Origin of the sequence: Anaerocolumna jejuensis DSM 15929 (genome assembly GCF_900142215.1) — a bacterium.
Classification (GTDB): domain Bacteria; phylum Bacillota; class Clostridia; order Lachnospirales; family Lachnospiraceae; genus Anaerocolumna; species Anaerocolumna jejuensis.
Map to the genome: position 1 here is coordinate 1 of NZ_FRAC01000034.1, position 57,671 is coordinate 57,671.

Below are 57,671 nucleotides of genomic sequence, written 5' to 3' on the forward strand. Positions count from 1 at the left end.
CAAGATTGGGCCGAGGATTTCGCAGGCTCAATCTTGTGTGTGAATTATGCTTCTCCATAATTCACATTATCTGCGCAGGTTATTTGCCTGCTGAAGCATCTCATCTGACGCATTGATTGCTTTGGAATTCATCTCATAAGCTCTCTGGGCAACAATTAAATCAACCATTTCATTAGCTGCCTGCACATTTGAATTTTCAAGATAGCCTCTTTTGACAACGCTCTTCTTTAAAGCGGCATCCTGGGTTTCCAGTCTTGCTGTACCGGAAGCTGCTGTTTCCATTAGAATACTGTTTGAAGTCTTCTCAAGTCCTGCCGCATTGTTAAACTGTGCAATTCCTATCTGAATTCCCATAGGCTGTACCTTTCCATCCTTGGGATAAAGAAAATTTCCATCATCATCTATGGTAATCTTTGAAGTATCCTTATCACTTTCAAAAACAATTGGTGAGCCAGAGGTATCAAGCACCGGATACCCTTCCGCTGTAGCAAGGGTAATTCCATTGGTTCCCATAGAAAATCCGAAAGCACCGTTTCTTGTGTAACCAACGCCTCCATCAGCAGTCTGAACCATAAAGAAACCATTTCCCTGAATAGCATAATCGCCGTCATTTTCGGTAGGCTTTAAAACGCCCTGTGTATACTGTGAAACAATGGCCGAATTCCTGACTCCAAGTCCGGTCTGAGCTGAAACAGGTTTTGCATTGCCTGAGCTGTCTGTTTGTTTATTCTGAATTGTCTGATATAATAATGACTTAAACTGGGCAGTTTCCTTCTTGTAACCGGTTGTATTAATATTAGCCAGGTTATTTGATATGGTATCCACATTCGTCTGTTGGGAAATCATTCCGGAAGCTGCTGTCCACAATGAACGCATCATAGGTATTTATTCCTTTCTTTCGTATTATACTTTACCTACAGAATTAACAGCCAGATCAAGAGTTCCGTCAATGGTCTGGATTACTTTCTGGTTTGCCTCATATGCTCTTGTTATGGCTATCATATTTGCCATTTCTGCCACAACATTAACATTGGACTGCTCTGTATATCCCTGCTGTATCGTAGCGGTACTGTCCAGCTGGGTAGCACCGTCCTGCGCCAGATAGAAGCTGTCTCCCTGTTTCTTCAGATAGCTGTAATCCGTAAAATCCGTCAGCTTTATCTTGTCGACAAAAACTCCGTCTGCATAGATGCTTCCACTTTCATCAACCTTAACATTGGCGGTATCATTTGGAATCGTAATCTCTCCGCCTTCACCCATCAATGCATTTCCGTTAACATCTACGACTTTGCCGCCCTGGTCCATTGTAAAGGAGCCGTCTCTCGTATATTTTACCGTTTCATTTCCGTTTTTATCAATGGAAGATACATTAAAAAATCCTTTTCCCTGAATGGCGAAATCAAAGGTATTACCTGTATTGCGAAGAGAACCCTGGTCATAATTTGTGTAAACCTCCCCAATCTTGACACCAAGACTCATCTTTCCTATCTGTTTATCCGTATAATTATCAGATACATCCTTTATCTTATAGGATAATAAATTACGAAATGACTGGTTGGTAACGCCGTCTTTCTTATAACCAACTGTTGCCGCATTGGCAAGGTTATTTGTTACTACGTCAAGACGCTTTTGTTCATTTGCCATGCCAGTCCAGGATGTAAAAAGCCCTTTAACCATTTTGACTCCTTTCGTGAATATCAAATCTACTGTCTGATATTCCAGAATAGTAGTGTGAAACACAACCGTATATCTATTTATCGGATATATTCCTTAATTTCTTAATCCCTGGAGCCGCTTAAATATTCAATATATTTTCCAGTACCGATGGCTACTGCTGTCATAGGATCTTCAGCTGTCATGGTATTAATACCGGTTTTATTCTCTATTAATTCTTCCAGTCCGTAAAGAAGGCAGCCACCGCCTGTCAATACAATACCTCTGTCAGCGATATCTGCTGCCAGTTCCGGAGGAGTTTTTTCCAATACACTGTGTACGGCTTCTACAATCTGGGAGGTCGTCTCCTTTAAAGCCTCTTCTGTTTCATCGGAGGAAACGGTTATGGTCTTGGGAAGTCCTGTAACCAGGTTACGTCCTCTTACATCCATCGTAACAACTTCCGGCCTCTTATAAGCAGAGCCAATATTTATTTTAATCTCTTCAGCGGTTCTTTCACCAATCAAGAGATTGTGTTTCTTGCGCATATATCTGACAATAGCTTCATCAAAATCATCACCGGCTATCTTAATAGAGGTGCTTACTACTGTTCCTCCCAAAGAGATTACCGCGATATCTGTGGTACCGCCGCCGATATCCACAATCATATTGCCGCAGGGCCTGTAGATTTCAATACCTGCTCCAATGGCTGCAGCAATAGGCTCCTCTATGATTTTAACATCTCTGGCGCCTGCCTGGTACGTGGCATCCTCAACCGCTTTTTTTTCTACCTCTGTTACACCGCTAGGTACGCACACACTTATTACAGGCTTACGGAAACGATGCTTTCCAACAGCCTTTTGTATGAAATACTTTAACATTTTTTCCGTAACCGTATAATCGGATATAACGCCCTGTCTCAATGGACGTACAGCTACAATATTGCCGGGTGTTCTTCCGAGCATAAGCCTTGCTTCTTCACCGATAGCTCTTACTTTATTCGTATCTCTGTCAAAAGCGACCACGGAGGGTTCCTTTAAAACCACACCTTTACCCTTTAAATAAACTAATACGCTCGCCGTTCCTAAATCAATTCCTATATCACTGCCTAACATATCTAATCTCCTTTCAGATTCTATCAGTTCTTTTTCGACTTCGCAGTCAGCTTTTTCTCTTCTGGTTGGCATCTATATAATGTCTAATGGTTTGATAATTACTAATTTAATTACCATTTTCCGGAATTTTTTATACAATTCACAGACTCTGGATATATTTTGACAGTTTTACAGCTTTCACTCTAATTTTTTCCATAAACCTGCCAATTAAACATACTCTTTTTTATTATATACATATTTATATTTTTTTTCAAAGGAAATTTTAGAAATTAAAGAATCTTAAAGATTTTTTAATACTTTCAGCCAAAAAGGCGTATCAATAAAACGAAATATTTCGCATTATAAAAAGCCCTGCCATCCCGAAATTGCTTCCGGAACAGTAAGGCCTGGTCGTAAAGGCTGTTTTTTATTTGGTTTCGTCGATATATAATAATGTGCGCAGCAGCACATTGGCACCCATGTGGCAATTTTCAACAGGCGTATATTCAATTTCGCAGTGGCTGTGGCCGCCGACACTTGGTACAAATATCATGGTAGCCGGTACCATATCAATCATGAACTGGGCGTCATGCCCGGGACCGCTGTAGATTCTGCGGCTGGAGTAGCCATATTCCTTTGCGCTTTTTTCCACCAGCTCCACTAATTCAGGAGTGAAGGTAACGGTATTCCGTGACCAGGCTCTGGCATAGGTCAATTCACATTTTTCAACGACAGTGGGAAGATTTTCAATCACGGAAAGAACCTGTTTAATGACCTCCGGGTCCTGATGTCTTGCATCCAGAGTAAACCTGACCTCATCGGGGATGATGGTATGGATATTGGGATGGCAGGAGATTTTACCGGTGGTGTAAACCAGCTTTTTATCCAGTTTGTCTAATTCATCATGGAGATATTGTATTGTTTTTGCAGCCGCATATAGGGCATCCCTTCTATAGGGCATCGGTGTTGTACCTGCGTGGCCGGCCTGGCCGGAAAGGGTAAATTCATAATTAATCATACCGCAGACCCCTTCTACAATTCCGATATCCATATGCTCTGCTTCCAGCACCGGTCCCTGTTCAATGTGCAGCTCCACAAGTGCAGCACATTTTTCCGGGGAAATCCGGTTCTTTTCCTCCCCTTTATAGCCGCTGGCTTCCAGCGCCTCCCCAAAGGTATAGCCGGGGATATCCTTTGCCACGGAGGCAAGCATCTCAGCCTTGTCAAATTTACCGCAGATAACACCGGAGGACATCATGGCAGGCTCAAAGCGGGCGCCTTCCTCATTGGTCCATACAACAACAGTGATTGGATGCCTGTGGGGTAACTTTTCCTTTACGATGGTTTCCAGTGCTTCCATGGCAGTCAATACTCCCAGAATACCGTCATAATTCCCGCCCTGTCTTACGGAGTCCATATGGGAACCGGAATAAATAGCAGGCAGGTCCTCCGACCCCGGAACCGTTGCATAGAGATTTGCCATGTCATCGGTCGCAACAGTGGCTCCGATTCCTTTCATTCTCTTTACAAATTCCCCTCTGGCCGCCAGGGCCTCCTCCGAAAGGGAGAATCTGGTGATTCCTCCCTTCCCGGTATCCCCGAATTTGCTAAAGGTCTTAATTTTATCTTCCATTCTTTCTAAACTGCATGTCATTTTAATTTACCTCCCTTTCCGTGCACAGATTGTTTCCTGCTGTCAGCCCGTTGCTTCCTTTAATTTATATACCCTTGCCCCCTGGCTGATTGCCCCTGCCGGACAAACTGCCAGACAAAGATGGCAGCCTACACATTTATTCCCATTCATGACCGGCTTACCCGTTGCCTCATCCTGCCTTAAGGCCTGATGTCCGCCGTCATAGCAGGACAAATAGCATCTTCCGCAGCCGATGCACTTGCTCCTGTCGAATTTGGGATAACAGATGCTGTCACGGTTTAATTCTTCTGCCGGGATAATCTTAGGCAAGGCCTTCCCGACGATTTCCGATACGCTTTTCATCCCCTGGGAGCTTAAATATAGCTCCATTCCCTCTATCATATCTTCGATAATACGGTAACCATATTGCATGACAGAGGTGGTTACCTGAATGTTTTCACAGCCCAGTGCCAGAAATTCCGCCGCATCCCTCCAGGTCTCAATACCGCCCATGCCGCTGATGGGTACTCCGGAAAGCTTTGAACAGGTCTTCATGGAATGAATGAAACGAAGGGCAATGGGCTTCACTGCTTTTCCGGAGTAGCCTCCCACACTGGTCCTTCCTTCCACATCAGGTCCTGAGGAAAAGGTATCAAGATTTATATTCATAATACTTTTAATGGTATTGATTGCGGCTATTCCATCCGCTCCGGCTTCGATGGCTGCAATAGCGGGAATTTCCATATTGCCGATGTTGGGAGTCATCTTGGCAAGAATCGGAAGCTGGGTGCCCTTTCTAACCGCCCGGGTATAGGCACTGACCAGCTCTGTATTCTGCCCCACATCGGAACCAAGTCCGTCTGCTGCCATATGGGGACAGGAGAAATTACATTCGATAATATCCGCTCCTGCTTCCGTCATCAGCTTTGCAAGATAGGTCCACTCTTCCTCGGTCTGGCCCATAATGGAGGCGATAATTATCTTGGAAGGATAATCCTTTTTTAAATGTTTCAGGAAATTAACATTTTCGATAAGGGTATGGTCCGAAATCTGCTCAATATTCTTAAAGCCAATGAAGGGCACCGATTCCTTCCTCAATGCATCAAATCTTGGAGACACCTCCTTGGGTACAAAGGTGCCGATGGTCTTAAAGGCAACACCTGCCCAGCCCATCTCAAAGGCTTTGGCAACCATTTCATAATTGCTTCCCACTACAGAGGAAGAAAGGAAAAAAGGATTCTCACAGGGTACTCCGCAAAAGTCAATGGATAAATCTACGTCTTTGTGCCCTGCCTTATGATAAGATACCGTTTCCTCCATAATCTCATCAATGGGAACCGGCCGGTTAATTTTATTCTTAAGACAGACCTCCATGCAGGCTTTTGAGGTACAGGTCTTGCAGGGAATTTCCTCTGAAAGTCTGTTAGCCGCTCCTGACATGTTCTCAAAGCGCAGAGCTCTGATGACCCTGTCCACCGGCAGGCTGTGAGGGCAGGCCTTGGTGCAGGGAGGGTTATTACATAGAAGACATCCTCCGGCTTCTTCCATAATTGAAATATCTCTATATTCTAAATTGCTCAAAATTACATCCCCTTTCAGGTCAGGTTTCACTTTTCAGCTCAAAGCCGGTTTACGCTTAATGAATTGGCCGTATCCCGGCTCCCCGGTAAATTCACCGTTATCATATACAAGCCTGCCTCTGACATAGGTCTGAACCGGATATCCGTGAAGCTTCCTGCCTTCCCAGATGGTATGATCATAGTCGGAATGCATATTGCTCACAGAAATGGTAAAGTCCTTATCCCTGTCATAAAGGACAATATCCGCATCCTTCCCAACGGTCAGGGAACCCTTGGTATCACAGCCAAAGATTTTAGCAGGATTGGCAGAACACAGTTCCACCGCACGGTTAAAGCTTATCCTGCCGCTGTTGGCTGCTGCAAGCATATAGGGATACAGATTCTCAACACCTGCACAGCCGTTTGGAATCTTGGTAAAGTCGTCCTTTCCCCAGTCCTTCTCATAGCTTTGAAAAGGGCAGTGGTCCGTTGCCACGGTATCAATGATTCCCTTCTTTATGGCGTCCCATAAAGCCTCCTGGCTTTCCTGGCCTTTTATGGGAGGGGAGCACACAAAGTTCCTTCCATCCTCTCTTTTGTATACCTCACTGGTAAACTCCAGATACTGGGGACAGGTCTCTATAAAAATCGGATGCCCTGCCAGCTTAGCCTCGGCAGCAGCTTCAAGCCCCTCTTTATCCGCCATGTGAACAATGTACAAGGGTGCTTCCACTGATTTTGCCCAGTGCACGGCTCTCTTGTCAGCTTCCGCCTCCACATATTCCGGCCTGCTTAAGTAATGATACCAGGCAGAGGTCTTCCCTTCCTTTAAAAAATTCTCTATATTCAGGTCGATTACATCCGGGTTTTCCGCATGGATATTTGTAATCGCACCAACTTCTTTCGCCTTTAATAAAACCTTTACAAAGGTGCCGTCATCCACCATCATGCCTTCCTTCTTATATACAAAGAAGCATTTGAAGCTGGTGACACCAAAATCCACGGAAGCCGCAAACTCCTCCAGCAATTCACCTCCGTTTAAATCTGTGATAATGCAGTGAAAGGCATAATCCACACAGGCCTCCGGGTCGCACATTGCCTTTCTCTCCCCAATGGTCTCCAGGATACCTTTCCCTTTTCTTTGCATGGGGTAATCAAATACCGTAGTAACACCGCCGCAGGCAGCCGCTCTTGTTCCTGATAAATAGCCGTCTGCAGATACCGTTCCTCCAAATGGCATTGCCAGATGGGTATGCGCATCAATCGCACCGGGTAATACAAGCTTCCCCGTTGCATCTACTACCTTTGCTGCCTCCATGGAAAGATCCGTTCCGATTAAGGCAATTTTTCCATCCTTTACTGCGATGTCAGCTATAAAGCTTTCCTTTGCTGTTACAATCGTGCCGTTTTTAATGATCAAATCCATACTCTACGCCTCCTAATCATAATTCCGCCTGAATTCTTCAAACAGGAATTTGTGCATTTTTATACACGCTTGCTCCCATTGCATACCGCAGACTTGTCTGCGGTACTGCCATAAATAATAGAGTGTGAAAGCGCTTTTCTTTCACACTTGCTCCCATTCCATACCGCAGACAAGTCTGCGGTACTGCCATAAATAATGGTATGTGAAAGCGCTTTTCTTTCACACCTCCTAGTCTTACTTCATACTTTGCCAACAATGAAATGTTTATTTATATAAGATTGACAGAGCCGATGCAAAAGGTTGTTGAAATCTTTGCAGCAGCTCCATCACCGGAAATATAACCTACCGCTTATTTATTGATTTTATATACCAGAACAAGACCTGACCTTTGGTATACCTGCGCTACTTCCACTAAATCCATACCGCCTGCCTTTGCAGCAATTAAGTTGGATACCCAGGTTACGCCAAAATCAACCTGACCGGTGTATACTGCCGTTGTTTCACCGATATCACCGCCGCCCGGTACAATATTTACATTTAAGCCGGCCTCGTTGTAATAACCCTTGTCAAGTGCTACATAATAACCCATGAACTGTGCCTGGGGCAGCCATTTTAACTGAATGGACACATCCTTTTTCTCAGGCTTGAATTTACCATCGGAAGCACTTGCTGCCGTAAAGAAGGAGGTATCCCTGATATCGTCAAGGGTAAGCTTCTGTAATTTATCTGCTGCTGCGGAATCGTCTAACTTAATGTACTTCTTTGCAAGATCAAGGGTCTGCTGCATAGCCGTGTCATCCATGTTCCCGTACTTTTTAACGGCTGCACCGGTCATATCGGTCTCTACCAGCTTTTTGACCTCGGATGCCATGTAAGACTGATGCTCAGCAGATACGGAGGAACCGTATTTGTAAACGATCTGAGCTGCTTCCTCCGGATTGGCACAGGCATATTCCCAGCCCTTCATGGAAGCATAGACAAAGGCTTTTACTGTCTCAGGGTTCTCTTTTGCAAATTTGCTGGTCGTGAAGATATTATCCTCAAGCATTGCCACGCCTTCCTCATTCATGTCAATGTATTTAACCGAATCACCATAATTGTAACCACCATCATAGGAGTTCTTTACCAGGCCAAGCTCGTTATAGGTCATGGCAGAGGCTAAAAGAATCGAGTCATCATCAAAGCCATCCATGTCAAATGCCTGGCTCAGGTAAGTGGTAGGCTGGCCGTATTTGGTCAAAAGTGCCTGAATCTCATATTCATTACCAATTCCCCAGTTCCCGACCTTGCCCTTGCCTGCCGCATCGGTTATAACACTTTCAACAGATGCATCGGCTGCATAGTAAGCTCCTGCTGCCTCCGTAGCAGCGGGTGTTTCTGTCGGTGTGGAAGCCTCCTCTGTTGCCGTAGGTTCTGATGTCGCCCCATTGCCTCCTGCGTTTTCTACCTTTTTGCCGCAGCCGGCAAGAGCAGTAATTAATAATACACACATCATAAATAATGCACTGATTTTTCTTACATAAAGTTTCCTCATAAATTAAGCCTCCTTTTAATGAAATCTGCGGTTATTTATTATAAAAAGCAAAGAGCTTTTATAATCCTCCTGTTCTGCTAAAGCCTTATTTCTATCAAGCGCGGTATCTGATACCGGTACCAAAACCAGCCGGCAGGCAGGGATTTTCAAACTAACGGCGCCCCTTTAATAAAACACCTTCGGCAATTAATAATATTACATACATGGTAATTCCAATGGCACAGGCTACAATAATGTAGGCCCAGGCAGTTGCATACTGTGCAAGGACGATATTTTCACGAATCTGGCGTCCTACACCAATGACGTATTCTGCAAAATATTCACTGACCAGAGCACTGATAACACAGGCTGGTACGCTGATTCTCAGCGCGGTAAAGACATAGGGAATGCTGTTGGGAATACGAAGCTTAAAAAATATGGTGGTTTTTCCTGCTGCATAGGAGTTCATCAGGTCCAGTGAAAAGGGCTTTAATTCCGTAAAGCCACGGTATGCATTGATACTCATGGATACAGTACAGGTAATCATGACCACCAGCATTTTTGCAAGCATGCTTCTGGTATTGGGGTCTTTACTGAAATCCTTTGTCAGGTTATTTAGAATAGGGGCAATGGCTATAATCGGTATGGCATTAAAGGCTGATGCTATGGTAAGGCCCCCAGCTCCCCATTTTGGAAATACCGTTGCTACAATTGCCAGCAAATAGCCGAAAAAGGAGCCTAAAACCAAACCGCCAAGTGCAACCGTAACCGTTGCTTTTACATTCACCAGGATACTGCTCCCGTTATCCGTAATAATTCCAAAAATCCTCTTTGGGAGCGGTAAGGTGAAGGTATCTGCTCCAATGATTTTATGAAGCAGCTGTGTCTGCCACAAAATAGCTATGACTGCTCCAAATAATACCGGATACAGGATGGTGGTAACCGTCTGCCGGTTGAATTTACTACGCAGCCTCTTCATTTGCACTCACCTCCCCTTTCACCCTGGCCCCCTTACGCTTGTAAGGTGACAATATTTTTTCGATTACTGCCATAAAGTAATAGCTGAGAATACCAATAATTGCGCTGAAGAATACAATCTGCCAGAACACATAGATGGACATGGCATGTTTTAAGGACTGGGACAGCATGGTTCCAAGACCTCCGCCTCCCTGGAGGGTATCCACCAGTATGGAGGCCGTAATTGCCATTGGTGCCGATATTTTAAGCCCCGTAAAGAAATACGGCATACTGGAGGGGATTAATAATTTACTGTAGATCTGATATTTGGTGGCAGCAATGGAATACATCAGCTCATGCTTTTCTTTTTCAACCGACTTAAAGCCTGCAAGGGTATTCGTTGCAACGGGATAAAAGGTCAATATCGCCGCAATCACAATCCGGCTTTTGTCTATGTCCTTGGTAATTGCCAATACAATGGGCGCCATACCAAGAATCGGTATCATCTGAATAATCATCAGATAGGGAAATACGGTCTTTTCAACTGTCAGGAACATATTCATTAACAGGGCCAGCACAAAGCCAATGGCAGTACCAATCAAAAAACCAATTCCCGCTCTGAATAAGGTTATTCCGGCATTGCTTAGTACGATCTGCAATGCGGTCTGGGTGCTGTTTACCTTATTGGTGCTGAATACCGATTCCAGAATCTGATACAGATGGGGCAGAACATTCTCCGGCGAGCGCTTTGTATGCTCTATGACAGTGGCTCCAATCTCCCATACTATAATAAGGCCGATGACCCATACTACCGTGACCATCTTTTTTGAATTAAGAGCTTTTTTAATCAGGTTCATGCGATCTTCCTCTCTCATTAAAAAATGGGATTTTCTGTTCCCTACAGGCTTTCAAAGCTGTTTCGTACCTTAACCACAAGCTCATTAAATTTCTGGGTATTCTTGATTTCCAAGCTTCTTGGCCTTTCAAGGTCAATATCAACAACGGCGGATACTCTTCCCGGATGGGGTGATAATACAACCACCCTGTCGGATAAAAACACTGCTTCCTGTATGTTATGGGTAACAAATAAAATCGTCTTATTGGTCTTCTTCCAGATACGGAGCAGATCCTCATGTAATTTTTCCTTAGTAAACTCATCCAGAGCGGAAAAGGGTTCATCCATCAGAAGGATTTCCGGCTTGACTGCCAGTGCCCTGGCGATTCCAACTCTCTGCTGCATACCGCCGCTTAACTGGTGGGGATATTTTTTGCCGAATTCCATTAAGCCTACCAGCTCCAGCATCTTTGTTACCCTGGCTGTCCGTTCCTTCTTCGGTACTCCCATCATCTCCATGGGCATACAGACATTCCGCCTTACGGTTCTCCAGTCATATAGCACCGGATTCTGAAATACAATGCCATATTTCTTCTGCATCCGAATTTCTCTGGGTGACTGTCCTCTTACGGAAATACTTCCCGAAGTAGGCTGCTGGAGATCCGCTATGGTACGGAGCAGTGTGGTCTTTCCGCATCCGGACGGCCCCAGTAAGGAAATAAATTCTCCCTGCCTGATATCCAGGTTAATATTCTTTAATGCTGTAATGGGTGCTCCCCCTTCCTTATCCGGAAAGCTTATGCACAAGTCTTCTATCTTTATTTCAATCTCAGAACTATTCTCCATTGATAATTCATTATTTTCCTCTTCAGCTTCCATTGCATCCTTTGGAATGAAATTTAATACATCCATAAAATACCTCCTGACATTTCCTTTCGTTCAACTGCAGTAATCTCCCTTAAGCTCCTATTGCATACCGCGTCTGCCTGCAGCGGCGGCACTGCCATAAATCAGGGTTGAATAACAACGCAAAATGGCATAAAGTCTTTTAACTCTACGCCATCGTATTTTTTATTCCCTATTCTTTTTACCAAAGCTTTGCATATATTTTCAGCAAATCTTCTTTTGACACTTCTTTTACCGTATTGGAAGGACTGCCGCTTGCTATGGCATCCTGAGCCATCTTATCGGCTGCCGCGTCAAACTCGTTCTTTTTTATACCATACTCTTCCAGAGTAGGAATATTACAATGCTTACACAGCTTTGCCAGCTCTGTTAGAAAAGCCCCTGCCGCTTCCTCATCACCGGTATTCTCATCCGCTGCTCCGATTGCTCTTGCCAGTGTCCCAAATCTTTCATAGCAGCCATCCAGTGCAAAGGCCAGGCATTCCTTTATCAGCATGGCATTGGAAATTCCATGGGGCACATGGAACAGGGCTCCTATGGGTCTGCTCATGCCGTGGACCAGGGTTACGGAAGCATTGTTGATGCTGACCCCTGCTTCAAATGCCGCAATCTGCATCTCCTCCCTTGCCTTTTCATCACTTCCTTTACTGTAGGCTGTGGGAAGATATTTAAAAATTCTCTTTACTGCCGATAAGGCATAAATTTCTGTCAGCGGGGTGCTCTTTCTAGAAGTATAGGCTTCCACCGCATGGGTCAAAGCGTCCATTCCCGTTGCCGCGGTAATATCAGGCGGTGAAGTCAGGGTAAAGGTCGGGTCGATTACCGCAAGGTCAGGTAAAAGGGCATCACCCTTTAGCAGCATCTTAATTCCCTTTACGGAATCTGTAATGACCGTAAATTTGGTTGCTTCGGAGCCGGTACCTGCCGTGGTAGGAATTAATACCAGGGGCGGGAATTTACCGGTAATATCCTTTCCTAAATAATCGGATATTTTGCCGGAAAGTACTGTCATTGCTGCAATCGCCTTGGCACTGTCAAGAGGACTTCCTCCTCCGATGGCAATTAAAAAGTCACAGCCGGTCTGCTTAAAAGCCTTCACACCGGACTCAATCATCTGATCCGTTGGCTCTCCGGTAATATCATTGAATACAACATATTCAATTCCCCAGGCTTCAAGGTAACCGGTAAGGGTAGCTGCAATGCCAGCCTTGGTGACAATCCTGCCCGTAACCACAAATGCCTTTCTTCCAAGGCCTTTAATGGCTGCTTCGCTGGCTTCCAGAGCGTTTTTTCCTATAAAGACATTCCGTGGTAATTTAAATTGATATGCCATAATAACCTCTTTCCCGAATATACACTCTTCAATTGGATATTCTCTAATCAGTAGCTGAAAAAACAGCTTTTTCTCAACTTAACAGCCATGCCTTCCCAGTACGCCGCAAGCTTGGGCTGGGGATTTCGCAGGCACTTGTGTGAATTATGCTTCTCAATAATTCAGCTTGCTTGCGGTACATCCCAGACAGTAAGTTTGTAAACACAACGCATTTCTAAGTTAGTTCCATCTGCGTACCTTGCACACGTTTCAGACTATGTGTACAAAAAGGACCTGCTGATCAATGATAATAAAAAAGCAGCGGCGGAATCTTCCTTTGATAGCTCCATCGCTGCTTAAAATATATTTTATATTTAAGAATTAAGATATCTAAGTTGAATGAAGTTCGCCTGACCTCTTTCAGGATTATAGATGCTCTGTATTCCAGCCTTTTTACACCCGGGAGAGGAAAAACTAAGGTTCAACTTTTATAGACGAATTATATATCATGGACAAGTCAAAAATCAATTGCTATATGACCAGAATTATTTGTTCAACTGCACAATAGCATTTCTACTGACCGGGTATCCGGATCCGACCGTTCCTTTGTGGTTACAGGAAAGGCCAGTCTTTTTATATAAATTCTTTATCTACAATTGAAAGCACTTCATCCAATTTAACAAGTTCTTCCACAATCTGCTCTTTTGTAATAATCAAAGGCGGTGCAACTAAAATCATATTTTCATGACTGTAGGTCATAAACTTCCTTTCCTTCAGTTTTCCAATGATTTTGCCCATAATTCCCTCCGTATCCTTTCCATAGGGTACAAGGGCCTCCCTGGTCGCTTTATCCTTCACCAGTTCAACTGCGGAGAACAGACCGATATAGCGTACGTCACCAACACAGGGATGGGCTGCCTTTAACTCCTCTAATTTTTCGCCAAGAACCTTCCCGACCTCCTTCACGTGGTCAAGGATTTTTACTTCTTCATAGTAATTGACACAGGCAACACCTGCCGCACAGGCTAAGGGATGCCCGCTGTAGGTTAAACCGCAGGACAGCAGGTTATCATCAAAATACTCTGCAATCCTTTTGCTTACAACAACTCCCCCAAGAGGTACATAGCCGCAGGTCACACCCTTTGCAAAGGTTACGATATCCGGCTTTATATCAAAGTTCTCAAAGGCAAACATCTTACCGGTTCTGCCCCAGCCGGCCATTACCTCATCACAGATCAAAAGGATGCCGAATTCATCACAAAGTGCCCTCATTCCCGGCAGATAGCCCTTTGGCGGAATCAATATACCATTGGAGCCGGTTATGGTCTCAACTACAATTGCAGCCACACTGTCCGGTCCTTCATAAAGTATCTGCTCTCTCAGCTTTGCAATATAGTATTTAGAAGCTGCTTCCTCCGATTCAAAGGGGATTGCTTCTCTATAGAGATAAGGATCAAAAAATTTGATAAAGCCCGGAATGCCCGGCTCCAGCGGATACCTTCTTGGCTCCCCGGTCAGATTTCCGGCCCCGAAGGAGGAACCATGATAGCTGCGGTATCTGCTGAAGACTTTAAACCTTCCGGTATACATACGTGCCATCTTAATGGCATTTTCATTGGCTTCCGCACCGGCATTGGTAAAGAAAACCTTTCCCATATTGTCAGGCATCAATTCGATTATCTTTTTAGCCAGCTTTGCCCTTGGCTCTACCCCATAGGAAGGTGCGGCATAACAGAACTTATCCACCTGCTCCTTGATTGCCTCATTAATGGCCTTGTTGCCAAAACCTACATTCATGTTGACCAGCTGGGCGGACATATCCGTGTAACGGTTTCCGTCACAATCCCAGAAATAAATACCCTCCCCCTTTTCTACCGGAACCGGATTAAGTCCCTTTTGCTTACTCCAGGACTGTAGGTTATACTCCTTTTGCATGCTTTTAATTTCTTCACCTGTCATATCGTCATCCTCCTTATTAAAAAGGGAGCCGTTCCTAAGAACCGCTCCGTTGCTGTACCTTTTTATGTAGTACCATTATAAACGTACGCAATGTATTATTCAATAAATGGGTGACCACACTTTCTTGTGCGACTGCACATGGGCTATTCAATATTCGTAATTCTCCCTCACTCCATTAATTTATGATATCTTTTATCATAAACCCTATGCTGCAGCGCACCTTTTCATCCAGATTCAGAATATTATAGCCGGTAATTTTCTCAATTTTCTTTATCAGGTTATTTACGGTATTGCGGTGGATAAACTGCTGCTCCGACACTAACTGGGGGCTTCCGTTATTATCCAGATAGGAGCGCAGAAATCCCATCAAATCCGTACCGTTTTCCGAATCATACTGTTCAACCCTGCCAAAAACCTCCTGATAAAAATCCTTAAGGACCTTCTTATCTTTCACTGCCAGCAATACCTTATACAAATCAAGCTCATCATAGTAAGTAACCCGGACCTTTCTCTTTCCCGCCATCTCATTGGCAGCAATGGCATTTTCAAAATTGATATCCTGGTTTGCAAAGCCCTGCATAATGGAGCTGACCCCTACGTTTATGGTAAAGCTGTCCGTCTTTTTGCGAATCAAACCCAAAAGGTCGTCTACAAATTTGCGGACATTATACATATCGCTTTCCGATAAGACCACTACCAGATTGGACTGGTAGGTAAAGGCTATAAACATCCGCTGGCTGGTCCGGGCAATCTGCTCAACAAAAAGCTTCAACCTCTCCATATTGTCACTGTTATATTGCTCATCGACATTATTGACGGACATATTAACAAAGCAGAGGTGGCAGTCACGCTTATAGCCGTTGCGCTCCATATGCTGAATCTGGGTTTCAATATCGCCCACCTTAAAAATAATGTCCTTGATGGTCGATGCCACACTGGCCTCCACACTCTCATTATGCATGATACGGGTACAAAAGTCACGGGTCACATCCACCAGCCTTATCTTCCAGGGAATAGTAAAAAGAGGCATGTCAACTTCATTGCAAAAGTCGACTACCTCCTTCGGTACACTTTTTATATAGGGCCCCAGATTAATGACAAAAGCACTTGTCTCACTCTGGTAAAGCTCCTTTGTAAAATTTAAAAGCCATTCATCGTCATGGCACATATAGCCCGCTATAAAAATCAGCTCATGGCCATGGAGGAAGGACGACACCTCCTGGTCCTCTACAATATGCACCCACTCCACAAGGTTGCCTAACCCCTTGTGTCCTGCCAGAAGCTGCATCTGATAAAGCGAAGCACAATTCCGGTAAAGCTTACTAACTGCAATTGCCATCTCTACCTCCTACAAATGTCCAATACCTGTCTGCTTATAATATCTCTCATTGAAATCAAATTATTCAGAAATTATAACATAACCCAGGCTATAAAGTAAATGAGGATATTGACACTTACTAATACCTTCCATTCTTAAACATGTTCAGGGTTCCTGGAATCAGCCACCGGCATGATGCATTTGATGCATTAAATCACTTCACACCGAGCTGCTGTCTGGCGGCATGGTTTGGAAACCACATACCACACAGCTTTGAACTGGTAATTACTCTACTTTATCCGTATCGCATTTTAAAGCGAGGAATACAAAGAGAACGGCTTCCTTCCGAAGGTTCGCAGGCTAATAATAAATCAATAATTTACATAATCCAATTATACGATCCAACAATTTACATAATTCAATAATTTACATAAATCAATAATTTACATCCACTCCTTGCGCCCAAAGGAGCGCAGTCCGACAGCAAGATAGATGAGAAATGTAAGCATCACTATTAATACAAAGGGGACAGGTTCCAGCCGAGGGGATAGATTCAGTCCTTGCGGAAACATTGCATAATAGGGCGGAGCTACGGGAAACCATGCCCCTATATTGGAATTGAAACCTGTAAAAACAATATTGGGAACAACCGTGGAGATGCTAAACAGCAGGGCACCGCCAAAGGATTTAAAGCGAGTGGAGAGAACAATCTGCAGCATTGCCAAAGGAAAGCAGGCAAACCAGCCGCCGATTACGCCAGCCAGTACCGTTTTCCAGGGTATACTGCCTTCGACGTGAATGATATTTCCTGTTATGAGGTAGCCCGCCAGGAAGGTAAGCTGCACAAGGGCTAAGAGCACCATCAGCATCATAAATTTGGAAAGAAAGATCTGCCAGCGGGGAAAGGGCAGGGTCAATAACTGCTTCCAGGCTCCGTTCTTATGTTCATAAAAGCATAAAAACGCTGCAAATATCCCGGCAAAGACCGGCAGAAAAAAAATCCCATGCTTGGATACCCCCTGAAAATAAAGTGTATTCCAATCGGGTGCAAAATAAGAAGTCAAGGCTTTAACACTATCAGCCGCAAGTAGAAAGCTCACTGCAACCTCCATTAGAATCAGCAAAAAAATCAAAGGCCATTTCATTTTTCTGCATTCAGAATAAAATAATTTCATCATTTGAATATCCTCCTATTTCATTTCCATTGCGCCAAAGCGAATAGAGCCTAAAAGCAGTATGATCAGACCCAGTGCGGCGCCCAAAATAATCCAATTGGTATAGCCTTTTATAAAAGGACTGGCCATAGAGGGGTAAGCCCAGGGCAGAACATACAAAAGCTTAGTGCCAAATCTTGCAAGGAACAGGCTGGAAATAGCTCCTATTGCACCTGCCGCAAGGGGAAATGTCTGATTGGCAAAACGGGCAGATAAAAACAGCTGAATCCCAAGTACGGGAAGAGAGGCAGCAAAGCAGCCGAAAACCTGTTTTGTCAGAAACAGAAAAGGCAGGCGCTCATTGGTGTAGACAATCCAGATAAGGGATGCCCCTAACAGAATGAGGCTGCAGCATATCAGCATTAAAATGATAACCCATAAGGCTTTGATAAAATAAAAGGCCCTGCGGCTGACCGGCATGGAAAATATCATTTTCATGCCCTGGGCCTGATGCTCGGTTTCAAAAAAGACACTGCACAATAGTGAAATTGTAAGAAGCATGGTAAAGGATAAAAACAGATACACTACATTTAATCCTGTATAAACACCTGCTTCTCCCTGGCGAAAATACAGGTACCATTCCATGCAGGTAAACAAAAGTAGGATAACTGCACTAATGACCGGTATCCATAAACATATTTTTTTCATTTTAAGGAATTCGGCAGAAAGCATCCCATTTATCATAAGCTTTCCCCTTTCCCCGTCAATTGCAAAAAGATATCCTCCAGGGATGAAGTCTGTTCGCTGACATGCTGCAATGAAAATGGCTGAAGAATCCTGAATATTTCCCCCTGATCCATTCTACCGGTAACTGTAACCAGCAGTTCATTCCCATGCTTCTCAGTTGTTGCACCGTTTCGTATAAGCGCATGGTATGCTTCGTCAGGCCTGTCAGTAATAATGGAAAGCCGCACGGTATTCCTTTTTTCAAGCTCCTGCATTCGGTCCTGAAAAATTAATTTTCCCCCCTGTATGATGCCCACATAGTCTGCAATGGATTGGATTTCACTCAGAATGTGGCTGGACAAAAAAATGGTTATCCCCTGTTCGTGGGATAACGCCAGCATTAAATTTCGAATTTCCTGAATTCCGGCCGGGTCCAGGCCGTTAATCGGCTCGTCCAGAATCAAGAGCTTCGGCTTACGGATCAGTGCCTGTGCAATACCCAGACGCTGCTTCATGCCAAGGGAATACCCTTTTACGGTCTGCTTTGCATATGGGGTCAGCCGGACGGTATCAAGGACTTCACGGATATTTTCTTCCGGCAGCTCCAGCAGCTTACATATGATTTTAAGGTTTCCATATGCTGATAAATGACCGTAATAGGATGGTCCCTCCACAAGTGAACCGATATTTCTTAAAATACTTTCCCTTTCCCGCTTCAGGGAGCGTCCCATAATCTGGACCGAGCCCTCATCGGCGCGAATCAGGCTGAGCAGCATACGAATGGTGGTTGTTTTTCCCGCACCATTCGCACCCAAAAAGCCATAGATTTTCCCTTCCGGAACCCGTAAATCAATGTGGTCCACCGAGACATGCCGGCCAAAACGCCGTGTAAGGCCATTAGTTTCAATAATAAATTCAGACATAACTTTACCTCCTGTTATCCTTTGATAACAAGAGTATAAGGTATGAAACGTATTCTCAGGTAAACAAGAGTAAAATGTAAGTAAATTCGTTTAATATAAATAAATTCGTATTAGAAAACCGGCAATGTGATAAATATGGACGTTCCCTGTTCCAGTGCACTCTCTACCCGGATGGAACCATTATGCAGTTCGATAAATTGCTTTGCAATGGCCATGCCAAGACCGGAACCTTCCGCCGGGCAATCCGTTGACGTTCCCCGGTAATAGCTTTCAAACAGGTTTCTTCTGGTTTCTTCCTCCATTCCCTTTCCATTGTCTGCAATCTCTATACAAAATCCATCCTGCTGCTTTGCAGCAGTTACTTCAATTTCAGTCCCGGGCGGATTGTGAACAACGGCATTGATGAGGACATTTTGCAGCGCCCTCTGCAGCAGGATTGTATCTGCCTCCATAAAAAATGCATCCATGGCAGAATCAAAAGAAAAATTATAAGCAGTACAGCGGGGAGAATTCGCAAGATCCAGAACCACATTCCGCAGAAATTCAACCATTTCTGTTTTAAGCTTCTGAGCAGTAATTCTTTTATCCTCCGATTGAAAGGAAAGGTTTAAATCATCAATAAGGTTTTTTATGTGCTTGGATTTTTCCTCTATTTTCACTCCAAAATCCATGATTTCACTTTCTGACCAGTCATATTTCTCAGCGGTAATCAGGGAGGCATAGCCTTGAATATAGGAAAGAGGGGTCTTTAAATCATGGGTGATGCCAGCGAGCCATTGCCTGCGGTCTTTCTCCAGCATTATCCGGTCAGTTTCACTTTGCTGTAGTTTCTCTGTCAAAAGCTGCATCTGGATTAAAAGTTCCTTGTATACAAATTCTGTACATCTGTAATAAAAGGAATCTCTGTTGGCTAACACTCCCTTAAGGGCTGGTTCCTTATATGTCCCCTGTGACAAGGCCTGAATCCAATGAATGGTATGGATAATGGGGCCAAGGATAAGAAATAAAAAAAGATATGCCATAATAATTCCCAGCACCAGCAGGCTGGCGGAGCGAAAAGTTCTCAGCTCCACAATTTCAAGTACGGGAAATACCTGCCGCACCAGTGCAAATAGTATCATAATCATACCAAAGCTAAGTACATAAGCCAGCAAAAGCAGTACAATCAGCGCAAGAATTCTAATTCCCATTTTCAGAGGAGTCTTCATTTCTGCTCTTCTCCTTTTTTATGGGGAATAAACTTGTAACCCAGTCCCCGGATATTATGGATATATTTTGGCTTATCCTTATCTGGTTCCATTTTCTTTCGGATTTTGGAAATATGCATTACAACTGTTTTTTCATCACCCAGGATTAGCTGTCCCCATACATTTTCATACAGCTGCGCAATTGTAAAAATACGATTGGGATGCTCTGCGAAAAAAAGGAGGAGGGAATATTCCATGGCAGTTAGCTCTATGACCTTCTCATTATGTTTCACTTCACAAGAATCCTTGTTGATGCTGAAATCCTCAAATTCCAGTATACTCGCCTGTTCCTTCGCTGAATATATCCGCTGATGCCTGAGCTGGACCTTGATTCTTGCAACAACCTCCAGCGGATTGAAGGGTTTTGTTATATAATCATCTCCGCCCATGGCAAAGCCCACCAGCTTATCATAGTCAGAGGTCTTTGCAGTAAGAAAAAGTATCGAGGCATCAGTCTCCTTGCGCAGCTCCATACAAAGCTCCAGACCACTGATATCCGGCAGCATTATATCCAATACAATAAGCTGCGGCTTAAAGTCCTGAATAATTTGCAGGGCCTCCTTGCCTGACTGTGCTTTTTTAATCTGAGAAAATCCTTCTTTTTTTAAAACAATCTCCAACATATCTAGAATTCCAGCTTCATCGTCTACCAGAAGAATATGCTGCTCCATCTTTACCGCTCCTTTATTCTGTGTTTCCGTCATTCTCCCAACCACCAGGATACAACCTTTGTCTGGTCCTTACCATTTGTTTTTATCAGATAAACATAGGCTTTGTCGAGGTTTCCCTTAAACTGGCTGCTGTATTCTTTTTTATACCCTTTAACCATGATATAATCACCTAGAACAGTAAAATCCAGTATCCTACCGTTTTTAAAGCTTACTAATTTTATTTTTTTACCACCTGTTTTATTGCTTTTATATAAAACACCTTTATTAGCACTAACTATCATATTCTGACTGGATTTCTGCTGATCAGAACCAACAATCCGGTTAAATTTTGCAAAATTCAGATTATTAGTATTACTACCATCTACATTCATGCTTTTCCAGAAATTTTTACTTCCCTTATAGTCATAACCTTCATAATAGATTTTTTCATTTGTTATAGCCATTTTACTGATCTGCTGATTGGAATCAAAATCAAATATACCGGTTATATTTGAGCCGTCCAAATTCATTTTATATATTCCAACCGGAATATCATAAGTAATGCCTGAATTATCCGCTACCTCTTTTACTTTAATATAATAGAGCAAATTTTTATAAACAACCGGATTAAACCCTTTGTCCAGCCTTATTTTTGTTTTTCCGTTTTTACTGATTTTATAAATATAATTTTGCGATGAGTCCGTACCATAGTTCAAATCATAAGTACAGTAGATACTGTCACCGGCTGCTGTTATCTCACTAAATCCATTGGATTCTTTTCCATTAAATTTGTAATCTGTAATCTTTGTTATTTTTTTGTTTTTACATTAATCTTACAGATTCCCATCCTGTTGCCATCCATATTATAAGAATAATAGATGTCATTGCCACTCCTGTGTGCATTTTCAGGGATATAAACTGTTTCCTTGCCAGACGATGCAGCCTGAACTCTCACGTTATTTTCAAATGGGTTCTATCCCACAATTTCTAATACCAGTACAAACGTTAATAATAAACTAATCACTCTGTTTTTCATTGCATACCTGCCTGCCTTTATCACCATATTTCATATCAATTAATTTATATTATCACAAGTGGTTAAAAGGAGCAAGTTATATGAAACCTCTTATTTTCCAGAATTTTTGCGCTTCTCCATTTTGCTCACCATCTGGTGACCGCACTGGGAGAAATCTTCATTAATTTGGCCAGTTCTCCCGTAAGAAGGCGGCCGTTATCATGGAGATAGTTAAGTATAATAATCTGACTGCTCCTACCTAATACACAAATAATAGGATAGACAGCTAACAGCCGGGTATGTATAATAATATAAGAGTTTCCATGCAACGCAAGGAATTCTTAAGAATAGAGGTCTATCTATGGAATTTAATGAAAAACTGCAACAGCTTAGAAAAGAAAAATCAATGACACAAGAACAGCTTGCAGAAGAATTATATGTGTCCAGAACAGCTATATCAAAATGGGAAAGCGGCAAGGGATATCCGAATATTGATTCGCTTAAAAGCATATCAAAACTTTTTTCTATATCTATTGATAATTTGTTGTCGGGTGAGGAATTGATTTCTCTTGCGGTAGATGAGAACCGCACAAATATAAAAAAGAGTTTCAGTCTGATTTATGGTGTGTTGGATTTGATGGCTCTCGCCTTTTTATTTCTTCCGCTCTTCGGGCAGCCTGATGGTGATGGTATTCGAGTAGTAAACTTGTTCGCATTTAAAGACGCTTCTTCTATTACCCGCGCCATATACTTTATCTTACCTATATCAATGGCCATACTTGGTATTGTTGAATTGACCATACAATATTTCAGTAACGAAAAATGGCTGAATGCCAGCAAAGTTATATCTATACTTTTACAAGCCTTTACAATACTTGTTTTCATCAATACGCGCCAGCCTTATGCCACGTCACTGGTTTTTATGTTCTTTATGATTAAGATAGTCCTTTTAATAAAGGGTAACCGCATTAAATAAACGGCTTAAAGCCTTGCAAAAAGCCCTCCGACACTTTTCGTGTCAGAGGGCTTTCGCCGTTGTGACGATTAGTTTCTTGAATATTTCCATGCTTGACCGCACAATTAAGATGTGACTGGCGCACATGAAAACAACAATAATACAGAAAAGGAAGAAAGATATGATGAAAAATAAAAAGTACTTTATTTTTGCCGGAACACTACTCTTGCTATTCATTCTATTCACAATGGGAGTTTTAACATTTGATGTTAGCCCCATAGGGCCGGAGGAATCCGTTGTTGCATTTGCTACCCTAAATAGCTCCATGTACAAACTGCTTGGTGAAAACTTAATTTGGTATCATATCACAGATTGGCTTGGTATTGTAGCTATCCTAGTCGCTTTGGGCTTTGCAATATTGGGATTGGCGCAAGTAATCAAAAGAAAAAGTATCAAGCGAGTGGACAGCAATATACTCGTGCTTGGGGTATTTTATATCGTCGTGATGGCTTCATATATTTTTTTTGAAATCTTCATCGTTAATTACAGACCGATTATTTTAGCTAGTACATTAGAAGCATCCTATCCATCTTCCCATACGATGTTTGTGCTATGTATCATGGCTACCGCAATAATGCAGTTCCATACACGGATTAAGAATAAACCCCTAAGAATTACAGTAGAGGTCATATCCGTTGCTATAATTACCGTCACGGTAATTGGGCGTTTTATTTCAGGTGTGCATTGGTTCACCGATATTATAGGCGGCTTATTGTTAGGCTCTGCCCTTATTATGTTTTATTATGCAACGGTTAAACAATTATCAAAAAACGAACAGCCCTAGATGTACCAATTACCAATTGTTATTCACTTACCGCCCCAACGGCATATAAAAAAACCGTTGTTGAATAAGTATTTCTATAAAAGACAATGATAAGGTCTATTATGTACTAAGCCTTTTTTCAACAATACGGTCTGAACAAAACAAAAAACCCCAAGCCCTTATAAATAAAGGCTTGGGGTCATATTTTAATTATTCAATGATGGTAGCAACTTTACCTGAACCAACTGTACGTCCACCTTCACGGATAGCGAAGCCTAAACCTTGCTCCATAGCGATAGGATGGATTAATTCGATGTTCATTTCGATGTTATCACCAGGCATGCACATTTCAACACCTGCAGGAAGGTTACAAACACCAGTTACGTCTGTTGTTCTGAAATAGAACTGAGGTCTGTAGTTATTGAAGAAAGGAGTATGACGTCCACCTTCATCCTTTGTTAAAACGTAAACCTGAGCTGTGAATTTCTTATGGCATTTGATTGAACCGGGTTTGCAAAGAACCTGTCCTCTTTCGATTTCGTTTCTCTGAACACCACGAAGAAGTGCACCGATGTTATCACCAGCCTGAGCTTCATCAAGAAGCTTTCTGAACATTTCGATACCAGTAACAACAACTTTACGTGTTTCTTCCTTGATACCAACGATTTCAACTTCTTCAGATACATGAAGAGCACCACGCTCAACACGTCCTGTAGCAACAGTACCACGTCCTGTAATGGAGAATACATCTTCTACAGGCATTAAGAAAGGCTTATCTGTCTCTCTCTGAGGATCGGGAATCCAGCTGTCAACAGCATCGAATAATTCGATGATCTTATCTCCCCAAGGTCCGTTAGGATCTTCAAGAGCTTTTAAAGCAGAACCCTGAATAATAGGGGTGTCATCGCCAGGGAATTCATATTCTGTTAACAGGTCTCTGATTTCCATTTCTACTAATTCAAGTAATTCAGGATCATCAACCATATCACACTTGTTCATGAATACTACGATGTAAGGAACACCTACCTGACGGGATAAAAGGATGTGCTCTTTTGTCTGAGCCATAACACCATCAGTAGCAGCAACTACAAGGATAGCACCGTCCATCTGAGCAGCACCAGTGATCATGTTCTTTACATAATCGGCATGTCCAGGGCAGTCAACGTGAGCATAATGTCTCTTCTTGGACTCATACTCAACGTGAGCTGTAGAGATAGTGATACCTCTTTCTCTTTCCTCGGGAGCTTTGTCAATCTGGTCGAAAGCAACAGCCTGGCCTGTACCTAATCTTTCATGAAGAGTCTTTGTGATAGCTGCTGTTAAAGTAGTCTTACCATGGTCAACGTGTCCGATGGTACCAATATTACAATGGGGTTTGTTTCTTTCAAACTTAGCTTTAGCCATTTTTTTAACGTCCTCCTTTAAATAAATGCATCTTTGTGCACATACTTTTTTAATTGCCTGCCAGGTAATGGCCGAGGCCATTCCTGCGGGCATTTGATTTTTGAGCTTATAGCTTTATTATATTTCAGTTTAGAAATATTTTCAAGCACAATTAACGTTTCCACTTATATTTGTGGACTAGTTCTTAACCTTTGCTGCAAGTACCTTTTCCTGTACGTTCTTAGGAACGGGCTCGTAGTTTGAGAAGAACATGGAGTAAGCACCACGTCCCTGTGTTCTGGAACGAAGGGCTGTGGAATATCCAAACATTTCTGAGAGGGGTACAAATCCTCTGATAAGCTTTGTTCCATTGATATCTTCAGTGCCTTCGATACGTCCGCGGCGTGAACTGATATCACCGATAACATCACCCATATAATCATCGGGAACTGTTACTTCTACTCTCATGATGGGCTCTAAAAGAACAGCCCCTGCTTTCTGCATCGCATCTTTGAATGCCATGGAACCGGCAATCTTAAATGCCATTTCGTTGGAGTCTACTTCATGGTAGGATCCATCGAATACAGTCGCCTTAATACCAAGTACAGGATATCCTCCAAGGATTCCGGCTTTGGTGGCTTCTTCAATACCGGCACCTACTGCAGGGATGTATTCCTTCGGGATAGCACCGCCTACAACAGTTGATACGAATTCAAAAGTCTTTTCTGCATTAGCATCCATGGGCTCAAAGCGAACCTTACAGTGACCATACTGTCCGCGTCCACCGGACTGCTTTGCATATTTAGAGTCAACTTCCACAGATTTTGTAAAGGTTTCTTTGTAGGCAACCTGAGGTGCACCTACATTGGCCTCAACCTTATATTCGCGCAGAAGTCTGTCTACGATAATTTCAAGATGGAGCTCACCCATACCGGCGATAATAGTCTGTCCGGTTTCTTCATTGGTGTAAGTTCTGAAGGTAGGATCTTCTTCTGCTAACTTCGCTAAAGATTCGCCCATCTTATCCTGGCCTGCTTTTGTCTTAGGCTCAATGGAAACCTCAATAACAGGTTCAGGAAATTCCATGGATTCAAGGATTACAGGAGCTTTCTCATCACAGATAGTGTCACCTGTTGTGGTGCCCTTTAAACCAACTGCTGCTGCGATATCACCTGAGTATACCTTTTCCAGGTCTTCTCTCTTATTAGCATGCATCTGTAAGATACGTCCAACACGTTCCTTCTTATTCTTTGTTGAATTAAGAACATAGGAACCTGCATTTAAAGTACCGGAATAAACACGGAAGAATGCAAGCTTTCCTACGAAAGGATCGGCCATAATCTTAAATGCAAGAGCTGCAAAAGGCTCTTCATCAGAAGATGCTCTGTGTACTTCGTTACCTTCTTCATCCATACCTTTGATATCAGGGATATCGGTAGGAGCAGGCAGATATTCGATAACGGCATCCAATAACTTCTGTACACCCTTATTCTTGTATGCGGAACCGCAGGTTACAGGAATAATACTGGTTGCGATCGTTGCTCTTCTAAGAGCAGCTTTTAATTCAGCTGTTGAAGGTTCTTCACCTTCTAAGAACTTCTCAAGCAATTCATCATCGGTCTCACAAATAGATTCGATCATGGCTGCTCTGTATTCCTCTGCCTTCTCTAACATGTCGGCAGGTATATCAGTGATGCTGATGTCATCACCCTTATCATCTTTATAGTAATAAGCTCTCATTTCGAATAAATCGATAATGCCCTTAAACTCATCCTCTTTACCGATAGGTAATTGGATAGCTACAGGATTTTTGCCAAGTCTTGACTTAATCATGCTTATTACATTGTAAAAGTCTGCACCGGAAATGTCCATCTTATTAACGAAAGCCATTCTGGGTACGTGGTATTTGTCAGCTTGACGCCATACAGTTTCTGACTGAGGCTCAACACCGCCCTTAGCGCAAAATACACCAACGGCACTGTCAAGAACACGTAAGGAACGCTCAACTTCTACTGTAAAGTCAACGTGTCCCGGTGTATCAATAATATTGATACGGTGACCAAGGGCTCCAGGCATGGGCTTATGCTCAAATTCCTGTGTCCAGTGACATGTTGTGGCGGCTGAAGTAATTGTGATACCTCTTTCCTGCTCCTGCTCCATCCAGTCCATAGTAGCAGTTCCTTCATGGGTATCGCCAATTTTATAGTTAACACCGGTATAGTATAAGATACGCTCTGTAAGAGTGGTCTTACCAGCATCTATATGAGCCATAATACCGATATTTCTAGTTCTTTCTAACGGGTATTCTCTTCCAGCCAAGGAAATTCCTCCTTATCTTAATAGTCGTCTGTAATCTAAAATCACAGAATTATTATTTCATACGCAGTTCCCTGCATGAGTCCAGGCTTAAGCCTGTGACCCATATCAGAAGATTACCAGCGATAATGTGCAAATGCTCTGTTCGCATCTGCCATCTTATGCATATCTTCCTTCTTCTTAACAGCAGAACCTGTATTGTTAGCAGCATCTAAAATTTCATTTGCCAGCTTCTCTTCCATGGTCTTCTCTCCTCTTTTACGGGAGTAGAGTGTTAACCAGCGAAGCGCTAATGCCTGTCTTCTGTCAGGTCTTACTTCGATTGGTACCTGATAGGTAGCACCGCCGATACGTCTTGCTTTTACTTCAAGAACCGGCATGATGTTGTTCATAGCTTCCTCAAAAGTTTCCGTAGCTTCTTTTCCTGACTTCTCTGCTACTCTTTCAAAGGCTCCGTACACAATCTTCTGTGCAGTTCCTCTCTTACCGTCTAACATGATGTTATTGATAAGCTTTGTTACAATCTTACTGTTGTAGATAGGATCTGCCAATACATCTCTTTTTTGTATATGTCCTTTACGTGGCACGTTTCTTCCCTCCTTAATAATCCTTATTGCCCGGAAAACCAAATATTTCCCAGACAGGCAAAACAGGTTTTCCCTATTTGCCCTTATAAGTTTCCTTAAATCATCGGTACTCACCGCAAAATTTTAATTTTTGCTGTGTTCGCGCTCAGTTTAACTCATCTTTCAAATCTATTCCGTTGGTGAAACAAAGTGTTCTTCCTCTGCGGTGATAAAACGCGGCTCCCTTATTTTATCCCAATCTGAAATAAAAATTAATCCGGCACTTAATGATTAGCGAAAAACTTAATTATTTACCTGCTTTAGGTCTCTTAGCTCCGTACTTGGAACGAGCCTGTCTTCTCTTAGCAACACCTGCTGTATCCAATGTACCTCTGACGATGTGGTAACGGGTACCGGGTAAATCCTTAACCCTTCCACCTCTAATCAGAACGACACTATGCTCCTGAAGGTTGTGGCCTTCTCCGGGGATATAGCTTGTTACTTCGATTCCGTTAGAAAGACGAACTCTGGCGATTTTTCTAAGAGCTGAGTTAGGCTTCTTAGGAGTTGCTGTTCTAACTGCTGTACAAACACCTCTCTTCTGGGGTGAGGACACATCAGTAGATTTCTTGTTTAAGGAGTTAAATCCTTTTTGGAGAGCAGGAGAAGTAGATTTCTTCTCAACCGTCTTTCTACCTTTTCTAACTAATTGATTAAATGTAGGCATTAATTTTCACCTCCTGGTTTTTGTTAAAATTCATTGAGCCGCTGCTTATTTACTTAAAATACACATAAATATTGACGCAATATAAAATCGCGCTTTATGATTATACTTTATATATTTTTTTTTGTCAAGTATTTTCATTTTAAAATCTCTTAAAGCCTATGTAAATCCATCTCTCTGGTGAGAAACCCATCCTTAATTTTCTTAAATAGTGCTTTCGTCAGACAGGAAAGTTATTCCTGCTGTTTACCGCACCGGGCAGGCTCCCGATTCACAATCGGCATCCAAAAGCTCGCTTTCTTCTCCTTTTTCCAATTCCTGCAGCAAAGAATAGTCAATGGGTTTAATATTTTCTATCCGTTTTTCGTAATCTTCTTTGGTAGTAGATTCATAGGGAAGAAGAGGATAGGTCTCCTCCATAAGGGGTAAAAAGGTAATTCCCACCGCACAATTGAAATTCTGATAAAGCCACTCTGCAACCTCATCCCATTCATTCTCCCTTACGTGTACCGTTATGCTTGTATTATGGTCTGTCCAGGCTTCCATGGTCAGCTTATATAGCTCCAGCTGTTCGATTGCTCCCACCTCATACTTTGTCTTGCCTTTTGGTGAGCGCATTGGGAATTCAACTACCTTCACGCTGCAATCCTCATCACTTTGCCCAATCTCATTGTATATGGGGTATCCGCCCTGTACTTCAAGCATTTTTAATAAAGGGTCACTTGCAGAGATACGGACTCTTCTGATATAATACGGCGCATGAGCAAAATGAACTCCCGAACTGACACCGGGAAGATTGGATAAGGTCCCTTCCGGCTTTATTGTTGTCATCAGCTGCGGCTTCTTAATTCCAAGCTCTTTGCAATAGCGTTCCCCTTCCTCATGAACAGCCTTCCTAAGCTGGGAAAGGAGCTTTCTTAAGTCATTATATCCCATGCCGGTCCTGTTCACCATGTCCATCATACCGGTTAAAGATACTCCGACAATCCTGTCCTCCTGCATTACTTTATTCCAGTCAGGCAATTCCACATCCACAAGGGTCATCCTCAAAGTAATCCTTGCAGACAGCCTGATTGTATTGGTGAGGACCTCTGCATCAAGGGTATTGTCCTCCCTTACAAAGCTCAGCATATTATTTGTGGAAAGATTGCAGCACTGCCTTGACTGGAGCAGAATTTCACCACAGGGATTGCAGCCTTCAAAGCTATTTTTTCTCCGCAGGGCTTCACTGTTATTAATAAAACCAGGTTCACCGTTAATACGTATGGAATGAAGCATCTCCTGTATTTCCTGCTTTTGCGGTACACGGTTATAAAGGACGGAATTATTGCTCATCTTCCGGTGTGATATTTTGGTATTCTCCACCCATTGTCCGTCAACAATTTTATATATATCCCTTTTTGCCTGTTTGACCTCTTCATCCTCTTCATCACAGATTACCATCATTGCGCTTCTGCGGACGCCCCCGGATACGACATTCTCACTGATAATAGTTGCAATATCAAGGAGCTGAAGGGATTTTAAGCTGCCATTTGTTTCTGTTATCACTCCGTTGATTTTTTCAAACATCCTCATTAATGACTTATGTCCGGAAGCTCTCCCGCCAAAACGTATAAGGCGTTCCCCTTCCGGCCTGACATAGCTGTAATCAATGATGATTTCAGTAATATTTCCGTATTTCTCCCGGGTAATAAACTCAAAGTACAATTCAAGTCCTTTGCACCAGCCTTCTTTGCTGTCACCGATAAGCATTGTAGCAGTGTTTCCATCTATGGTAATAGCCGTATTCTCTCTTTCTTCCTTTGAAAGTTTAAATCGGAGGCTTTCATCATACCTGTCCTTCAAATCAATGCTTCTCACGAAGGGAAATCCTGTTAATGCATCTTTTTTAATGCGTACACCAACTCCACAGCCTAACATCAGAAGATAAAAAACCTCGGTAAAATCCTTCAGATTTTCAAGTGTTATAAAACTGCAGTTATAATTTGATAAGGGATATTCCTTTACAATCTCGGTCCCTCCCATATAGAGGGTTCTGCCGGAAGGAAATGTCCTTAGGTTAAAAAGAGCATCAAAAAAAATCTCCGCCTCTTTTCTTTCTTCCTCCCAGTCTACCTTCATACCATGCTTTTCCTTATAGTCAACTTCCAGCATTATATTGTAATTGACAGTGCGGCAGACAGTTTCAAACCAGTTCTCTCTTCTGCCTTTTTGATTTATGTATCTGGAGTAGGTCCTTAAATATACAAATTCCCCAATTCCCTTTAAAGGGTTTTCTGCCTCCTGGTACTTTGATAAAAAATCCTTTGATAACAGTTCTTTCATACTTTGCTCCCATTGCATACCGTAGACAAGTCTGCGGTACTGCCATAAATAATGTTCATTCACTCTAATACCCAAGTATCCTTTTTGAACCTTCCTTTGCTCTTACCAGACAGGTATTGCTAAGAGCATTTTTAAATAATGAAAGCAGAAAAAGCTACCTGACGGCAACAATATAAAAATCATAAATGTGATAGGATCCATATCAAATACTATATATAGTACCTATATTATATATTCATACAATATATATGTCAACTAGTCATGTAATCATTTTATTGAATGAAACCTTTTTCTGAAGTAGGTCCTTTACTGGAACACTGTATTCACTGGAATAATTCTATTCTAAAACAGCTTTCTACTTAACAGTTTCTTTGATGAAGCAGTTTCTTTGCTAAAACAGTTTCCTTGCTGAAGCAGTTCCTTTGCTGAAGCAGTTTCCTTTGCTGAAGCAGTTTCCTTACTGAAGAAGTTCTTTTGCTGAAGTAGTATCCTTGCTGAAGTAGTATCCTTGCTGAAATAGTATCCTTGCTGAAATAGTATCCTTGCTGAAATAGTATCCTTGCTGAAGCAGTTCCTTTTCGAAGTTCTCCTTCTAAAAAAACTCCAGCGCAAAGCCATGGATAGCAGCTCATACGCTGGAGGTATATACCCTGCCATCTTTTAAAGTATTGCCCAATAATCCTGTATCATTCCTTATAGGGTACTTTTCAGATGTGCTATATGTTCACCAAAAATAAATAGGTGCCCACAAAAGTATTCACCTTTGTGGGCACCTAATGCTTTATTATTTATCAGAATCGTCTCCGGATTCCTCATCATCGAAATCTTCGTCCGATAAATCATCATCCTCGAATTCATCCAGTTCGATGCTGTCTAAATCATCATCCATGGCATCATCGGAATAATTAAAGTTCTGATAGTTGTCATCTTCAAAATCTTCTGAAAGAATTAACTCTTCTTCCATGTCACTGTCCAGCTTCACGGAGCGGTATCTCTTCATACCGGTTCCGGCAGGAATTAATTTACCAAGGATAACATTTTCCTTCAGTCCGATTAACGGGTCAATCTTTCCGTTAATGGCAGCTTCTGTTAATACCTTGGTAGTTTCCTGGAAGGAAGCTGCTGAAAGGAAGGAATTCGTTGCCAAGGAAGCTTTCGTAATACCAAGCATTACTTGCTTTCCATCAGCCAGGGGAAGACCTTTGCTTTCTAATTCTTCATTGATATCATCAAATTCCAGAATATCTACCAGCTTACCAGGTAACAACTCGGAATCTCCGCTGTTTTCAATACGAACCTTCTTCAGCATCTGGCGAACAATAACTTCGATATGCTTATCATTGATTTCAACACCCTGTAAACGATATACGCGCTGAACTTCCTGAATCATGTAATCCTGAACGGCACGAACACCTTTTATCTTTAAGATATCATGAGGATTTACACTACCTTCTGTCAGTTCATCACCGGCTTCCAGAATATCTCCGTCCAATACCTTAATGCGGGAACCGTAAGGAATCAGGTAGGTCTTAGCCTCTCCGGTTTCATTGTTTGTTACAATGACCTCACGCTTCTTCTTGGTATCCTTTATCGTAACTACGCCGCCGAACTCTGCAATAATTGCAAGTCCCTTGGGCTTTCTTGCTTCAAATAATTCTTCTACACGAGGAAGACCCTGTGTAATATCATCGCCGGCAACACCACCAGTATGGAAAGTACGCATGGTAAGCTGAGTACCGGGCTCACCGATGGACTGGGCTGCAATAATACCAACTGCTTCACCCACCTGTACGGCTTCGCCAGTTGCCATATTGGCACCATAGCACTTTGCACATACACCGATATGGGATTTACAAGTCAGGATTGTACGAATCTTTAATTTTGCATTCAAGCCCTGTTCCTGTATTTTCTTCGTAGCAACAATTTTTGCTGCACGCTTCGGTGTAATCATGTGGTTGGCTTTTACAATAGCTTCACCATCATCATCACAAATAGTTTCACAGGAATATCTTCCAGAGATTCTCTCTTCCAGGCTTTCAATTACTTCACTGCCATCCGCAAAAGCTTTAATCCACATTCCCGGGGTTTCTTTACCTTCACAGCAGTCTACTTCACGGATGATAAGATCCTGGGATACGTCTACCAGACGACGGGTTAAGTAACCGGAGTCGGCTGTACGAAGAGCGGTATCGGAGAGACCTTTTCTGGCACCATGGGCGGACATGAAGTATTCCAAAACGTCAAGGCCTTCACGGAAATTGGACTTAATAGGAAGTTCCAAGGTACGTCCTGAGGTATCCGCCATAAGACCACGCATACCAGCAAGCTGTTTAATCTGCTTATCGGAACCACGGGCACCGGAATCCGCCATCATATAGATGTTGTTGTATTTATCAAGTCCTGTAAGAAGCGCCTCAGTAATATCATCATCGGCTACCTTCCAGGTATCAATAACTGCTTTATGTCTTTCATCCTCTGTCATAAGACCACGGCGGAAGTTCTTGGAGATTTCTTCAATCCTTGCTTCTGCTTCCGCAATAATAGTCTTCTTCTGAGGAGGAACGGTCATATCGGAAATGGATACGGTCATAGCTGCTCTTGTGGAGTATTTGTATCCCAGGGATTTAATAGCATCCAGTGTTTCCGCTGTCTTTGTAGCACCATGAGTATTGATGCACTTCTCAAGAATCTTCTTAAGCTGCTTCTTTCCTACATGGAAATCTATTTCAGGCACCAGGAAGCTATCCGGATTGCTTCTGTCTACAAATCCCAAATCCTGGCTGATAATTTCATTGAAGATAAAACGTCCTAAGGTAGACTCAATAGTCTTAGTTTCTGTAACGCCTTCGCTGTTAACGCCTGTACGTCTTACCTTTATCCTTGCATGAAGAGTAATGGCAGCGTTTTCATAAGCTAAAATTGCTTCATTTACACTCTTAAAGATGTGTCCTTCTCCCAAATCTCCGGGTTTTTGTAAGGTCAGGTAATAAATACCAAGGACCATATCCTGGGAAGGAACGGCTACAGGGCCACCATCGGAAGGTTTTAAGAGGTTATTGGGAGAGAGCAGTAAGAATCTGCACTCTGCCTGGGCTTCTACGGACAGAGGTAAATGCACAGCCATCTGGTCACCATCGAAATCGGCATTAAAAGCAGTACAAACAAGAGGGTGAAGCTTAATAGCCTTACCTTCTACCAATACCGGTTCGAAAGCCTGGATACCAAGTCTGTGGAGTGTTGGGGCACGGTTCAGCATTACAGGATGTTCTCTGATTACTTCCTCTAACACATCCCATACCTCGGACTGAAGTCTTTCCACCATTTTCTTGGCAGATTTTATATTATGGGCAGTTCCCTTGGCAACTAATTCCTTCATAACGAAGGGCTTGAATAATTCAATAGCCATTTCCTTGGGAAGTCCGCACTGATATATCTTTAATTCGGGTCCTACTACGATAACGGAACGTCCGGAGTAGTCAACACGTTTACCAAGTAAGTTCTGACGGAAACGTCCCTGCTTACCCTTTAACATATCGGATAAGGACTTTAAGGCACGGTTTCCGGGACCGGTTACCGGTCTTCCTCTTCTGCCGTTATCAATTAAAGCATCTACGGCTTCCTGAAGCATTCTCTTTTCATTTCTAACGATAATGTCCGGTGCTCCAAGCTCTAAAAGTCTCTTTAAACGGTTGTTACGGTTGATGATTCTTCTGTATAAATCGTTCATATCGGAGGTAGCAAAACGTCCGCCGTCCAACTGAACCATAGGTCTTAAATCCGGAGGAATTACCGGCACAACGGTAAGTATCATCCAATCCGGTCTGTTTCCGGATTCACGGAAGGCTTCCACTACTTCCAGTCTCTTAATGACTCTGGCTCTCTTTTGTCCGGTAAAATCCTTTAAGCCCTTTTTCAGCTCCTTGGATTCTGCTTCCAGATCAATTGCCATTAAAAGCTCCTGAATAGCTTCCGCACCCATACCGACGCGGAATCTGTTTCCATACTTTTCGTAAGCTTCACGGTATTCTTTTTCATTGAGCACCTGTTTGTACTGTAAGTCACTGGTTCCCTTATCCAGTACAATATAGGATGCAAAATAGAGTACTTTTTCAAGGGTTCTGGGGGATAAATCCAGAATCAGGCCCATACGACTGGGGATACCCTTAAAGTACCATATATGGGATACAGGGGCTGCAAGCTCGATATGCCCCATTCTCTCCCTGCGGACGGATGCTTTTGTAACTTCAACACCGCACCTGTCACACACAACGCCTTTATAGCGGATCTTTTTGTATTTACCGCAGTGACACTCCCAGTCTTTGCTGGGTCCGAAGATTTTTTCACAGAACAGGCCGTCTTTTTCAGGCTTTAAGGTCCTGTAGTTAATTGTCTCCGGTTTCTTCACTTCACCTCTGGACCACTCTCTGATTTTTTCAGGAGAAGCAAGGCCGATTTTTATAGCATCATAGGTTATATCATGACTACTTTGGTTATTTACTACTTCTGGCATCATCTGGCACTCCCTTTCATAGTAACGGACTTTCAGGTCCGTTCTTATTGCAGCAGACTATTCTTCGAACTCTTCCTCTTCTATATCGCTGATTTCTACCGTTTCATCAAACGGGTCAAAGAAGCTGTCTTCTTCCTCAGCAGTTGTCTCACGGTATCCGGCTTCAGTATAATCTTCGTCATAATGGAAGTTATTGTCACCCTCAATAAGCGGTGTCAGATCACCATCGCCGTAATCGATATTCTCTGTCATCTTGACTTCCTGGCCATTTTCATCCAGCACGATAACATCCAGTGCCAGTGACTGAAGTTCTTTTAAAAGTACCTTAAAGGATTCCGGTATTCCGGGGTCGGAAATATTTTCGCCCTTAATGATAGCTTCATAGGTCTTTACACGGCCGGTAACATCATCGGATTTTACAGTAAGGATTTCCTGAAGGGTATAAGCAGCACCGTAAGCTTCCAGTGCCCAAACCTCCATTTCACCGAATCTCTGTCCGCCGAACTGGGCTTTACCGCCTAGAGGCTGCTGGGTTACCAGGGAGTATGGTCCTGTTGAACGGGCATGGATCTTATCGTCTACCAGGTGGTGAAGCTTTAAGTAATGCATGAATCCAACGGTAACGGATCCATCAAAAAATTCACCGGTTCTGCCGTCACGAAGTTTTACTTTACCATCCCTGTTAATAGGAACACCCTTCCATTCGTCTCTGTATGCTTTATTACCATCCAGATAATCCATCACCTCAGGGTCAAGAATGTCCTTATATTTGCTGTTGAATTCATCCCAATCCGTATTGACATAGTCATTGGCAAGCTCCAGAGTATCCATAATATCAAACTCATTGGCACCATCAAATACAGGTGTCGCAACCTTAAAGCCAAGTACCTTGGCTGCAAGGCTTAAATGGATTTCAAGTACCTGGCCGATATTCATACGGGAAGGCACACCCAGAGGGTTAAGCACGATATCAAGAGGTCTTCCGTTTGGCAGGAAAGGCATATCTTCTACAGGTAACACACGGGATACAACACCCTTGTTACCGTGACGTCCGGCCATCTTATCTCCAACCTGAATCTTTCTTTTCTGGGCAATATATACTCTGACAGTCTGATTAACTCCGGGAGAGAGTTCATCACCGTTTTCTCTTGTAAATACTTTCGCGTCTACGATAATTCCGTACTCGCCGTGAGGTACACGAAGGGAGGTATCTCTGACTTCTCTTGCCTTCTCACCAAAGATAGCACGAAGAAGTCTCTCTTCTGCCGTAAGCTCCGTTTCTCCCTTGGGAGTTACCTTACCTACCAGAATATCTCCGGCACGTACTTCCGCACCAATTCTTATGATACCGCGTTCATCCAGATCCTTCAGAGCATCATCACCAACACCGGGAACGTCCCTTGTGATTTCTTCCGGTCCTAATTTGGTATCTCTGGATTCTGCTTCATATTCCTCAATATGAACGGAGGTATAAACATCCTCCTGAACCAGTCTTTCACTTAAAAGAACCGCATCCTCGTAATTATAACCTTCCCAGGTCATAAATCCGATAAGAGGATTCTTGCCTAAAGCCAATTCGCCCTGAGAGGTGGAAGGACCGTCAGCTATAACCTGACCGGCTTCAATCTTATCACCCTTTACAACGATAGGTCTCTGATTAATACAGGTACCCTGGTTGCTTCTTGCGAATTTCAATAATTTATAAGTACTCTTGGTACCGTCATCATTTTTTATAATGATTTCCTTGGAGGTGGATTTTTCAACCACACCAGCCTTCTCGGATACCAGGCAGACACCGGAGTCAACGGCCGCCTTTAATTCAATACCGGTACCAACGACGGGAGCTTCCGTAATTAACAGAGGAACCGCCTGGCGCTGCATGTTGGAACCCATGAGGGCACGGTTAGCATCATCATTTTCAAGGAAAGGAATCATTGCAGTAGCCACAGAGAATACCATCTTAGGTGATACGTCCATTAAATCAATCCTGGACTTGGGATACTCAAGAGTATCCTCCCTGAAGCGGCCTGATATATTACTGTCGGTAAAATATCCGTTTTCATCCAAAGGCTCATTTGCCTGGGCCACTACATATTTATCTTCTTCATCTGCAGTGAGATAAACAACCTCATCGGTAACTCTGGGGTTCTTAGGGTCTGTCTTATCCACTTTACGGTAAGGCGCCTCAATAAAACCATACTCATTAATCCTTGCATAAGAAGCCAGGGAGTTGATAAGACCGATGTTAGGACCTTCGGGAGTTTCTACAGGGCACATTCTGCCGTAATGGGAGTAATGTACGTCACGAACCTCGAAACCGGCACGATCACGGGATAAACCGCCAGGTCCCAGGGCGGACAGACGCCTTTTGTGTGTCAGCTCGCCCAGAGGGTTATGCTGATCCATGAACTGTGACAACTGGGAGCTTCCGAAGAATTCCTTCACAGCTGCTGTTACGGGCTTGATATTGATTAAGGACTGGGGGCTTACACCCTCTAAATCCTGAGTTGTCATTCTTTCCCTTACCACACGTTCCATTCTGGACAGACCGATACGGTACTGGTTCTGCAGCAATTCACCTACCGCACGGATTCTTCTGTTTCCTAAATGGTCGATATCGTCAGAACCGCCGATACCGTATTCCAGATGGATGTTATAATTTATGGAAGCGATGATATCATCTTTTGTTATATGTTTGGGAATCAATTCGTTGATATTTCTCTTAATAGCAGTTTTAATATCCTCGATATCTTTAAATTCCTCTAAAATACTCTTTAAAACAGGATAGTAAACTTCTTCTGTTACTCCCAGTTCTTTCTTATCCACATCCAGGTAATAGTTTAAGTCAACCATTAAGCTGGAAAGGACCTTAACATTTCTTTCCTCCGCTTGTACCATTATAGAACGGACAGCGGCATTCTGTATCTCTATAGCAAGAGCTTCTGTAATAACGGTACTGGCTTCTGCCATAATCTCACCGGTTTCCTTATTTACAACATCTTCTGCCAGGGTGCAGCCTAAAACCCTGTTCTTTAAAGAAAGCTTTTTATTGAACTTGAATCTTCCCACCTTTGCAAGGTCATACCTTCTGGGATCAAAAAACATACTGTTAATTAAGGATTCCGCACTTTCCACGGAAAGGGGTTCACCGGGACGCAGTTTTTTATACAACTCAAGTAAACCGTCCTGATAATTATCGGAAGGATCCTTTGTTATACTTGCTAAAATTTTTGGTTCTTCTCCGAAAAGCTCCTGGATTTCGATATTGCTGCCAATGCCAAGTGCACGGATCAATACTGTAATGGGTACTTTTCTGTTACGGTCCACACGAACATAAAATACATCGTTTGAATCGGTTTCATATTCCAGCCATGCTCCTCTGTTAGGAATAACAGTGGAAGAAAACAGCTTCTTACCGATTTTGTCATGTCCGATGGAATAGTAAATTCCGGGTGAACGTACCAACTGGCTAACGATAACTCTTTCTGCTCCGTTTATCACGAAGGTTCCGGTTTCCGTCATTAATGGCAAGTCACCCATAAAAATATCGTGTTCATTGATTTCATCGTTCTCTTTGTTGTGAAGTCTGACTTTGACTTTTAAAGGAGCTGCAAAGGTAGCATCTCTTTCCTTGCACTCTTCAATTGAATATTTTACATCATCTTCGCACAGCGCAAAATCTACAAATTCCAAGCTCAAATGCCCGCTGTAATCTTCGATTGGAGAGATATCATCAAAAACTTCCTTCAGTCCTTCGTCTAAAAACCACTGATAGGAATCTTTTTGAACTTCAATCAGATTAGGCATTTCCAGAACTTCTTTCTGTCTGGAATAGCTCATTCTTACGCCGTTTCCAACTTTGATTGGACGTATCCTGTTTTTATCCATTGACGTTTTCACCCCTTGAATTTTATTTTTATTTCCAGAAACATTCTAGAATAATTTGTTTAAACTACTTTTCATTTGCACGGATATGTGCTATAATAGATATTGTAGGCATATCTCCGCACAATAGTGCATCTTTCATACTATCACAGGAATGTCAAGTTGTCAATATGTTTTTGTCCTTTTTTCACCTTTTTCTCTTCCTAAGCCGAAGAATTCCCTATCTATAACTTATTCCCAAAATAAGACAATCTATACCGGACCCCCCTTATTTCTTTTCATAAGTACAGGAGTACCTTTGAATCTGCTTATTTTCTCATTATTCCCGTCATTTTAACTGCCTTGCCGCATCCGCTCATTTTAATAAACCATGGATATTTATTAAAATTTCAGAGTTCTATTCTTTCCTCCGCACAAAAAAGGTCTGTCCCAGTTATCTTCAGGACAGACCTTTGCTTGTAAAGTTAAATTATTTGATTGTAACCTTAGCGCCTTCTGCTTCAAGTTTAGTCTTGATATCAGCTGCTTCGTCCTTGGATGCAGCTTCTTTTAATGTCTTAGGAGCGCCATCTACAAGGTCTTTTGCTTCTTTTAAGCCTAAGCCAGTGATTTCACGAACAACTTTGATAACCTTAACTTTGTTAGGACCACATTCTGTTAACTCTACATCAAATTCTGTCTTCTCTTCAGCGTCTCCTGCTCCACCAGCTGCAGGTCCTGCAACTACAACACCAGCTGCTGCGGATACACCGAATTCTTCTTCACATGCTTTTACTAAATCATTTAATTCTAATACTGTTAAGCTCTTAATAGCTTCGATAAACTCTTGAGTTGTCATTTGAAATACCTCCAATTAATAATTTATTTGTACCGAATAAAAGTTTTCTTCCTTATGCCACTTCTGACTGTTTCTCAGCAATCTGCTTAAGAACACGTGCAAAGTTGGTAATAGGTGACTGTAAGCTTCCAAGTAATTTGGAAACAAGTACTTCTCTGGAAGGGATTGTTGCGATGATCTGAATACCTTTTTCATCGTAATAGGTTCCTTCTACAACACCGGCCTTGAATTCCAATTTAGGAGAAGTCTTGATTACTTCATTGATGATTCTTGCAGGAGCAGTTGCATCTTCAATTCCGAAAGCTACTGCTGTAGGTCCTTCCAAGTGTTTTGCAAGGCTCTCATATACAGTTCCTTCAAATGCACGTTTTAACAAAGTATTCTTGTATACTTTATATACAACGCCGGCTTCTCTTAACTGTTTACGAAGCTTGGTATCTTCTTCTACCGTAAGACCACGGTAATCAACAGCAACGATTGCCTTAGCCTGATCAACATGACTTTTAATTTCATCAATAATAGGTTGTTTTAATTCTACTTTTGCCATTCTGGTACACCTCCTTATAGATTTTAAAAAAATCCCTTACTGCGAGACAGCAAGGGATTCAATAAATTTCTTTATGAATCTGAGTTTTGTTATACCAACTCATTGAGTTAATTATTAAAACTCATTGAGTTAATTTTTATAAACTCATACCCTCGGTAGGCGTTATCAACTTATGCCTTACGGCACCTACTGTCTTCGGCAGATAATGCGGAACTTGGTAAACAATTTCCGCAAGCAGAAATTTATAAGCAATTTCCACTAACTTTGACATTATAACATTAATCTATTATGGTGTCAATCACAAATCAAAATCTTTGCAAAAAGATTACTGAGTGAGCTTTGCAGTATTTAATTTAACACCAGGTCCCATTGTGGAAGAAAGTGTAACACTCTTTAAATACTGTCCTTTTGCAGCAGAGGGTTTTGCTTTATTGATTGCACCAATAAGCGTCTGGAAGTTGTCCGCTAATTGATCTTCGCTAAATGAAGCTTTTCCCAACGGCACGTGAATGATATTTGTTTTATCCAATCTGTATTCGATCTTACCTGCTTTGATATCCTTAACAGCCTTTGCTACATCCATGGTAACAGTTCCGGCTTTGGGGTTAGGCATTAAGCCCTTCGGTCCGAGTACACGTCCTAAACGTCCTACAACACCCATCATATCAGGAGTAGCAACAACAACGTCAAAGTCAACCCAGCCTTCATTCTGGATCTTAGGCACTAATTCTTCTCCGCCTACATGATCTGCGCCGGCTGCTTCTGCTTCAGAAAGCTTATCACCCTTTGCAAATACTAATACTTTAACTGTTTTACCGGTTCCGTGGGGAAGTACTACCGCACCACGTACCTGCTGGTCAGCGTGACGTCCGTCAACACCAAGTCTGATATGAGCCTCTATTGTTTCATTGAATTTAGCAACAGCAGTTTTCTTAACTAAGCCGATAGCAGCATCTGCATCATAAAAAACAGCCCTGTCGATAAGCTTTGCAGCTTCTGCGTATTTCTTTCCTCTTTTCATTACATTACCTCCTAGTGGTATTATCGGGAGCTTAAAGAACCATTATCCAAAACGATGGATTCCTTTTCATGGAATGCCAAAGGCTTCCATTACCCTCCCACATTTTTTTTATAAATTAGTCAACTACAGTAATTCCCATACTTCTTGCAGTACCGGATATCATGCTGATAGCAGAGTCGATATTTGCAGCATTTAAGTCTGGCATTTTTAATTCCGCAATCTTTCTTACTTCGTCTTTGGTTATGGTTGCAACCTTGGTCTTGTTAGGAACTGCAGAGCCGGATTTTAAATTGCAAGCTTTCTTTAAAAGAATAGCAGCCGGAGGAGTCTTTGTGATGAAGCTAAAGCTTCTGTCCGCATATACAGTGATAACAACAGGAATGATCATTCCTTCCTGATCTGCTGTTCTTGCATTGAATTCCTTTGTGAACTGCACAATGTTAACACCATGCTGACCTAAAGCAGGTCCAACAGGCGGTGCAGGTGTTGCCTTTGCAGCGGGAATTTGTAATTTAATATAACCTGTAACTTTCTTTGCCATTATAGCATACCTCCTGAATTTGTGGTTTTATCGGGATTGCCCTCCCACCATCCGGTTCTTTTCGTGCAACAGAAGTTTTTATGAGTACCGGATGTTCTTTGTTTACAATTTTCTGATATCCGTGAAACTTATTTCGACAGGAGTTTCACGTCCAAACATATCGACACTGATTGTGACAATCTGTTTGTGAGTATTAATCTGCTTGATGATGCCTGTTGTATTTTCCCACACACCGGAAACAACCTCCACCATATCGCCGATTTCAAAATCAACAACAACGTCGTCTTTTTTGATTCCCATAGCTTTCATTTCTATGTCCGTTAAGGGAACCGGTTTGGAGCCAGGACCGACAAATCCGGTAACGCCTCGTGTATTACGAACAACGTACCAGGTATCGTCGTTCATTTCCATGTTAAGCAAAACATATCCAGGGAACATCTTCTTCTGAACTTTTTTCTTAACACCGTTCTTTACTTCGATAACATCTTGTAAGGGAACGGATACCTCTAAGATCTGATCTTGAAGTTTTCTGTTTTCAATTGTTTTCTCAATGTTGGCTTTCACCTTATTCTCATATCCTGAGTAGGTATGAACAACGTACCAATTCGTCTTTGACATATGACCATCCTTATTCTATTTAATTATAAAACCGAGACCGAATTTTATGATTAAATCTATTACAGATATTATTACCCCCAGTGCTACTGATGCTACCAGCACTGCTGATGACTGCTTTATAAGGGTATCCCTGTCAGGCCAGGCTATTTTTGAGAATTCAGCTTTCAGTCCTTTAAACCTGCTTTTCTTTGGAGCCTTTTCTGTTACAGTTAAGTTCTCTCCCATATTCTCACTTTCCTTTCCTATCAGTCTGTCCTTAAAATAAATTTTAAGCTGACCGAATTAGAAATTAAGATACCGTTATTTTGTTTCTTTGTGTAATGTGTGTGTTTTGCAAAACTTGCAGTACTTCTTTGTTTCCATTCTGTCTGGATGTGCTTTTTTTTCTTTTGTCGTATTATAATTACGTTGTTTGCACTCCGTACATGCCAATGTGATCTTTACGCGCACAGCTTCCACCTCCGCTTGAATTTTAAAATTTTAGGCATAAAAAAAAGACCTCTTCCATCGCCAATCTAATATAACATACTTACGCTTTCCAGTCAATAATTTTTTTCACTGTTCCGCCCTCTATTAATTCCACTCCAAGGCATACGGAATCCAGGGAAGTCGTCATTGGGCTCTCAATCAGACTGACCAGTTGTTTTGCCGCTTCGCTTCCTATCTTGTCGGTATCCTGTTTCACCGTTGTAAGTCTTGGCTCAATTGCCTGTGAGACAGAGATTCCGTCATATCCGGCTACCGATATATCCTCCGGTACCTTAAAGCCCAGTTTTCTGATACCGTTCATTACCCCAAGGGCGGCATAGTCATCCGGTGCAATGATGCAGGTAGGCGGAACCGGAAGCTTCAAAAGGTCCTTTGCCAGCTCTTCGCAGGCTTCCGAATTTCGGTAGATGCCTTCTACCAGATATTCCTCCGGTATGGTAAGCCCATTTTCTTTCATGGCGTTATGAAAGCCTACCAGCCGGTTGTGGGTTACTGAGGATATATTTCCATGAATGTAGGCAATTCTTTTGTGCCCGCAGTCAATAATATACTGGGTCAGCTGCTTCATCCCATCATAGTTGTCGGACAGGATGGAAATCGCCTCATTGGATACCTGGTCTACGGTCACTACAGGATAGGGGCTGTTTACCAGTTCTATGACCTGAGTCTGGGCAAAATCGGCGCACACGATGAAAACGCCGTCAAAATTCCGGTATCTGCAATGTTCCAGATAGCTCATTCTGCGCTTTCCCATGTTGTGCTCTATAAAAGTTATATCATATCCCTTTAAGGCAGCTTTTTCTTTAAAGGATGCCAGGATATGGGCAAAATATTCATTCCTCAGCCCGTAATCAAACAAAGTCGAGAACAGGACACCTATGTTATAGGTCTTCTTTGATTTTATTGCCCTTCTTCCGTCAGGGGGCAGATATCCCAGCTCAACGGCAGCTTTTTTTATCTCTTCCCGTTTCTCTGCGCCAATATCCCTGTATCCATTTAGTGCCTTACTGACTGTGGATGTTGATACCCTGCATTTTTTCGCAATATCTTTAATGGTAGCCATGTTTCCTGTCACCGCCTTCCATATTAATACACACGTAATATAAGCCTGCTTTTATACTGCCAAATAAAAAGCTGCAGCTAAAATTGATTAATACCGCATACTGTCTTTCAGCCTCAGCTGCACCTTAAGGAGCATTCCGCCCAGGATTCCTATTAAGATTCCTGTTATGGTGCCCGCAATCAGAAGAACCGGAAGATAATAGATCACACTGGTGGTTTTCAGCATAAGGGCTGCCACAAATATCTGCCCTATGTTGTGGGATATTCCCCCTGCAAGACTGACTCCTATCATGCTGAAGCCTTTTATTTTCTTCAGCAGGCACATTACCAGCCAGCTTAAGAGCCCTCCTGCCAGACTGTACAGCAGGCTTGCCATATTTCCAAAGGTAAATCCCACCAGCACTATCCTTACACAGGATATAAAGAAGGCCTCTTTTGGCCCCAGGGCATAGAGTGCCGTAAGTACAACAATATTAGCAAGTCCAAGCTTAATTCCCGGAATTCCTAACGAAATGGGAATCAGCACCTCGACAAAACTAAACACAAACGCAAGTGCGACAAATATTCCATAATACGCTACCTGGCCTGCCGTGGATTTCTTCATTTTGGTACCCTTTCTAAGCTATAAAAGCTGAATATCAGACTGGAATAGATGGCGTTTTTATTCAGCTTGACTATTCCCTGATATATTTTTCAAAACCGGGGCTATATTTTAAATCGCCGTTTTTAAATACCCAAAGCGCCTCTATTTCCGGATGCTTTTCCACAAATTGAAGTCCGTCTTCGTAGGGCATATTATAAATAGCCTTCGTATAGGCATCTGCCATACCGGAGTCCTTGCATACAATTGTAACAGCCGTGAAATAAGTGGAAGGCATTAAAGTTACAGGGTCGATGATATGATGATACTTTACACCGTCTACCATATAATATCGTTCATAGTCACCGCTGGAAACCAAAGAGGCATCCGTTAAATTAAGAATCTTGAGATTTGTTTTTTCACTGGTCAGGTCGGGATTTTGTATCCCTACATGCCAGGGTTCTCCTTTGCCGTCCCTGCTTCCGATTACACGGACGTTTCCGCCGACACTGACCATCCCGTTGACAAAGCCATGTGCCTGGGCATACTGGCATACCTGCTCCGTAGCATAGCCCTTGCCTACTCCGCCCACATCAAGGGACATCTCCGGGTCTTTGAGAAAAACCGTAGAATCTTTTTCATTGATTATAAGATTGTTTATATCGGTATGTTTGTTTTTTTCTTTTAAAAGCTTCATAGGGGGTACTTTCGCATTATCAGGATTATTGATACCTTCTTCCCTGTATTGATGCCATACCTGTAAAACTGCCCCCAATGCTATGTTCAATTTGCCGTCAGTTTCCTTATAGGCTTCCTTCGCATATAAAAGCATATCGATTAATTTTTTATCCACCTTTACCGGCTTGATACCGGCATTTTCATTTATTGTCTTTATGTTATTAATTCCATCGTAATCATTGTATATGTCGTATAGCTCATGATATATTTTAAGCTCATCATAAATCATATGGGCATTTTTATCGAATTCTTCTTTGCTGTCGGCATATCCGACGATTTTTGTTACCGTATCAAATAAAACCAGAAACTCTGCTTCATATCTTTTTGTCTTTGTAATACCGCAGGAGGTGAGAGAAATTACATTAATAAGTACCAATACCATAGCTATAAGCCGCTTTCCCACGTTAATCTCCATTCTATAGAACTTGCCTTTTGTAAAATACGTTCTATTCCATATGTTCTCTTTTAAAATAGGGAGGTAGTGAAACTACCTCCCTTAAAAGTTAAGCCGTTTTACCAAATTATTTTGCGTTAGTTACAGCTTTATCGATTACACCGGTAAAAGGTGCAATATGAATTGTTACGGAGCTTGCAAGATCGGAATCAGAAGGTGTTCCCTGATCGTTTACAGCAATTCCCTTAACCTGGTCAAGTGTCTTACCTGTTACATATTTAGCAAAGGAATTTGCTTCCTCATACCATTCTTTGCCAATATTGGACTTTGTTTTCATGCCATAAGCATCTTTTAATTCCTGCTTTGACTGAACTGGTGCTGTGATATCGGTAGTAATAGTACCCTGTGCATTGAATTTGATATCAGAAATGGATGCATCAATAGCGCAGCTTGTAATCTTCTTGGAAGAATCAACCGTTACAGCTGTATAGTAGGAATAAGCTTCTGCCAGACCATCTGTATCAGCGGCTGCATCTGTGGACTTATCAATAGTTGTGTTGATTCCAAGGCCTAATTTGTCTCCGGATTTTGCACCCAGATCCTGTGCATTTTCTACAGCTTTGGATACAACAGAAATAAAATCGCCAATGTGTATTGTTACGGAAGAAGCAAGGTCAGCATCTCCAGCTGTACCTTCTTTTGATACGGCAATGCCTTTTACCTGGTCTAATGTCTTGCCAATGCAATATTTTGCAAAAGCATCTGCCTGCTCATTCCATTCCTTCTTGATGCCTGACTGGTCCTTCATTCCATAATTTGCGCCACGTTCCTGCTTTGTCTGAAGTGCAGCAGTTAAGTCAGTTGTAAGCTTTCCTTCTTTTGAAAAGTTAATCTGTGTCTGAGCTGCATCAAGCTTGCAGTCAATAATCTTTCCATCAGAACCTACGGTTACGGCAGCTACATAAGAATCTGTCTCTGCAACACCGTCAGCATCTGCAACATTTTTTGAGCTTGCTGCGGATGTTACTACACCAAGACCGGTCTTGATTGCTTCGCCTTTGGAACCGCCGCTCTTACCGCAAGCTGTAAAGGTGGTAAACACCAGAATTAAACTTAATACAAGTGCTAATCCTTTTTTCATAATTTTATCCTCCATATGGTTATTTTTATTTTAATATCAGCATTTACTGATAAAAATAAACGTTAAAAATAAATATAGTACCTGGAAAATTCCAGCAGGGAAGCTCCTGTTTATTTCATAAGAATACTTATAAACAAAAGCAAGGTTACACTACCCATAATTGTGATGTAATTTTTAATGGAAACAACAAAGGTTTCGCTCTTTACCTGCTTCTTCCTGAACAACCGGATATTTTTCTCTACCGGATATATTGTCAGTAAAGCCAGCAAGCATAAAGGTGATAATATTTTAACAATACACATTAAAAGGATGGCTGCATAGCAGCTATAATAAAGACCGGCAAATAAACGGATGGAGTTTTTACCGATATAGTAAGGCAGGGTATGCCTTTTCACCTTAATATCCTTTTCTACATCACACATATTGTTAGCCAGCATAATATTTGCCGTACAGCAAAAAGGTACAGCAGCAAATAATAAGAGGGCAATTATAGGTACAATTTTTAACTTTAAATCAATTTCTTCAAAGCTTAGGCGGTATTCTAAAAAAGTTCCTGCCGGAGTATTGATATAAAACATCAAAAACGGAATAAACAAACCATAAAATACACCGGAAAGAACTTCTCCCAGGGGCTGCCTTGATATCGGTATGGGACCGTAAGTATAAAAAACACCACACAAAAAGCAAAGCCCTCCCACAAATAAAACAACCAAATCCGTCCGGTAAGCCAGAATAATTCCCAAACTTCCTCCGACAAATAACAGCGCATATATAATAAACAATGCTGTTTTTCTGTTAAAAGGCAATGCCAGATTACCATCCTTGGTGTCAATATAATTATTAATAGCAGTGGTAGCTAAATCTATCAGAAACATGGAACAAAAGAACACCAGTGTATTTCCTAAGTTCATTGTCTGATCTTTGTACAATAATAGTCCGAGAGACATTACAAATGCAAAAAGACTGGTGATTTTAGTCCGGATTTCTACATAATCCAAAAACCGCTTTATCATATCCTTTTGCTCCTTTAACCTAACCGGGAAGCTTTATTTAAAACTTCGGTAAGCTTTGCTTTTTTTACGGAATCAAGGGACAGTTCATTGATAACTTTTATTGCTTTTTTATAGTATTTGTCAACAATCTGCTTTGTAAACACAAGTCCGCCGGAATGCTTGACGGCAGTGTTTATTTCCTGTCTGGTGATATCCTTCTTTTCCGCCTTCTGCCTAAAATCCACCATATTTTTTAAGGTATGGATTAAGGGAAGTGTTATTACTCCCTGTTCATAATCGGACTGTACCGGTTTCAAGCTTATTTCCTTGGTAGATTCGAAATCCATCAGGTCATCCGTAAGCTGGAATATCATGCCCACATAAAAGCCCAGCCGCCTGTAGCGATTACATTCCTTCCTGTCATATCCGGCCAGGACAGCTCCTGCATAGAAGGATGCCTCAAATAAGGCGGCCGTCTTTCCGGAAATAATCTTCAGGTACTGGTATATGGACAGGTCCAGATTAAAATTATTAATGTGCTGTTCCAGCTCTCCGGCGCATATCTTACCGGCATAATCAGGCAGTGTCAGATTAAGATACTTCTCTTTTTCCGATATGGATGCTGCAAGAACAAGGGATGTACATAATAGATAGTCCCCGCATATTACAGCAGTCCTCTTACCGTACTTTTTTTGCAGCGTCATCTCTCCCCTGCGCAAATCCGCATCGTCTATTACATCATCATGCACCAGGGTAGCCAGGTGAAGCACTTCTACTGCCGCTGCAAGCTTAACCGTATTAGGATGCACAAGGCCTTCTTCATTCTGCCCGCAGGTTATAAGAGAGCTTGCACGAATATATTTGCCTCTGGAAGAGAGCAAATGTGCTGTATATTGGCGAACCACCCTCGGTGCCTTTGCTATGGCATTTTCCACTTCCTTTATGACTAAGCCGAAAGCTTCATCAGCCGGCAGGAGGGCGGTTGGATTTATACTGTTGGTATTTTCATTAATCATTATAAATGTACAACTTTCTTACAAAGGGTAAACGTTTCCACCATTTTTTAAGTCCCGGCATAGCATAGTAATCTATTCCGAAGGTTCTTCCTGCTCCGATTAACATGGCAATTCCTGCGAATATCATCCAGAAAGTATTTAAGTACAGACCGGTTGTGCAGACAAACATAAATTGAAGCACAAGGGATACGGCAGCTGCCGGACCTGTAAGGAGTCCTCCCATTAATGCAAGTCCTATGAGAATTTCGACCACTACGATAAATATCTGCATAAACATCTGCATTCCATTGTAAGGCAGGATCAAGTGATTTACAAACCAGTTCATAAGAGGGATATCCAATTTAAAAGCCAAATCGCTGATAGTGGATTCCGCTAATTGTTTGCCGCTTACAAAAACGACTTTTACCAGTCCCAGAATATTAAAGTTCATCAGTACCTGGCCTGCAGCCTGAACGGCACCATCGGCACCGCCGCTTGCTGTTGCAGATGAGGTTGCATCGGCTGCCCCTGTTTCTACTGCTTTGGTTGCCACTGTGGTAGCGGCATTTAAAATACCATCATACCAGCTGTTAGCTCCGCCGAAGAAGTCATTAAGCTTCGTACCGCTAAACCAGCCTTCAACAATCTTCATGATACCTTCATAAACCCACACGGCTCCAAGCCATACTCTTAAAGCAACTAGAAGGAAGCTTGGGGTCCTGTTGGAAAAATGTCCTCCCACAAAGCTCCGGCAGTTTCTTATAGTGAAAAATTCATGCTTCACATAGCTGAATATCTTATTCCAGCCAAGAACCTGAATAAAATAAACAATATTGATAAAATGCTTGGTAAACATGGCAAAGAAGGATGCCAGGCTGAACATGTGGTTCGGCGTTCCGACCTGTGCCACACCATATCTGCCCCCGATGCTGACCATAACACCGTGGAAGGCAGGCTTATAAGCCTCCATCTCACCCTGAGCCGTTACGGCACAGACGATATTATGAGCAATGGTGTCCGCGCATTGTTCGCAGTTCTCAACCATCTGGGGAACAGGGCGTTCTTCACCCTCCGGTACATAATACATATTGTCGCCGGCAATGTAGACCTTCTCATTCTTTGTGGAGCGCAGGTAGCTATCCACCTGAACACGTGCTCCTCTGGTCAGCTCCAGGTTCTTGCCGGCTTCCTGGGTTATGTCGGCACTTTGGATACCAGCTGCCCAGATAACAGTTCCGGCTGTATAGTGATTGACCTTATCACCCTGCTTTAATTCTATAAAATCCTCTCCGACTGCTGAAACTGTGGCATTCATAATCAGGGATACGCCCATTTTATCAAGGCGTCTTGCCACTTTAGCAGAAAGCTTTTCCGTCAGATTGGGAATTACACGACTTAAACCATCTACGTCACAAAGAGTTACTTCTCTTCTGTCTATATCATATTTTTCGCAAAGGATGGGAACATATTCTGCCAGTTCGCCCACCATTTCAACTCCGGTGAAACCTGCTCCTACAACATAGAAGCTTAAGAGCTTCTTTCTTTCCTCGATATTTGTTTCACAAGCAGCCTGCCTGAAAACGTTATGAATGCGGTCTTTTAACCTCACCGCGTCATCAAAAGACCATAATTTATAGGAATATTCTTCAGCTCCCGGTACTCCATAATAGGTTGGCTTGGAACCTGCAGCCAGAACTAAGAAATCATATTGATATTCGCCGATATTTCCTACTACTTTCTTACCCTCAAAATCGATGGATGCCACGGTATCAAGTACAACTTTTACCTTTCTTCCGGCAAAAACTTTCTTAAGGCTTATCTTGATACTGTCTTCATCTACGCGGCTTGCCGCAACTTCATGGAGTTCCGTAAGCATTGTATGAAATGGGTTCTTATCTATGATGGTAATGGTTACTTCAGGATTTTTTTTGAATCTTTTTGCAAGTTTTTTCGCCGTCAGAATACCTGAGTATCCGGCACCGACGATAACAATATTTTTCTCCATTTTCTTCTCCTTTGCTAATTTACAGATGCATTGTATCAAATAAAACTTGATTCGTCAACTATGTTTATGAGATTGTTAATTCATTAATAAAGATTCTCAGTAGGCGCCTGCTATTTTACATAAAACACCACCTTGTATACACCAGCTTCCATAGTATGCCATGTCTGCCTGCAGATGCGGCACCGCCATAAAACAGGGTGCAAACGTGCTTTTCTTTCACATGCTGCCAAACCGTCTCATCAACTATTTTATTTTACTAAATTAAATTATACCATACCTATCTGAAAAATCAATTACCTTCATAAACTTGAACCATAAAAATCCATATAGAAAGGCTCTTCTGATAATTAGAAGAGCCTTTTTATACATTGGGTATAATGTTTTATTCCATCGTACATTATTCCTTAGTATGCTTGACTATACTTGGTTTTATGTAAATACTTTTCTTTTGTGGCTAATCCGCCTCTTATATGCCTTTCAGACTTATTTAAGTCCAGCACAACTCTGGCCCTGTTAGCCAGGGAAGGATTTATCTGCCCCAAACGTTCTGTCACATCTTTATGTACGGATAAAACACAAAGGAACGTTGTGTTTAAGACCAGTGTTTTTGGTTATATTAACAAGTATTGAGAGATTTATTTTATTTTATTTTGTCGAATGATTTGCTTCTTGAGCAAGATATTATCACCGACATCTTTTATAATCAAGTTGTTGCCAAATTAAAAATAAACGGAGTGATAACTATGAAAAATCTTATTGGAGACCGGGTCAGAGAAGCCAGATATAAAAAAAACCCGAAGATTACGCAAGTTGATCTGCTTGCTAGATTAGCTATTAGGGGTGTTTATATGGAAAGCACCTCCATATCTAAAATCGAGTCCTATAAAAGGCCGGTTACGGATATCGAACTGGTAGCATTGGCCGATTCTTTAAATGTCAGTATATTATGGCTCTTGAACAAAGAATAAATACAGATATTCAAGCAAAAGCTGCGCATAGCGTTTACCGGTATGTGCAGCCTATGTAAAGTAACAATATTCCTGTCATTATTTCTGCTTTTGTGCAAGATTTCTCAGATAGATCGTGATATTTCCTTTGCTGTCAGCTTCGACCCTCTCCAGTATCCGTTTCAAATTCATATTATCGGAAAAGGTTTGCGTTATATAAGACTCAAGCCTTTTATCCTCATCCTTATCTTCCGTCAGCTCCTGGCAGCTATTACCTGCTTCTTCCTTTTTCTTAAGCTGCTCCATAAGCTTAAAGAGCTGCTCCTTGAGCTTAAAGAGCTCCTCGTCCGTTCTTTGTGTATGTGCCTTTAACTCCTCAAGGCTTATTACTTCGCAGGTATAAAGCTCTATGTATTTACTTCTCTCTTTTTCTTTTTTACTGATATCCCTTCTTGTTTCCTGTATCTGTAAAAGGGATTCCTCTGATTCCCAGTTCTCCCCTTCCTTTAGCAGGGCATCTCTAACAGGAGGGTGCTCCTTTAACAGCTCTGTAAAATACCCATGGAGAAGCTTTAAAAGGACCTCTTCCTTTATGGTGGTGCTGTTTTTACAGCTTGCAGCCCCATTTTTATTTCTTGTACCGCATACCCAGGTATGAATTGTATTTTTATAGGTTCTGGTAAGCCTTCGAAAATACCCCTTGCATTCACCGCATACGATCAACTGACTGAAAGGATGCTTGCAGGATTCCCTCTTTCCCGGCTCTTTTTTTTCTCTTCCCCGTTTTTGTTTAATAGCCTGGGCCTTTTTGAAAATTTCCTCCTCCACAATTTTCAGCTCCGGCTTATCCGTAATATACCAGCACTCTTCTCCGTTCCTTTTTCTTTTCCCCGTAAGGAAATCCTCGATTTCCTCTTTTCCGTTAATAACCTTTCCGATGTATATTTCATTGTCCAGTATCCGGCATATACTTGTCTGATTCCAGGAACAGCCCTTCTTGGTCCTTATTCTCTCATTATTTAATATCTCCGCAATCTTGGAGGCACCCTTTTGCTTTCTGATATATAACTGGAATATTCTCTTTACCGTTTCTGCTTCCTGTTCATTGATTCTTAAGTCAAAATATTCTCCCGGTATCTTATCATAGCCATATACAAGATTTGGCACTCTGCCAAGGGCAGCGTTTTGTTTTTTCCCAAACTTTACACGCTTTGAAGTATTAGCACTTTCTTCCTGGGCAATGGCACTTAACATGGTCAGCATAAATTCCGAGCTTTCGGAGGAAGTCTGGTCATAGTTAACAAAAATGACTTTTATTCCCCATGCCTTCATCCTCCGTATACTGGTAAGAAAATCCACCGTATTTCTTGCCAGCCTTGAAATATCTTTTATCAGGACAAGCTCAAAGTCCCCTCTTGCCGCATCCCTTAATAAATTTAACAGCTGGGTACGGTTCCTCATTTTAGTGCCGCTTTTTCCTTCGTCAGCATAAATATGAACCAATTCATATTCATTTCTTTTGGCATATTCCAGGAAGAATTTTTCCTGGCTTTCCAGGCTGTCAAGCTGCTCCTCCCTTTTAGTAGAAACTCTGCAGTATGCTGCTGCCCTCAAGCTTCGTCATCCTTCCCTCCGGGTAACCGTTCCCCACCTTTAAGCTCCTCCAGGATTATTTCCGCCAGATACTTTGCAGTTAAGGAAGAGGAGTTGGGATTATGTATGCTAACCTTTAACTTTTGTTCATTTAAAAGTTGTTGGTCTTGTTTTAATTGTTTCATTTTTCCGGCTAATTGTTTTTATTTAATCTTATGACAACCCTCCGCATGATATGATTTATTTGCCAAAAAAGAGGCTGCCGCAAAATGAATGACTGTAATTCGTCTCATTTTACAACAACCTCTTTTTAATATTCTTAAATACTGAATTGTTTATTAAAGTCTGGCCAGTACGATAAAGTTCAAAATAAATAAGGCACTGGTTATCCACATAATAGGATGAACTTCTTTTGCTTTTCCCTGGCATACCTTTACGATGCAGTAGAAGATAAAGCCGGCAGCGATACCATAAGAAATGCTATAGCTGAATCCCATGAAAATGGAAGCAAAGAAAGCAGGTATTGCAACGTCCAGATTAGACCAGTCAATTTCCTTGAAGGAGGACATCATCATAATACCGACTGCAATCAGGGCAGGAGCAGTAGCCTGGGCAGGAACGATATTTACGATCGGTCCTAAGAAAATACTTAAAAGGAATAAAAGTGCCGTAACAACACTGGTAAGTCCTGTACGTCCGCCGGCTCCGATTCCCGCTGCACTCTCCACATAGGTCGTGGTATTGGAGGTACCAAAAATTGCTCCGATAGAGGTTGCAATGGAATCCGCAAATAATGCCTTGTCCATCTTGGACTTAAAGCCATTTCCTTCCTGAAGTGCTTTTTCATCCTCCGCATCAAAGATACCGCTTCTCTTACCGGTTCCTACAAAGGTTCCGATGGTATCAAAGGTATCGGATAAGCTGAAGGCAAAGATTGTCATCAGCACAAGAGGGAGTCTGGATAGATCCTTAAAGAGGGAGCCAATTCCTTCAGAGCCAAGTGCCGCTCCAAATACCTTGCCCAAATCTTTAAAGGAATCGCCTAAGCCTGTGGAGCCTTGCAGGTTGGATACATCAACAACGCCCATAGGAATGCCGATAATCGTTGTAACTGCTATGCCGATAAGGATGGCACCTTTTACTTTCAGAATCAATAAGATTAACAGGATAAAGATACCGATCAAGGCAAGTATTACGGCTTTGTTATCAAAATTCACCAGTCCGGGTACCGCACTGCTGCTCCCAATAATTGTTCCGCCGTCTTTCTCCGCATACTTTCCTTTATCTAAGGTGAATTGGATTAATCCTGCATTCTTAATTCCTATATAGGCAATAAAGACACCGATACCGCCTCCGATTGCACTTTGAAGCTCGGAAGGAATCGCCTTTATGATCAATTTACGTACTTTTGTGACCGTAATGAGAATATTAATGAGTCCGCATAAAAATACCATTGCCAGAGCTTCCTTCCAGGAAAATCCCAGAACAAATACAACTGTATAGGTGAAGAAGGCATTTAACCCCATACCGGGTGCCTGTGCATAGGGTACATTGGCAAACAGTCCCATGACCAGGGTACCAACAACGGAAGAAATGATCGTTGCTAAAAATACCGCCCCAAATGGTATTCCTGCCTGGCTTAAAGTCTGCGGGTTTACAAATATTATGTATGCCATCGCAAAGAAAGTCGTAATACCTGCTACAATTTCCGTAGAAACCGTGGTGCCCTGTTCTTTCAGTTTAAAAAACTTTTCCATAACTTTCTCCTTTATTTGTATACTATAAAACTGCCCCAATCCAGGCAAACACAGAATATTATAATAGATTTTGCCGATTTTTGAAAGTTTTCTTTTGCCTTCCGCTTATTAATTTTAATAATATTATTTATATATTCAGCTAATATATACAAAAAATCTGTATATTTTATACTTTGCATTTTTATGGTATACTCTAGAAAAAGGTATAGGGAAAGGAATATTTTATGTTCTATCAACTTCAGGACAGGCTCTGTCCAATTACTATAGAGGAGTATAATCCCTCCATCCTGACTCTCGGCATCATCAGCTTAAAGGAGCTGGCGGAATGTTATACCGTCTTTGGCTTCTCCCAGACAACCGTTATGGAATGTCAGGATATTACGAGAAAACTTCATGGCATCATGGGGATATACGACGAATACCACTTTGGTATCATAACAGCGATCGATACCAAGTATTTTATCCATTTGGAGGACAGAATCGGTATTTATATAAAAGAGAATCTGTTTCTTATTGTAATTATTAAAGACCAGGATAACAGTATCCATATGGACTTATTAGAATCCTTAAAGCAGATCAACTTTACAAAGATTTCACTGGAGCGCCTGATATACGGATTTCTGGAGCGTCTTCTTTTAAATAATTATACGATGCTGGAGGAGCTGGAGGATAGTATCAGCGAATTTGAGGACAACATTGATGACAACAAATTGTCAAAAGATTTTTACCATGAGATCACAAGTGTAAGAAAAAGGCTTCTTCTCCTTGATAATTACTATGAACAGCTTGTTTTAATCGGCGAAGAACTAAAGGATAATTCCATTGGTATATTTAATGAAGAACGTCTGCGTTATTTTAAACTCTTTAATGACCGTGTTTTAAGATTAAGCAACAATGTCAGAAAGCTCGACGATTACAGTATCCATGTAAGGGATGCCTATCATGCCCAGATGGACTATAACCTGAACAGCATCATGAAGCTGTTTACCGTAATCACCACCATCTTTCTGCCTTTAACCCTTATCGTTGGCTGGTACGGAATGAATTTTACCAATATGCCGGAGCTTGGCTGGAAAATGGGATATCCCTTCGTTATTATCCTTAGTATCCTGGTGGTAATTATTAACATTCTGTTTTTTAAGAGAAAGAAGTTCTTATAAGTCTTCTTTCTCCTTCAGCTGGCAGGGATTTTCCCTGAAAAATTCATCCGTTATAAACTCTGCGCTCTCTGCCCACATCAGAGAGCTCGTTTTTCGCAGCATATCATACGCTTTTGACAGGTAAAAATCATAGAGGCAGTCATCAAAGTTCTTTCCTGTTTCTATCGCTATCAAACGTGCGACCTGTTCAATTTTGATTATAATATCCAGGGTTATATCCTGATTCTTGTAAACAAAAAGATTCTTCATCATCTCTTCTATTCCTCATTTATTTCCACTCAGCCTGCCTGGAGGCCAAATACTGCATGTATTAACAGTTATAATTCACTTTCCTGCATATCCTCCTATACTGCCAGGGATAAGGCTTTTAATGGCGGAAGCTCCTTACGCCCCAGATAGGTAAGGTAATTCAGGGCTTTTGCCGTATGCAGGGAGATCTGGTCATGGGCCTGATACGGCCGGAGCTGTTCAAGGGCAGTCTCCTGGCTGTAAATCCCTGCTACATATAAAGCTATGGTCCTCATAATATTATCGTCCGCAACCGGGCCTATTACCACATCATATGTATGCTGGATACCGCCGTACAGCCGGTTTTCCTTAATCATACTGAGCCATTCACTGGTAAGCCCCGGATACTTCATTACCGAAAGCTCTTTTGCCATCTTCAGCTTAAATTCCATGACATATCTGCCCTCGCCCCCGTACCGGATATACATGTTTTCTGCCCAGCCCTCTGCCTGCTCTCTGAAGGTAGTTGTATAGAACCCTTTGCCAAAATCCCTCTTATCTTTTGAAAAGCTTAGATCTACCTTTTCGAATATTACATTTGTCCCGTGGTAAAGATAAATTTCATTTTGCATCCAGCACTCTCCTTAATATGTCCTCC

At 42.0% G+C, this 57,671-nt stretch carries 53 protein-coding genes, 1 pseudogene and 1 other annotated feature (1 of these 55 running past the window's edge); of the genes and pseudogenes, 4 read left to right on the forward strand and 50 right to left on the reverse strand.

Annotated features, from left to right (window positions below):
* Positions 1-66: 66 nt before the first annotated feature.
* The 21 genes from BUB77_RS24760 to BUB77_RS31070 all read right to left on the reverse strand — a co-directional run bounded on the left by BUB77_RS24760 (position 67) and on the right by BUB77_RS31070 (position 22,209).
* Positions 67-879: a flagellar hook-basal body protein gene (locus BUB77_RS24760; RefSeq protein WP_073279863.1), complete on the reverse strand. Its 813-nt coding sequence runs from the start codon at positions 877-879 to the stop codon at positions 67-69.
* Positions 880-903: 24 nt separating this feature from the next.
* Positions 904-1,677 (reverse strand): flagellar hook-basal body protein, encoded by a 774-nt coding sequence (locus BUB77_RS24765; RefSeq protein WP_073279864.1) that lies wholly within the window; start codon positions 1,675-1,677, stop codon positions 904-906.
* A gap of 101 nt (positions 1,678-1,778) precedes the next feature.
* Positions 1,779-2,768 (reverse strand): rod shape-determining protein, encoded by a 990-nt coding sequence (mreB, locus tag BUB77_RS24770; RefSeq protein ID WP_073279865.1) that lies wholly within the window; start codon positions 2,766-2,768, stop codon positions 1,779-1,781.
* A gap of 406 nt (positions 2,769-3,174) precedes the next feature.
* Positions 3,175-4,401: a Zn-dependent hydrolase gene (locus tag BUB77_RS24775; protein WP_084124700.1), complete on the reverse strand. Its 1,227-nt coding sequence runs from the start codon at positions 4,399-4,401 to the stop codon at positions 3,175-3,177.
* A 42-nt stretch (positions 4,402-4,443) separates the two neighbouring features.
* Positions 4,444-5,961: an NAD-dependent dihydropyrimidine dehydrogenase subunit PreA gene (preA, locus tag BUB77_RS24780; protein WP_073279916.1), complete on the reverse strand. Its 1,518-nt coding sequence runs from the start codon at positions 5,959-5,961 to the stop codon at positions 4,444-4,446.
* A 33-nt stretch (positions 5,962-5,994) separates the two neighbouring features.
* Positions 5,995-7,365, reverse strand: a complete 1,371-nt coding sequence (hydA, locus tag BUB77_RS24785) for a dihydropyrimidinase (RefSeq protein WP_073279867.1) — start codon at positions 7,363-7,365, stop codon at positions 5,995-5,997.
* Positions 7,366-7,402: 37 nt separating this feature from the next.
* Positions 7,403-7,588 (reverse strand): hypothetical protein, encoded by a 186-nt coding sequence (locus tag BUB77_RS29620; RefSeq protein ID WP_139241316.1) that lies wholly within the window; start codon positions 7,586-7,588, stop codon positions 7,403-7,405.
* A gap of 126 nt (positions 7,589-7,714) precedes the next feature.
* Positions 7,715-8,899 carry an ABC transporter substrate-binding protein gene (locus BUB77_RS24790; protein ID WP_073279868.1) on the reverse strand — a complete coding sequence of 395 codons (1,185 nt, stop codon included), beginning with the start codon at positions 8,897-8,899 and terminating at the stop codon, positions 7,715-7,717.
* 151 nt (positions 8,900-9,050) lie between these two features.
* On the reverse strand, positions 9,051-9,857 hold the full coding sequence (locus BUB77_RS24795; protein ID WP_073279869.1) for an ABC transporter permease: 807 nt from the start codon (positions 9,855-9,857) through the stop codon (positions 9,051-9,053).
* Positions 9,841-10,692: an ABC transporter permease gene (locus tag BUB77_RS24800; protein ID WP_170866742.1), complete on the reverse strand. Its 852-nt coding sequence runs from the start codon at positions 10,690-10,692 to the stop codon at positions 9,841-9,843. Before BUB77_RS24800 ends, BUB77_RS24795 begins: the two co-directional genes overlap by 17 nt.
* 41 nt (positions 10,693-10,733) lie before the next feature.
* Positions 10,734-11,582 carry an ABC transporter ATP-binding protein gene (locus tag BUB77_RS24805; protein WP_330392688.1) on the reverse strand — a complete coding sequence of 283 codons (849 nt, stop codon included), beginning with the start codon at positions 11,580-11,582 and terminating at the stop codon, positions 10,734-10,736.
* Between the two features lie 175 nt (positions 11,583-11,757).
* Positions 11,758-12,909, reverse strand: coding sequence for an iron-containing alcohol dehydrogenase (locus tag BUB77_RS24810; RefSeq protein WP_073279870.1), 1,152 nt, complete (start codon positions 12,907-12,909; stop codon positions 11,758-11,760).
* A gap of 612 nt (positions 12,910-13,521) precedes the next feature.
* Positions 13,522-14,913 carry an aminotransferase class III-fold pyridoxal phosphate-dependent enzyme gene (locus tag BUB77_RS24815; protein ID WP_278277751.1) on the reverse strand — a complete coding sequence of 464 codons (1,392 nt, stop codon included), beginning with the start codon at positions 14,911-14,913 and terminating at the stop codon, positions 13,522-13,524.
* Between the two features lie 109 nt (positions 14,914-15,022).
* Complete coding sequence (locus BUB77_RS24820; RefSeq protein ID WP_073279872.1) at positions 15,023-16,186, reverse strand: PucR family transcriptional regulator; 1,164 nt, start codon at positions 16,184-16,186, stop codon at positions 15,023-15,025.
* A 422-nt stretch (positions 16,187-16,608) separates the two neighbouring features.
* Positions 16,609-17,343 (reverse strand): ABC transporter permease, encoded by a 735-nt coding sequence (locus BUB77_RS24825; protein ID WP_073279873.1) that lies wholly within the window; start codon positions 17,341-17,343, stop codon positions 16,609-16,611.
* 12 nt (positions 17,344-17,355) lie between these two features.
* Positions 17,356-18,063, reverse strand: a complete 708-nt coding sequence (locus tag BUB77_RS24830) for an ABC transporter permease (protein ID WP_073279874.1) — start codon at positions 18,061-18,063, stop codon at positions 17,356-17,358.
* Positions 18,060-18,968: an ABC transporter ATP-binding protein gene (locus tag BUB77_RS24835; RefSeq protein WP_073279875.1), complete on the reverse strand. Its 909-nt coding sequence runs from the start codon at positions 18,966-18,968 to the stop codon at positions 18,060-18,062. Before BUB77_RS24835 ends, BUB77_RS24830 begins: the two co-directional genes overlap by 4 nt.
* A 110-nt stretch (positions 18,969-19,078) precedes the next feature.
* Positions 19,079-20,176 (reverse strand): sensor histidine kinase, encoded by a 1,098-nt coding sequence (locus BUB77_RS24840; protein ID WP_073279876.1) that lies wholly within the window; start codon positions 20,174-20,176, stop codon positions 19,079-19,081.
* On the reverse strand, positions 20,173-20,919 hold the full coding sequence (locus tag BUB77_RS24845) for a response regulator transcription factor (RefSeq protein ID WP_242962579.1): 747 nt from the start codon (positions 20,917-20,919) through the stop codon (positions 20,173-20,175). Before BUB77_RS24845 ends, BUB77_RS24840 begins: the two co-directional genes overlap by 4 nt.
* The gene (locus BUB77_RS24850; protein WP_073279877.1) at positions 20,916-21,581 is read right to left on the reverse strand and encodes a hypothetical protein; all 666 of its coding nucleotides are present in this window, start codon (positions 21,579-21,581) and stop codon (positions 20,916-20,918) included. Before BUB77_RS24850 ends, BUB77_RS24845 begins: the two co-directional genes overlap by 4 nt.
* Positions 21,582-22,026: 445 nt before the next feature.
* On the reverse strand, positions 22,027-22,209 hold the full coding sequence (locus BUB77_RS31070; RefSeq protein ID WP_139241317.1) for a winged helix-turn-helix transcriptional regulator: 183 nt from the start codon (positions 22,207-22,209) through the stop codon (positions 22,027-22,029).
* Between the two features lie 32 nt (positions 22,210-22,241).
* On the opposite strand from BUB77_RS31070, the gene BUB77_RS24855 reads away from it, so the two are divergent.
* Positions 22,242-22,856 (forward strand): helix-turn-helix domain-containing protein, encoded by a 615-nt coding sequence (locus BUB77_RS24855; RefSeq protein ID WP_073279878.1) that lies wholly within the window; start codon positions 22,242-22,244, stop codon positions 22,854-22,856.
* Positions 22,857-23,016: 160 nt separating this feature from the next.
* Positions 23,017-23,679, forward strand: a complete 663-nt coding sequence (locus BUB77_RS24860) for a phosphatase PAP2 family protein (RefSeq protein WP_073279879.1) — start codon at positions 23,017-23,019, stop codon at positions 23,677-23,679.
* 189 nt (positions 23,680-23,868) lie between these two features.
* Here BUB77_RS24860 and tuf read toward each other — a convergent pair whose 3' ends face one another.
* The 23 genes and pseudogenes from tuf to BUB77_RS24975 all read right to left on the reverse strand — a co-directional run.
* Entirely contained in the window at positions 23,869-25,062 is a 1,194-nt protein-coding gene (gene tuf, locus BUB77_RS24865) for an elongation factor Tu (RefSeq protein ID WP_073279880.1), read from the reverse strand.
* A 177-nt stretch (positions 25,063-25,239) separates the two neighbouring features.
* Positions 25,240-27,360: an elongation factor G gene (gene fusA, locus BUB77_RS24870; protein WP_073279881.1), complete on the reverse strand. Its 2,121-nt coding sequence runs from the start codon at positions 27,358-27,360 to the stop codon at positions 25,240-25,242.
* A gap of 113 nt (positions 27,361-27,473) precedes the next feature.
* Positions 27,474-27,944, reverse strand: coding sequence for a 30S ribosomal protein S7 (gene rpsG, locus BUB77_RS24875; protein WP_170866743.1), 471 nt, complete (start codon positions 27,942-27,944; stop codon positions 27,474-27,476).
* 286 nt (positions 27,945-28,230) lie between these two features.
* The gene (gene rpsL / locus BUB77_RS24880) at positions 28,231-28,650 is read right to left on the reverse strand and encodes a 30S ribosomal protein S12 (protein ID WP_073279882.1); all 420 of its coding nucleotides are present in this window, start codon (positions 28,648-28,650) and stop codon (positions 28,231-28,233) included.
* Positions 28,651-28,893: 243 nt separating this feature from the next.
* Complete coding sequence (gene nrdJ / locus BUB77_RS24885) at positions 28,894-30,972, reverse strand: ribonucleoside-triphosphate reductase, adenosylcobalamin-dependent (protein ID WP_073279883.1); 2,079 nt, start codon at positions 30,970-30,972, stop codon at positions 28,894-28,896.
* A gap of 342 nt (positions 30,973-31,314) precedes the next feature.
* The gene (locus BUB77_RS30145) at positions 31,315-31,629 is read right to left on the reverse strand and encodes a hypothetical protein (RefSeq protein ID WP_170866744.1); all 315 of its coding nucleotides are present in this window, start codon (positions 31,627-31,629) and stop codon (positions 31,315-31,317) included.
* Between the two features lie 127 nt (positions 31,630-31,756).
* Positions 31,757-35,482: a DNA-directed RNA polymerase subunit beta' gene (rpoC, locus tag BUB77_RS24895; RefSeq protein WP_073279921.1), complete on the reverse strand. Its 3,726-nt coding sequence runs from the start codon at positions 35,480-35,482 to the stop codon at positions 31,757-31,759.
* Positions 35,483-35,539: 57 nt separating this feature from the next.
* The gene (rpoB, locus tag BUB77_RS24900; RefSeq protein ID WP_073279885.1) at positions 35,540-39,370 is read right to left on the reverse strand and encodes a DNA-directed RNA polymerase subunit beta; all 3,831 of its coding nucleotides are present in this window, start codon (positions 39,368-39,370) and stop codon (positions 35,540-35,542) included.
* A gap of 466 nt (positions 39,371-39,836) precedes the next feature.
* The gene (rplL, locus tag BUB77_RS24905) at positions 39,837-40,205 is read right to left on the reverse strand and encodes a 50S ribosomal protein L7/L12 (protein ID WP_073279886.1); all 369 of its coding nucleotides are present in this window, start codon (positions 40,203-40,205) and stop codon (positions 39,837-39,839) included.
* A 52-nt stretch (positions 40,206-40,257) separates the two neighbouring features.
* The gene (gene rplJ, locus BUB77_RS24910; RefSeq protein WP_073279887.1) at positions 40,258-40,752 is read right to left on the reverse strand and encodes a 50S ribosomal protein L10; all 495 of its coding nucleotides are present in this window, start codon (positions 40,750-40,752) and stop codon (positions 40,258-40,260) included.
* Positions 40,753-40,769: 17 nt separating this feature from the next.
* Positions 40,770-40,969: a sequence feature (ribosomal protein L10 leader region), on the reverse strand.
* 108 nt (positions 40,970-41,077) lie between these two features.
* A complete protein-coding gene (gene rplA / locus BUB77_RS24915; protein WP_073279888.1) occupies positions 41,078-41,773 on the reverse strand; it encodes a 50S ribosomal protein L1 in 696 nt (231 codons plus the stop codon).
* A gap of 115 nt (positions 41,774-41,888) precedes the next feature.
* Complete coding sequence (gene rplK / locus BUB77_RS24920) at positions 41,889-42,314, reverse strand: 50S ribosomal protein L11 (protein ID WP_073279889.1); 426 nt, start codon at positions 42,312-42,314, stop codon at positions 41,889-41,891.
* A 102-nt stretch (positions 42,315-42,416) separates the two neighbouring features.
* Positions 42,417-42,932 carry a transcription termination/antitermination protein NusG gene (gene nusG, locus BUB77_RS24925; protein WP_073279890.1) on the reverse strand — a complete coding sequence of 172 codons (516 nt, stop codon included), beginning with the start codon at positions 42,930-42,932 and terminating at the stop codon, positions 42,417-42,419.
* A gap of 15 nt (positions 42,933-42,947) precedes the next feature.
* Positions 42,948-43,157, reverse strand: a complete 210-nt coding sequence (secE, locus tag BUB77_RS24930; protein WP_073279891.1) for a preprotein translocase subunit SecE — start codon at positions 43,155-43,157, stop codon at positions 42,948-42,950.
* 75 nt (positions 43,158-43,232) lie between these two features.
* A complete protein-coding gene (gene rpmG / locus BUB77_RS24935; protein ID WP_139241318.1) occupies positions 43,233-43,382 on the reverse strand; it encodes a 50S ribosomal protein L33 in 150 nt (49 codons plus the stop codon).
* Between the two features lie 79 nt (positions 43,383-43,461).
* Positions 43,462-44,484 carry a LacI family DNA-binding transcriptional regulator gene (locus BUB77_RS24940; RefSeq protein WP_073279893.1) on the reverse strand — a complete coding sequence of 341 codons (1,023 nt, stop codon included), beginning with the start codon at positions 44,482-44,484 and terminating at the stop codon, positions 43,462-43,464.
* Between the two features lie 87 nt (positions 44,485-44,571).
* Positions 44,572-45,087 (reverse strand): Gx transporter family protein, encoded by a 516-nt coding sequence (locus BUB77_RS24945; protein ID WP_073279894.1) that lies wholly within the window; start codon positions 45,085-45,087, stop codon positions 44,572-44,574.
* 70 nt (positions 45,088-45,157) lie between these two features.
* On the reverse strand, positions 45,158-46,204 hold the full coding sequence (locus BUB77_RS24950; protein ID WP_330392690.1) for an FAD:protein FMN transferase: 1,047 nt from the start codon (positions 46,202-46,204) through the stop codon (positions 45,158-45,160).
* Positions 46,205-46,322: 118 nt separating this feature from the next.
* The gene (locus BUB77_RS24955) at positions 46,323-47,336 is read right to left on the reverse strand and encodes a hypothetical protein (protein ID WP_073279896.1); all 1,014 of its coding nucleotides are present in this window, start codon (positions 47,334-47,336) and stop codon (positions 46,323-46,325) included.
* Positions 47,337-47,446: 110 nt separating this feature from the next.
* The gene (locus BUB77_RS24960) at positions 47,447-48,349 is read right to left on the reverse strand and encodes a UbiA family prenyltransferase (RefSeq protein WP_073279897.1); all 903 of its coding nucleotides are present in this window, start codon (positions 48,347-48,349) and stop codon (positions 47,447-47,449) included.
* 14 nt (positions 48,350-48,363) lie between these two features.
* Positions 48,364-49,344, reverse strand: a complete 981-nt coding sequence (locus BUB77_RS24965) for a polyprenyl synthetase family protein (protein WP_073279898.1) — start codon at positions 49,342-49,344, stop codon at positions 48,364-48,366.
* Positions 49,337-51,328 (reverse strand): NAD(P)/FAD-dependent oxidoreductase, encoded by a 1,992-nt coding sequence (locus tag BUB77_RS24970; RefSeq protein WP_073279899.1) that lies wholly within the window; start codon positions 51,326-51,328, stop codon positions 49,337-49,339. Before BUB77_RS24970 ends, BUB77_RS24965 begins: the two co-directional genes overlap by 8 nt.
* A 404-nt stretch (positions 51,329-51,732) precedes the next feature.
* Positions 51,733-51,897 (reverse strand): annotated as a pseudogene (locus BUB77_RS24975) (sporulation transcriptional regulator SpoIIID); the annotation flags it as partial.
* A 174-nt stretch (positions 51,898-52,071) separates the two neighbouring features.
* Between BUB77_RS24975 and BUB77_RS24980 the strand changes: the two are divergent.
* Entirely contained in the window at positions 52,072-52,296 is a 225-nt protein-coding gene (locus tag BUB77_RS24980; protein WP_033164462.1) for a helix-turn-helix domain-containing protein, read from the forward strand.
* Positions 52,297-52,374: 78 nt separating this feature from the next.
* Here BUB77_RS24980 and BUB77_RS24985 read toward each other — a convergent pair whose 3' ends face one another.
* From BUB77_RS24985 to BUB77_RS24990, 3 genes are all read right to left on the reverse strand, one after another.
* Entirely contained in the window at positions 52,375-53,889 is a 1,515-nt protein-coding gene (locus BUB77_RS24985) for a recombinase family protein (protein WP_073279901.1), read from the reverse strand.
* Positions 53,886-54,053, reverse strand: coding sequence for a hypothetical protein (locus BUB77_RS30150; RefSeq protein WP_170866745.1), 168 nt, complete (start codon positions 54,051-54,053; stop codon positions 53,886-53,888). The genes BUB77_RS24985 and BUB77_RS30150 overlap by 4 nt, the downstream gene beginning before the upstream one ends.
* A 153-nt stretch (positions 54,054-54,206) precedes the next feature.
* Positions 54,207-55,625 (reverse strand): NCS2 family permease, encoded by a 1,419-nt coding sequence (locus tag BUB77_RS24990; RefSeq protein WP_073279902.1) that lies wholly within the window; start codon positions 55,623-55,625, stop codon positions 54,207-54,209.
* Positions 55,626-55,849: 224 nt separating this feature from the next.
* Here BUB77_RS24990 and BUB77_RS24995 point away from each other — a divergent pair, with 224 nt between their 5' ends.
* Positions 55,850-56,785, forward strand: coding sequence for a magnesium transporter CorA family protein (locus tag BUB77_RS24995; RefSeq protein ID WP_073279903.1), 936 nt, complete (start codon positions 55,850-55,852; stop codon positions 56,783-56,785).
* Here BUB77_RS24995 and BUB77_RS25000 read toward each other — a convergent pair.
* The 3 genes from BUB77_RS25000 to BUB77_RS25010 form a co-directional block, all read right to left on the reverse strand.
* A complete protein-coding gene (locus BUB77_RS25000; protein WP_242962580.1) occupies positions 56,780-57,037 on the reverse strand; it encodes a hypothetical protein in 258 nt (85 codons plus the stop codon). The genes BUB77_RS24995 and BUB77_RS25000 overlap by 6 nt on opposite strands.
* Before the next feature lie 92 nt (positions 57,038-57,129).
* Positions 57,130-57,645, reverse strand: a complete 516-nt coding sequence (locus BUB77_RS25005) for a DUF3990 domain-containing protein (protein ID WP_073279904.1) — start codon at positions 57,643-57,645, stop codon at positions 57,130-57,132.
* Positions 57,635-57,671 carry the 3' end of a DUF3791 domain-containing protein gene (locus BUB77_RS25010; RefSeq protein WP_139241319.1) on the reverse strand. Its footprint extends 185 nt past the window's final position, so only the last 37 of its 222 coding nucleotides appear in the window; its start codon lies off the right edge, out of view; its stop codon occupies positions 57,635-57,637. The genes BUB77_RS25005 and BUB77_RS25010 overlap by 11 nt, the downstream gene beginning before the upstream one ends.

Coding starts and splice junctions, on each gene's coding strand:
- BUB77_RS24805 (WP_330392688.1), bottom strand. CDS start 11,582: ATGGATGTATTAAATTTCATTCCAAAGGATGCAATGGAAGCTGAAGAG.
- BUB77_RS24825 (WP_073279873.1), bottom strand. CDS start 17,343: ATGATGAAATTATTTTATTCTGAATGCAGAAAAATGAAATGGCCTTTG.
- BUB77_RS24980 (WP_033164462.1), top strand. CDS start 52,072: ATGAAAAATCTTATTGGAGACCGGGTCAGAGAAGCCAGATATAAAAAA.
- BUB77_RS24765 (WP_073279864.1), bottom strand. CDS start 1,677: ATGGTTAAAGGGCTTTTTACATCCTGGACTGGCATGGCAAATGAACAA.
- BUB77_RS25000 (WP_242962580.1), bottom strand. CDS start 57,037: ATGATGAAGAATCTTTTTGTTTACAAGAATCAGGATATAACCCTGGAT.
- BUB77_RS24810 (WP_073279870.1), bottom strand. CDS start 12,909: ATGGCATATCAATTTAAATTACCACGGAATGTCTTTATAGGAAAAAAC.
- rplJ (WP_073279887.1), bottom strand. CDS start 40,752: ATGGCAAAAGTAGAATTAAAACAACCTATTATTGATGAAATTAAAAGT.
- rpsL (WP_073279882.1), bottom strand. CDS start 28,650: ATGCCTACATTTAATCAATTAGTTAGAAAAGGTAGAAAGACGGTTGAG.
- BUB77_RS24790 (WP_073279868.1), bottom strand. CDS start 8,899: ATGAGGAAACTTTATGTAAGAAAAATCAGTGCATTATTTATGATGTGT.
- rpoC (WP_073279921.1), bottom strand. CDS start 35,482: ATGCCAGAAGTAGTAAATAACCAAAGTAGTCATGATATAACCTATGAT.
- BUB77_RS25005 (WP_073279904.1), bottom strand. CDS start 57,645: ATGCAAAATGAAATTTATCTTTACCACGGGACAAATGTAATATTCGAA.
- BUB77_RS24775 (WP_084124700.1), bottom strand. CDS start 4,401: ATGACATGCAGTTTAGAAAGAATGGAAGATAAAATTAAGACCTTTAGC.
- rpoB (WP_073279885.1), bottom strand. CDS start 39,370: ATGGATAAAAACAGGATACGTCCAATCAAAGTTGGAAACGGCGTAAGA.
- rplL (WP_073279886.1), bottom strand. CDS start 40,205: ATGACAACTCAAGAGTTTATCGAAGCTATTAAGAGCTTAACAGTATTA.
- BUB77_RS24855 (WP_073279878.1), top strand. CDS start 22,242: ATGGAATTTAATGAAAAACTGCAACAGCTTAGAAAAGAAAAATCAATG.
- BUB77_RS24860 (WP_073279879.1), top strand. CDS start 23,017: ATGATGAAAAATAAAAAGTACTTTATTTTTGCCGGAACACTACTCTTG.
- BUB77_RS24820 (WP_073279872.1), bottom strand. CDS start 16,186: ATGGCAATTGCAGTTAGTAAGCTTTACCGGAATTGTGCTTCGCTTTAT.
- rplK (WP_073279889.1), bottom strand. CDS start 42,314: ATGGCAAAGAAAGTTACAGGTTATATTAAATTACAAATTCCCGCTGCA.
- rplA (WP_073279888.1), bottom strand. CDS start 41,773: ATGAAAAGAGGAAAGAAATACGCAGAAGCTGCAAAGCTTATCGACAGG.
- BUB77_RS24970 (WP_073279899.1), bottom strand. CDS start 51,328: ATGGAGAAAAATATTGTTATCGTCGGTGCCGGATACTCAGGTATTCTG.
- BUB77_RS24830 (WP_073279874.1), bottom strand. CDS start 18,063: ATGATAAATGGGATGCTTTCTGCCGAATTCCTTAAAATGAAAAAAATA.
- BUB77_RS24800 (WP_170866742.1), bottom strand. CDS start 10,692: ATGAACCTGATTAAAAAAGCTCTTAATTCAAAAAAGATGGTCACGGTA.
- BUB77_RS24990 (WP_073279902.1), bottom strand. CDS start 55,625: ATGGAAAAGTTTTTTAAACTGAAAGAACAGGGCACCACGGTTTCTACG.
- BUB77_RS24995 (WP_073279903.1), top strand. CDS start 55,850: ATGTTCTATCAACTTCAGGACAGGCTCTGTCCAATTACTATAGAGGAG.
- BUB77_RS24945 (WP_073279894.1), bottom strand. CDS start 45,087: ATGAAGAAATCCACGGCAGGCCAGGTAGCGTATTATGGAATATTTGTC.
- nusG (WP_073279890.1), bottom strand. CDS start 42,932: ATGTCAAAGACGAATTGGTACGTTGTTCATACCTACTCAGGATATGAG.
- BUB77_RS24795 (WP_073279869.1), bottom strand. CDS start 9,857: ATGAAGAGGCTGCGTAGTAAATTCAACCGGCAGACGGTTACCACCATC.
- BUB77_RS30150 (WP_170866745.1), bottom strand. CDS start 54,053: ATGAAACAATTAAAACAAGACCAACAACTTTTAAATGAACAAAAGTTA.
- BUB77_RS24760 (WP_073279863.1), bottom strand. CDS start 879: ATGATGCGTTCATTGTGGACAGCAGCTTCCGGAATGATTTCCCAACAG.
- tuf (WP_073279880.1), bottom strand. CDS start 25,062: ATGGCTAAAGCTAAGTTTGAAAGAAACAAACCCCATTGTAATATTGGT.
- BUB77_RS24965 (WP_073279898.1), bottom strand. CDS start 49,344: ATGATTAATGAAAATACCAACAGTATAAATCCAACCGCCCTCCTGCCG.
- BUB77_RS24840 (WP_073279876.1), bottom strand. CDS start 20,176: ATGAAGACTCCTCTGAAAATGGGAATTAGAATTCTTGCGCTGATTGTA.
- hydA (WP_073279867.1), bottom strand. CDS start 7,365: ATGGATTTGATCATTAAAAACGGCACGATTGTAACAGCAAAGGAAAGC.
- mreB (WP_073279865.1), bottom strand. CDS start 2,768: ATGTTAGGCAGTGATATAGGAATTGATTTAGGAACGGCGAGCGTATTA.
- BUB77_RS30145 (WP_170866744.1), bottom strand. CDS start 31,629: ATGGCAGGGTATATACCTCCAGCGTATGAGCTGCTATCCATGGCTTTG.
- BUB77_RS24960 (WP_073279897.1), bottom strand. CDS start 48,349: ATGATAAAGCGGTTTTTGGATTATGTAGAAATCCGGACTAAAATCACC.
- secE (WP_073279891.1), bottom strand. CDS start 43,157: ATGGGAGAGAACTTAACTGTAACAGAAAAGGCTCCAAAGAAAAGCAGG.
- BUB77_RS24940 (WP_073279893.1), bottom strand. CDS start 44,484: ATGGCTACCATTAAAGATATTGCGAAAAAATGCAGGGTATCAACATCC.
- BUB77_RS24845 (WP_242962579.1), bottom strand. CDS start 20,919: ATGACGGAAACACAGAATAAAGGAGCGGTAAAGATGGAGCAGCATATT.
- BUB77_RS24835 (WP_073279875.1), bottom strand. CDS start 18,968: ATGTCTGAATTTATTATTGAAACTAATGGCCTTACACGGCGTTTTGGC.
- nrdJ (WP_073279883.1), bottom strand. CDS start 30,972: ATGAAAGAACTGTTATCAAAGGATTTTTTATCAAAGTACCAGGAGGCA.
- BUB77_RS24955 (WP_073279896.1), bottom strand. CDS start 47,336: ATGAAAAAAGGATTAGCACTTGTATTAAGTTTAATTCTGGTGTTTACC.